A 56,942-nucleotide genomic window follows, 5' to 3' on the forward strand; every position below is an offset into this window, starting at 1 on the left:
GCAGCACGACCGTGGCCAGCGGGCGCTCGCCCCACTTCTCGTCCGGGACGGCGACCACGGCGGCCTCGGCCACCTCGGGGTGGGCCATCAACTGGTTCTCCAGTTCGACCGAGGAGATCCACTCGCCGCCGGACTTGATCACGTCCTTGGCCCGGTCGGTGAGGGTCAGGTAGCCGTCGGCGGTGATGGTGCCGACGTCGCCGGTGCGCAGCCAGCCGTCCTCGGAGAACTTGTCGTCCGGCCGGAGCGGGTCCTGCCCGGCACCGCCGTAGTAGGCCCCGGCGATCCACGGGCCGCGCACCTCCAGCTCGCCCGCCGCGACGCCGTCGTGCGGCATCCGCTCACCGGACGGGCCGACCAGCCGGGCCTCGACGGAGGCCGGGAAGATGCCCTGGGTGACCCGGTAGGGCCACTCCTCCTCCGGGGTGAGGCCGCCGGGCGGCTGGGCGAAGGAGCCGAGCGGCGAGGTCTCGGTCATGCCCCAGGCGTGCAGCACGCGGATGCCGTGGCGCTCCTCGAAGCCCTTCATCAGCGAGGGCGGGCAGGCGCTGCCGCCGATGACCACCATGCGCAGGCTGGAGGTGTCGTAGTCGCCCGCGTCGAGCTCGTCCAGCAGGCCGCTCCAGATGGTCGGGACGGCGGCGCCGACGGTGGGCCGGACGGCGGCGATCATCTCGGCCATCGGCTTGGGCTGGAGGAAACGATCCGGCATGAGCAGGTTGGCGCCGGACATGAAGGCGGCGTGCGGGATGCCCCAGGCGTTCACGTGGAACATCGGGACCACCGGGAGCGCGGTGTCGCGCGGGGTGAAGGCGAAGTTGTCGCCGGTGTTGACCTGGAGGCAGTGCAGGTACACCGAGCGGTGGCTGTAGAGCACGCCCTTCGGGTCCCCGGTGGTGCCGGAGGTGTAGCAGAGCACGGCGGCCTCGCGCTCGTCGAGGTCGCCGCGCCACGGGTAGGCGGTGGGCCGGCCCGCGATCAGTTCCTCGTAGTCGTGCACGGTGCCCGGGAAGCCGGCCAGCAGCGAGCGGTCGCCGGGGCCGTTCACCACGATGTGCCGGAGCGTCGGTGCGAGGTCCGGCAGGACGGCGGCGAGCAGCGGGAGCACGCTGCCGTCCACGATCACCGCGTGGTCGGCGGCGTGGTTGACGATGAACGACAGCTGGTGGGCGGGCAGCCGCAGGTTGAGCGTGTGCAGCACGGACCCCATCGCGGGGACGGCGAGGTAGGCCTCCAGGTGGACGGCGTTGTTCCACATCAGGGTCGCGACCCGGTCGTCCCCGGTCACGCCCAGTTCGTCGCGGAGCGCGTGGGCGAGCTGCGCGGCCCGCGCCCCCACCTCGGCGTACGTCCGCACGACCGGCCCGGTGCCGTCCCAGGTGGTGACGGTGGACCGGCCGTGGATGGTGGACCCGTGCTCCAGAATCCGGGCGACGGTGAGCGGGACGTCCTGCATCGTGCTGAACACGGGTCCTCCTTGACCTGGCGGCACTGGCGGCTGCGCCTGCGGCACCTACCGGGCGGTAATGCGCGCGGACGTGCCCGATTGTGCCGCCCCGCCCCGCCCGCTGTCAGTATCCCGGCCCCGTTGCCCGCATCACGGACCGGCGACGCGTCAGCCCGCGGTCGGGCCGTCGACGTGGTTGCGGTCGATCGTGAGGGCGGCGCCGCCGTAGGTCTCCTCGACGTTGCCGCGGTACTGGTGGACGCGCTGGTGGTAGCCCCAGAGGTCGGAGCCGAGGGCGCCGGAGTCGGAGGTGTCGGCCCGGTCGTCCCAGCGGGCGTACCAGAGGGCGTCGGGCAGCGGGAAGCTGCCGGCCCGGGCGGCGGCGGCCAGGTCGGCGATGCCGGAGTCGAGGCTGGAGTAGAAGCCGGAGCGGTAGCCGGCGGCGTGCAGGGCCTGGGTCCAGCCGACGGCGAAGTCGACCACCGCCTGGCCGCAGGCGGGGTCGCGCATCGGGTAGGCCTCGATGTCGAGGTAGACCGGGCCGCCCTTGCCGAATCCGAGCGAGCCCATCGCGTGGACGGCTTCGGTGGCCTCGTCCCGGCCCTGCTCGACCGCGTGGGCGGGGTCGATCCGGCGCGGCTTGTTGCCGAGTTCGCTGCACGGCGCCTGGAGCCCGACGTGGGCCGGCAGGAAGCGCCAGCCCAGTGCGCGGGCCTGGCGCACCCACTCGGCGGTGAGCCGGGGCTGGCCGCAGCCGCGCTGGGCGCCGCTGACGTAGATGCCGAGCGCGCCGTACGGGGAGGCCCCGTGCCAGGCCCGCAGGGTGTCGAGGGGCGGCGCGGTGCAGGCGTCGAAGGCGGGACCGGTGAAGTCGTCGTGGATCCTGGGCGGGCCGAACCGGTCGGGCAGGGTGAGGGCCCGGATGCGAGGGAGGGCGGCGGCCCCGGCGCTCACGCCCGTCCCGTCGGTGGCCAGCAGGAGCACGAGGGAGGCGGCGAGCAGGGCCACGGGGCGGAGATAGCGCACCCGCCCTTGCTACTGACGGACCATCGGACGAATGCGGCAACCACGCCGGACGCACCGGGGGAGCCCACCCTTTCGGCCGTACCCGTCCGCATCCGTCCCGATAATTGTAACGAGCTTGCCCGTTCATCACTCCTTACGGCAAACTCGCCCATATGCCCACCTCCCCTCCCAGCGAAACCACCGCCCCGATGCCGGCTGCCGCCGTCGCCGAGGCGCTTGCCATGCCGCCCGCCCCCCAGGGCGAGCCCGCCGGCGAGCGGGGCAGCTGGCGACGAGGCGGGGCACCCGGCTCCACGGCACCGCCCGACGCGCCCCCCGGCCGGCCCACCGGCCGACTCCCGAAGGTCCTGCGGCGCCCGGAGAGGATCCCGGCGCCGCTTCTCTGTCTGACCGCGATGTTCCTGGTGCAGACCGGGATCGCCCTGTCCAAGCCGCTGTTCGGCCCGCTCGGGGTCAGCGGCACCACCTTCCTGCGGCTGGGCTTCGCGGCGGTCATCCTGCTCGCCGTCACCCGGCCCCGGCTCCGGGACAAGCGCCCGCGCGACCTCGCCGCGGCGGCCCTGCTGGGCGTGGCCTCGGCCGGGATGACCTTCCTGTTCGCCGGGGCGATCGACCGGCTGCCGATGGGCACCGCCGCGACCATCGAGTTCCTCGGCCCGCTCGCGGTCGCCCTGGTCTTCGCCCGGCGTGCCAGCCACCTGCTCTGGGCGCTGCTCGCCGCCGGCGGCGTCGTCCTGCTGACCCTGCTCGGCGAGGGCGGCGACGGGGGCGGGCTCGACCCGGTCGGACTCCTCTACGCCTTCGGGGCGGCCGCCTGCTACGCCGCGTACATCCTGTTCACGGACAAGGTCGGCGCCGCCTTCCAGGGCTTCCAGGGCCTGGCGGTGTCGATGACGGTCGGCGCGCTCGCCCTGGCGCCGTTCGGACTCGGCCAGGCCTGGGACGGGCTGACCGCGCCCGGCGCCTCGCCGCCGGGGCTGCTGGCCGCGGTGGCCGGGGTGTCGCTGCTGCTGCCGGTGATCCCGTACGCGCTGGAGATGACCGCGCTGCGGCGGATGCCGCAGCGGGTGTTCAGCGTGCTGGTCAGTCTGGAGCCGGCGGTCAGCGCGCTGGTCGGCCTGGTGGTGCTCGGCCAGCTGCTGGGCGTGCCGCAGCTGGCCGGGATCGGCTGTGTGGTGGCGGCCAGCGTGGGAGCCACGCTGACCGGGCGGCGGTAGGGCAGCACGGTCGGTCCAAGGGCCGGGCCCTTGGACCGTCAGGTCGTCACGGCCACAGCAGGGTGCGCGACCACTCCGGGGTCCGGACCGGTCCGGTGCGGGTGTAGCGCAGCCGGACGTGCCGGCGCTGCGCGTCGCCCTGCCAGTACTCCACCTCGTGCGCCCACAGGGTGTAGACCGCGTGCCCGGCCGCGACGGCGTCCGGGGTGGCCTCCAGGCGGCGGCGGGCGACGGCGACGGCCTCGTCGTACTCGGCGAGCGAGGCCATCGGCTCGCTCTGCCGCCCGACCAGCGCACCGACCCGGGCGTCCGGGGAGCGGGTGGCGAACTCGGCGGCGGCGACCAGGTCGGCGGCCCGCTCGACGGTGCCGCGGACCCGTACCTGGCGGCCCAGCTGGGGCCAGTAGACGGTCAGCGCGGCGGCCGGGTGGTCGGCCAGCTGGCGGCCCTTGGGGCTGTCGGCGGCGGCGGAGAAGACCCAGCCGGTGCCGGCCGCGTCGACGTCGCGCAGCACCAGCACCCGGGCGTCCGGCAGGCCGTCCGCGTCGACCGTGGAGAGGGTGACCACCTGCGGGTCCGGCACGCCGGCGGCCAGCGCGGTGGCGAGCCAGTCCACGAACAGCGGGCCGGGCTCGGCGGGCGCGGCCTCGGCCTCGAAGGTCGGCAGCGGGCGGGCCATCGGCGGGCGGCCGAGCAGCAGCTCGGGCACGGACTTCGGCTCGGGCCGGTGCTCCGCCGGCTCCCGGCGGGCGTCCGGCCCGGATCGCGGATCCGGCTCCGGTGCAGGCCAGGCCTCGCCCGGGCCGGTCAGGCCCTCCTCCTCCGCCGCCATCGCGCGCCCTCTCCTCCGGTTGCCGCGGTCGCCGCCCCGGCCGGGCCGTCCTTCCCGGGCCCGGGCACGTGGTGCGCTGTCGGAGCGCAACCGTACCGCCGAACACCGACGGCTCCGGGCGCGGGCCCTCGCTGGACGCGTCCGGGCCGTCCGGGCCTGCCTCGACGGGCGGTCCCGGGCGGTCCCGGGCGATGTCGGCGGCGACGGGCAGCCGGCGACGAGCGGGCCCGGGCGGTTCGCTCCCGGCTCCGGACGCACTCGTGGGCGGTGCCGATGGCGGCACCGCCCACGAGGCCGGCTTCACGGTGACCCTTTCCGCTGGCCGGTCATGCGCTGTTCTGATCCGCGCCCGGGCGGGGATTCCGCCCGGAGACTGGTTCGAGCCCCTCCACGAGTGCTCAGCTCACCCGCGGCCGCCCACCTCCGGCGCCCCCGCCGTCGGTGGTGCCCGATCGGATCAGTGGAAGATCGGGGCGAACACGACGTTGATGTTCTTGTTGGACTGCCCGGCCAGGATGGTGCCCGCGTTGTCCTTCACCGCGAGGGTGTTGTTCTGGTTCGAGGCACCCGTCCCGGTGGCGGTCTGCTGGGTGGAGATGTAGTTGCCGTCGACCCCGCCGAACACGTTGCCCGTGCCGACGTTGGACACCACGCCGGCGTTGGAGCCGGCACCGGCGCCCGCACCGTTGTCGGCGGCCGCAGCGCCGGCGCCGGCCAGCAGCAGGCCGGCCGCGAGCGGGGCGGCGAGCAGGAGTCCGGCCACCCGGCGGGTGTGGATGCGAGCCATGAGAGCCTCCAAGAAGCTGTAAATCGTGCAATTGTCGAGCAGGGGGTGCGGGAGTTCGCCGGCCAGACGAACACCTGCGGGCTGCGACGCCGAGAGACAGACTTCCGCAACAAATCGACAAAGCACTAGTCGGCGAAGCAGTTTTCGCCCGTTAGCGTGATATCCACCCGGGCTGCGCATAACGGACCGAAAATCGGACAGTGCGCCGACACACCCCTATCGAGCTGGCACTTTGACCGGGCGATGACCTCCTGGAAGGCCCTCCAGGCAGGGCGCTCCGCCGTCACACGAACCACCAGGCGCACCACCCCGGCGCAGGGAAATCAGGAAACGCGCCCCCGAAAAGTTCGACCACCCTCCCATGTCGACTTTTCCAGCCATTCCCAGACCATCGGAAAGTCGTACTGGAATATGGGAGAAATAACATCACACCATCTTGCCCGGGTTCATGATTCCCAGCGGATCGAAGACCGCCTTCAGCTGTCGCTGGAGGTCCAGCGCGACCGGCCCCAGCTCGCGCGCCAGCCAGTCCCGCTTGAGCAGCCCCACCCCGTGCTCCCCGGTGATCGTGCCGCCCAGCTCCAGCCCCAGCGCCATGATCTCGTCGAAGGAGCGCTGCGCCCGCGCCGCCTGCTCCTCGTCCGAGCCGTCGAAGATCACGATCGGGTGGGTGTTGCCGTCCCCGGCGTGGCTGACCACCCCGATGGTCAGCGCGTGCCGCTCGGCGATCAGCGCCACGCCGTTCAGCATCTCGGCCAGCCGGGAGCGCGGCACCGCCACGTCGTCGATCATCGTGGTGCCCAACCGGTCCAGCGCGGGCAGTGCCAGTCGCCGGGCCTCCAGCAGCAGCTGCGACTCCGCCTCGTCCTCGGCCGGCACCACCTCGGTCGCCCCGGCCGCCCGGCAGAGCTCCGCCACCCGCGCCAGCCCGGCCTCCCGGTCCGGCCCGTCGAAGGCCACCAGCAGCAGCGCCCGGGTCGTCTCCGGCAGCCCCATCCGCCCCAGGTCGTTGACCGCCCGCACGCTGACCGCGTCCATCAGCTCCATCAGCGACGGGGTCAGGCCGCACGCCATCACCTCGCAGACGGCCGCGCCCGCCGCGTCCGCGCTCGGGAACTCCGCCGCCAGCGCCAGCTGCGGCGCCGGCGCGGGCCGCAGCGCGAGCACCGCCCGGACCACCACGCCCAGCGTGCCCTCCGAGCCGACCAGCAGCCGGGTCAGGTCGTACCCGGCCACGCCCTTGGCCGTCCGGCGCCCGGTGGACAGCAGCCGCCCGTCCGCCAGCACCACGTCCAGGCCGAGCACGTACTCGCTGGTGACGCCGTACTTCACGCAGCAGAGCCCGCCCGCGCCGGTGCCGATGTTGCCGCCGATCGTGCAGGACTCCCAGCTGGACGGGTCCGGCGGGTACGACAGGCCCAACTCACCGGCTGCTCGCGAAAGTTCGGCGTTCACCACGCCGGGCTCGACCACCGCGATCCGGTTCACCGGGTCGAGCTCCAGGATCCGGTTCAACTTCACCATCGACAGCACGATGCAGCCGTCCACGGCGTTCGCCGCCCCCGACAGCCCGGTCCGCGCCCCCTGCGGCACCACCGGCACCCGCAGCGCGGTGGCGGTGCGCAGCACGTGCTGCACCTGCTCGACCGTCTCCGGGAACACCACCACGGCGGGCGCACCGGCGGCGCAGAAGCCGGCCATGTCGTGGCGGTAGGCGGCGGTCACGTCCGGATCCACCACCACCGCCCCGGCCGGAAGGCCCTGCGCCAGTCGGTCCGTCAGGTCACCCATCGCCGCCTCCACTCGCCGCCAGCCGCCTCCACCGCACTCTGCCCGCCCGCCGGAGGCCGGGCAAGTGGGCCCCCGGCGGATCTGCGGGCGTGGGCCCCGGCCGGACCGGGCCTACCGGCGGACCACCGGCTCCTGGAACTCCGTGACCCACCGCGCCGGGTCGTCCGGGCACTCCAGGTAGAGCTCCCGGGCGTAGCCGGCCGAGCGGTAGCCGTTCGCGTCGATGAAGCGGGCCAGCTCCTGGAAGCTCCCCATCGCCTCGTCCATCGAGCCGCGGTGCACGACCGTCACCGCCTCCTCGATCGGCGGCAGGTCGAGCACCGCGAAGCCGTACCGGCCCGGCTCCACCGCCGGCCCGACCGGGACGGCCACCCGGATCAGCACCGTGCCCTCGCCCTCCGGCACGTCCTCGTACCGGGCGACGGACGGGCCCGCCTCGGCGATCCCGGCCTCGGCCAGCCGCCGGCACAGCTCCGCGAACAGCGGGCCGATCACCGGCCCGATGTCCTCCGGCTGGTAACTCGCGGCCACCGCGGTCAGTTCGGCCACCCGGACGGACGGCACCCGCTTCAGTACGACGTCGTGTGCGGACATGGTCCCCTCGCTCTCGATCGTCCGGAGCCTCGCCTCCACCCGGGTCAGCCGCTGCTCGTCCGCGGCGATCGCCTCGGCGAGTTGGGCCCGGCGCAGCCGCAGCATCCCGCGCAGTTCGGCCGCGTCCACCTGCTCGTCCAGGACGGCCCGCACCTGCTGCAGCGTGAAGCCGAGCTCCTTGAGCGCGATCACCCGGTTGAGCCGGGCGAGTTGGGACGCCTCGTAGGACCGGTACCCGCTGACCGGGTCCACCCTGGCGGGCCGCAGCAGCCCGATCGCGTCGTAGTGGCGCAGCATCCGCACCGACACCCGGCCGTGGCTGGCGAAGTCTCCGATGTTCAACATGGTGCCCCCACTCCACCCCCTGCCACCGTGTCAGGGTCAACCCCCGCCCGCCGAAAACGCGGAAGGCGGGTGCCGAGTGATCTCGGCACCCGCCCTGAGCAGGTGGTTCTCCAACCAGCGGAGAGCGTGGGATTCGAACCCACGGTACGGGGTCACCGCACGACAGTTTTCAAGACTGTTCCCTTAGGCCGCTCGGGCAGCTCTCCAGGCGGAGGTCAGCCTAACGGGTCCGGCGGGGTTCGGTGCACACCGTTTCGTGCGGGTGGGGGTCAGCTGTCGCCGTCCCGCTGGCCGAGGGTGACCTTGGTGTTGAACTGCTGGCCGTTGCGGGTGTACTCGACGTCGACGGTCTCGCCGGGCTTGTGCGTCCAGATCCGGCTGACCAGGGCGGGGCCGTTGTCGATCGGCACTCCGCCGAGCTTGGTGATGACGTCGCCCGGCTTGAGACCGGCCTTGTCTGCGGCGCCGCCGGGGGTGACGGCCGGCTGGCCCTGGATGTCGCGGGTCTGGATCTGCGCGCCGTCGCCCTTGTAGTCGTCGTTGCGCAGCACGTCGAGCTTGGCGTAGACCGGCTTGCCGGTCTTGATCAGGGTGTCGGCGACCCACTTGGCCTGGTTGATCGGGATGGCGAAGCCGAGGCCGATGCTGCCGGCCCGGCCGTTGGCGGAGGCGTTGGACTGGATCGCCGAGTTGATGCCGATCACCGAGCCGCTGGAGTCGAGCAGCGGGCCGCCGGAGTTGCCGGGGTTGATCGAGGCGTCGGTCTGCAGGGCGTTCATGTAGGAGGACTGGCCGCCGGTCTCGTCGCCGGAGGCGACCGGGCGGTCCTTGGCGCTGACGATGCCGCTGGTGACGGTGGACTCCAGGCCGTACGGCGCACCGATCGCGACGGTGGCGTCACCGACGTTGACCTTGTCGGAGTCGGCCAGCGGAAGCGGGGCCAGCTTGCTCTTCGGCGGGTTGTCGATCTTGACCACGGCGACGTCGTAGCCCTCGGCGTGGCCCAGCACGGACGCGTTGTAGGACGTGCCGTCGGCGAACTTGACCGTCAGTTTGCCGCCGTTGAGGGTCGGCGCGACCACGTGGTTGTTGGTGAGGATGTGGCCCTCGGTGTCGAAGACGAAGCCGGTGCCGGTGCCGGACTCGCCGTTGCCCTGCGCCTTGATGGTGACGACGCTGGGCAGCGCCTTCTGCGCGATGCCGGCGATCGAGCCGGGGGCGGGCTCGTTCTTCTGGGTGTTGCTGGCCTGGACGGTGGTGCTGCGGTGGTCGTCGGCGCTGTTGGTGCTGTCGTTGCGGTCCGCGACGGTCACGCCGAGCGCACCGCCGGCCACGCCGGCGACCAGCGCGACGGCGGCGATCAGGGCGACCAGGCCGCCGCGCTTCTTGCGCGGGCCGCCGGGGCCGCCGGGGTAGTCGGCCGGGTAGCCGAGCGGTCCGGCCGGGCCACCCGGGTAGCCCGCGCCGCCGCCGGCGTCGTGGGAGGCACCCCAGCCGCCGAGCGGCTGGCCGGCGCCGAACGGGTGGTGGCCGGGCGCGGGGTGCGCGGCGGGCGCGCCGGGGGCGGCCGGGGTGCCGTACGGGTCGTGCGGGCCGGCGGCGGGGACGCCGTGGGCCGGGGTGGCGTACGGGTTGGCACCCGGCGGCAGGGCCGGGCTCTCGGCGACGGGTGCGACGGGTGCCGCCGGCGCGGCCGGGACCGGCGGGGCGGGCGGCAGGACCGGCGGCGGCGCGTCGATGTAGCCGGTGGCGGCGTCGACCGGGGCGGCCGGTGCGTCGACGACCTGCGCGGCCGGGGCCTGCGGGGGCGCCTCCGGCGCGGGGACCTTGGTGAAGGCCACGGTGGGCTGGTACCCGCCCTCGGCCGGACCGCCCTCGGCCGCAACGCCCTCCGTCGGCGCCGCCTCAGCCGGTGCGGCCTCGGCGGCCGGAGCGGCCCCGGGCTCGGGGACCCGGCCGAAGGCCAGTGTCGGCTGGTGCCCGCCCGAGGCGTGGCCGTCGGAAGCGGGAACAGCCGCCGCCTGGCCGCCCGAGGGCTGCTCCCCCTGCGGCCCGGTGGGCCCAACCTCGCGCTCGGTGCTCACGAACGACCTCCATAGCTGACAGAACCAAGGACCATAGTTTTTCGTACTGCCGATTCGTTTGCCGTAAGGACCCCTCTGAATAACTCATAAGAATCCTTAGCCGCCGCCGACAGCCGGGCCGCCGACCAGGCTGTCCTGCGCCGACGACCGACCGACGACCGACCGACGACCGAGCGACGAGCAAGTCGACGGCCGAACCGAAGACCAGGCCGACGACCGGAGGCTCCCCACCTCCGCCGGGCGTCCCGCGATGCGGGCCGCACACCCCGTGGCCTTGGCGTTCACCCCCGGGCCGGTTAGCCTGTCGCTCACAACTGACACGCGGGAGCTTGGACCATCCAGGCTGAGAGTGCGCTGGTCGACCGTACGCCACGGGATCGTGGGCGGACCGTCGAGGGGGCGCAGACCGCCGGAACCTGTCCGGGTAATGCCGGCGTAGGGAGTATCGGCCATGTCGCCTGCTTCGCCATCCTCTTCTTCGGACGCGCCCGCGTCCAAGGGTTTCCCCGAACCGTCCCCGACCGCTCACGGCGGTGACAGCGGTCACGCGGGCCCCACCGGCACGGCGACCGCCGTCCTGGAGCGCCCGGAGCGTGCCGAGGCGCCGCTCGTGCTGGACACGGAGCCGCCGCGCACGCTGCGCTTCCGGGACCACTTCGCGCTCTGGATGAACCTGGGCGTCAGCCTGATCGGCTTCTCCACCGCCGCGACCGTGCTCGGCGCCAAGGGCGGCGAGCTGTCGCTGGCCGCCGCGGTGACCGCGATCGTGGCCGGCACCGTGGTCGGCACCGCGATGCTCGGCGTGGCCGCGCTGATCGGGGCCCGTACCGGCGCGCCCGCGATGGCGAACCTGCGCGGGCTGTTCGGCACCCGGCTGTCGTACGTCCCGACGGTGCTGAACATCGTCCAGTGCGTCGGCTGGGGCGTGTTCGAGCTGCTGACGATCGCGGCGGGCGCGCAGACCGTCGCCCACACCGACGGCTACCGCTGGCTGTTCGTGCTCCTGGCGGGCGCGCTGACCACCGCGCTGACCATCTGGCCGCTGGGCTCGATCGCGGTGCTGCGCCGCTTCGTGGCCGGTGCGGTCGCCGTCGCGATGGTGTACTTCACCGTCCAGCTGGGCCGCCAGGGGGTGCCCGACCCGGGCGCCGGCAACTGGCACGGCTTCCTGGGCGCCACCGACGCGATGATCGCGGTGTCGATCTCCTTCGTCCCGCTGGCCGCCGACTACACCCGGCACTCGCGCACCGCACGCTCGGCGTTCTGGGGCAGCTTCTCCGGCTACACGATCGCCCAGGTCTGGTGCTACGTGCTCGGCCTGATGGCCCTGCTGCAGTCCGACGGCGACCCGAACAAGATCTTCGACTCCTTCCTCGGCGTCTGGGCCGGCTGGCTGTTCCTGCTGGTGCTGGTGCTGCGCGAGACGGACCAGTCCTTCGCCAACGTGTACTCGACCGCGATGTCGGTGCAGAACCTGCTGCCGAAGGTGGACCGCCGGGTGCTGACCGGCGGGATCGGCCTGCTGATCACCGTGCTGGCACTGCAGATCGACAAGTTCACCGACACCTACACCAACTTCCTCGGTCTGATCGGCTCGGTCTTCGTGCCGCTGCTGGCGGTGCTGGCGGTGGACTACTTCTTCGGCGCCGGCCGGTACGGCTGGAACCTCTCCGCCGACGCGCCCTCGCGCCGCCTGATGCTGCTGCCGTGGGTGCTGGGCTTCGCGGTCTACCAGTTCATCGCGCCGACCGCGGTGGCCGGCTGGTGGACGGACTTCTGGACCTCCGCGCAGGACGCCCTGCACTTCACCCCGCAGGAGTGGACGTCCGCCTCGCTGTTCGCCTTCCTGGTGCCCGCACTGGTCACCTGGGGGCTCACCCCGCTGACCCGCAGGGCGGCGCTGAGCTGACCGACCGACACCGAAGACGGCCCCGCGGATTGGGGCCGTCTTCGCCTGCGCGTCACTTCCGCCGCCTATCGTGGGGCCCGTGACCAGCACAGACCCGTCCTCGACGGCGGCGCGCACCACGCCGCCCGTCCAGGTGATCGCCCACCGCGGTTCCTCGCACGCCCTGCCCGAGCACACCCTGGCGGCGTACCGGCGCGCGCTCGACGAGGGCGCGGACGCGGTCGAGTGCGACGTCCGGCTGACCGCCGACGGCGAGCTGGTCTGCGTGCACGACCGCCGGATCGGCCGGGTCTCCAACGGCCAGGGCACCGTCTCGGCGATGACGCTGGCCGAGCTGGAGGCGTACGACTTCGGCGGCTGGAAGACCGGCCGCCCCAGCACCGACCCCGAGCTGCGCGGCGTGCTGCGGCTGGAGCGGCTGCTGGAGCTGGTGGTGGACTGCGGCCGCCCGGTGGACCTGGCGATCGAGACCAAGCACCCGGTGCGCTACCGCGGCCGGGTGGAGGCCGAACTGCTGCGGACGCTCGAACGCTTCAAGATCGGCGCGAGCCGGGAGGGCGAGCGCCCCTCGGCCCGGATCATGAGCTTCTCCTCGGTGGGGCTGAACCGGGTGGCGGCCTCGGCGCCGGAGTACCGGCGGGTGTTCCTGTTCGAACGGACCCTGCCGCTGCTCGGCCGGCTGCGCCCGGGCTCCCCGCTGCCGGGCGGGGCTCGGATCGCCGGACCGGGCATCGACCTGGTGCGGGCCCGCCCTCAGCTGGTGACGCGGCTGCGCGAGCTGGGGCACGAGGTGCACGTGTGGACCGTGGACGAACCGGCCGACGTGGAACTGTGCCTGGAGCTCGGGGTGTCCGCGATCATCACCAACCGGCCCGCCGAGGTCCTGGCGCAGATCGGCCGGTGATCCGGCGTCGGACGGCGGGCCGCCCGCGAATCCACCCGCAAAGCCCGGACACAACCTGATCGTTCTGGTCGGCAGTCAAACCTTCCGGGCCCGTTATTGCCGGAATTCATGCGCCGGGGCGACGCACGGTGAGCACGGAATGACCTCGGGTCCACCCTCGGTCGCAATCACTTGAAATGTCCTCGCGGGATCGTCCGGCGGTCGTTTCCGACGCATTACCAAGGGGCATCTCTCCCTCGGCATACGCTGAAGGAGGTCCGGGGGTGGCGTTGATGGTGGCGCGTGAAGTGCCGGCTTCATCGACCATGGCAGTGCCGCACGGCCCGGCGAGTGTCGGGGTCGCACGGCGCCGACTGCGTCGAGATCTCGGCGACCGGGAGATACCGGAGCCGGTCGTTGATGATGCCGTACTGATCCTTTCCGAACTGCTGAGCAACGCCTGTCGGTACGCCCGTCCGCTCGGCCCGCTGCGGGCCCTGGGGCGCGGCGCCCGGGCCGAGGTGGTGGACCAACTGCTGGTCGGCGTCCCCTCCGGGGCGCATTCCGCCACGGGCGGCCGGGAGCGCGAGGAGCACGGGAGCGGAACGGACGGCGGCGTGCTGGTCCGCTGGCAGCTGCACGCCGACGGCGTGCTCACCCTGGAGGTCACCGACGGCGGCGCGACCACCCGGCCGCTGCCCGCCGGCCCCTCGCTGACCTCGCGCGGCGGTCGCGGCCTGAACATCGTCGACCAGCTGGCCAGCGACTGGGGCGTGCGCGACGCGCCCGGCGAGGTGACGGTCTGGGCGGCGCTGCCCGCCCGGGCCCGGCACGCCCGGCGCACCGGTGGTGACGCCCGCAGCGCCTGAACCGACGCGCGCTCCCCACCCGTCCGCCCGGCGTGTGCCCGCGCGCCGGGGGAACGTCAGTAGGCTGCCCGGAGCAAAGGACCACCGTTCCCGGGAGAGCCGCACCATGGGCAAGAAGGCCGCCAAGAAGGCGCCGCAGCGTCAGTCCACCACCGCCGTCGCGGGCGAGGTCCCCGTGGTGGGGGCCCGCGAGAACTGCCCCTGCGGTTCGGGCCGCCGGTACAAGGCCTGTCACGGCCGGGAGGCCTCGCACGCGGTGCAGGAGCTGGTGCACCGCCCGTTCGAGGGCCTGTCGGGCGAGGCCGACTGGGTCGCGCTGCGCGAGCTGGTGCCCGCCGCCACGGTGCCGCTGACGCTGGCCGCCGGGGTGGCCGAGGGCGCCACCGGCGAGGTCCCGTCGGTGACCCTGGCCACCGTGCTGCCGCTGGCCTGGCCGGCCCTGCGCCGCCAGGACGGCTCCATCCTGCTCGGCCTGCAGACCCAGTCCTCCTCCGGCGACCTCAGCCGCGACCTCGCGGACGCCCTGGAGCTGGCGCTGGCCACCGAGCCGGGCAACCCGGTGCCGTCCCGCCGGACCGAGGCGGGCGGACGCCGGCTCCAGGACCTGCTGGACGTCACCGCCGCGTTCACGCCCGCCGTGCACACCGGCTTCGAGTTCTGGCTGGAGGACGCCGAGACCGCGACCGGCGAGGTCGCCGCCTCCCTGGAGCGCGCCAACGCCTCGGCCATCCCGACCGAGAAGCTGGCGAGCGCCGACGCCGCCTACTGGTGCGGCACCCCCGACAAGAACCACCTGCGCTGGGTGATGACCGTGCCCGAGGAGCGGCTGCTGGACGCGCTGGCCCGGCTCAGCGCCGCCGACCAGTCCTCGCTCGGCCCGGACACCCGCCTGGTCGGCTCGTTCCGCGCGCACGGCCTGACCGTCCCGGTCTGGGACCTCCCGCTCGCCATGACCGCCGCCGACTGCGAGAAGCCGGCCGCCGAGTTCGCCGAGCGGCTGGCCTCGGTGCTCACCGACGAGACCCCGTTGACCGCCGAGGAGCGGCGTGCCCGCGCGAACCTGGTGAACCGTCAGGTCACCTTGAACTAAAGCGCCCGGGATCCGGGTGATACGCGTCACATTGTCGCCATGAAGCCGCAATTTCCGGGCTGGCAGGGCGTCTTGGAAATTGGCGCGGGCGCGGATCCTTGTTACTGTCTAAAGAGTCCGGCCGCTGGTGCATCCCCCGTCGCCAGCGGCCGGATCTTTTGTTTTCCGCGGGGCCCCGACGAGCGGCCCGGGAACGGACCGGCGGATCAGTACGCCGAGCGACCGCTGTCCAGCCGGACCGTCGCCTCCACCAACTCGCCCAGCAGCGGCCCGACCTGCGGCAGCCACACGCCGCCGTCGGCGTCCGGGCGCGGGGCCAGCACCCAGCGCACCCGACCGGCCGCTCCACCGGGCGGCAGCGGCAGGAAGCCGTCCACCCCGTGATAGCGCAACGAGCCTGGCACCCAAGGGAGTTGAGAGAGCATCTCGCCGAGCGCGTCCAGCGAGTACGGGGCCACCAGCAGCGCGTACCGGCCCGGCATCGCCAGCACCGGACCGAGCGGCAGCCGCAGCGCGCCCAGGTAGACCAGCGCCCGGGCGCCGGCCGCCGCCGGCAGGCTGACCGCCGAGACCACCGAACCGGTGGCGGCCAGCACCGGAGCGTCCGGGCTCTGCCGCTCCCACCACCAGCGCACCATCCGGGCGTCCGTGGTGGCGGCCAACAGCGACGGGTCGTGCGGGTGCGCGCCCGGCACGACGCAGTCCTGGTCGCCGCAGGAGCACTGACCGCCGCGCAGGACGGCCCCGGGCACCACGGGCCAGCGGTGGTCGACGGCGGCCGTCAGGGCCGCGGCGAGCCGGGCAGGGCGCTGACGTGCGACGTCGTCCTGGACGGGGTGGTGGGGAGTGGCGGGCGGACACGGATCTTTCGGGTTCTCACGCATGGCGCTCGTTCCTTTCCCTGACCGCTCGGTTCGCTCCGGCCCGTCGGCACCGCCGGGACTCGTCACGCGGACCCGCGGTGGCACGGCCCCGGCGGCGCGAAGGGGGGCGGGCGGCATGGCGGGCGGCGCGGCGACGACGTGGATCACGGTGTGGAGCACGACATGAGAAGGGCCGCGCACTGAAACAGCCCCTGGAACGAGAATCCCGTATGCGACCGGATGGACGCCGCCCGGGCGCGCTTGGTTCCACCGTACGAGTGAGAGACTTCCGGCCAGCCCGGGTCCCGGGCGGCGCGGGCATACGATCCGGACGGCCGCCGGGTCCGTCCCCTCCGTTCTGCCCGCTCCCGGTCCCCTCCATGCCTCCCGACCGGACCGGCGCGCGCCCAGGCCGTACGCGCCCCCCGACCGGGTCTCGCGGATGTGGAACAGGCCACCGCGTCGTCCTGGATCTGGACATGCCCCAAATGGCCTGTGTAGAAGTGGTGGCATTGCTGTCGATCAATGACGAGTAGTAGCGAATCGAGGCGAAACGCGCCCTTTGGCCGTCATCGCTCCACACCGGCCGTACCTGGGGGTTCCGCATGGCACGTAGCACGTCAGGAGTGGCGGCATGACCGAGTCCCACCCGTCGTCGTCGACACCCTCCGAGCCGGGCGAGCCCGGCAGCGCCGGCGGGCTGACCGTCCTCGACCCACCGGGCTTCCCCGGCCCCGCCGACGCGCAGGACGGCGCGGCGGACGTCCGCACGGCACCGGCCGCCGGAGTGCAGGACCGTTTGGCCGGACGACTGTCCGATTTCGCCAGCCTGCACCGGCACACCGAACAGCTCGCCCGCGCCCGCGGCCTCGCCGCCACCCTGGACACCGTCCTCGCCTCCGGCGCCGCCCTGCTCGGCGCCCGACGCGGCGTCCTGGTCACCCGGATGCCCGGCGGCAGGCCCGGCCAGCCCGTCGGCCTCGGCCTCGACCGCGCCAGCCTCGGCGCGCTGGAGACCGTCCCGCCCGAGCAGAGCCTGCTCGCCAGACTGCTGCGCGAACAGGACCGGCCCGAACGGCTGCACTCCCCCGACCTCGCCGAGGACCCGGCCACCGGCGCCCGGCTGCGCGAACTCGCCACCCAGCTCGGCCTCGGCGGCTGCTACGGCCTGCCGCTCGCCACCGAGGAGGACGGCCCGCTCGCCGCCGCCCTCTGGTTCTACGACGAGCCCGCCGAACCCACCGAGCGCCAGCGCGAGCTCGCCCACCGCTACGCCGCGATCGCCGCCCCGCTGCTCGCCAAACAGCTGGAGGCGGACAAGGTCCGGCGCACCACCGAGGCGCTGCGCCGCGGCCTGCTGCCCGACCGGCTCCCCCAGCCCGCCGGCCTGCGGCTGGCCGCCCGGATCCTCCCGGCCGGCCTGGACCGCTCCTGCGGCAGCGACTGGTACGACGCCATCCCGCTGCCGGACGGCACCGTCGGCCTCACCGTCGGCTCCGTCTCCGGCGACGGCCCCGGCGCGGGCCCCGGCTCCGCCCCCGGCGCGGCCGCCGCGATGGGCAGGATCCGGGCCGCGCTGCGCGCCTACGCCGTCCTGGAGGGCGAGGACCCGGTCTCCGTCCTCGGCGACCTGGAACTCCTGCTCAAGACCACCGAGCCGGCCCGCACCGCCACCGCCGTCTACGCCTGGGTGGAACCCGAGGAGCGCCGGATCACCCTGGCCGGCGCCGGCCACTGCCCGCCCGTCCTGGTCGGCCGGCACGGCGCCGAGTTCGTGGAGACCTCGCTCTCCGCCCCGCTCGGCATGCTGGCCTGCTGGGAGGCCCCCGGCGTCGAGCTCACCGCCGACCGCGGCGACACCCTGCTGCTCTACACCGAGGGGCTGGCCCGCCGCTGCGGCCCGACCCTGCACGCCGGCCAGGCCAACCTGCGCCGGGCCGCCGCCGACGCCCCGCGCGACGTGCGGATCGACCCGGACCGGCTCTGCGCCCACCTGCTGGCCGTCTGCCCCGACCCCGGACCCGGACCGGCCACCGACGACCTGCTGCTGCTCGCGGCCCGCTTCGAATAGCCGCCCCGAACAGTCGTCCCGACCCCGAACGGGCGAGCGGCCGGGCGTCCGTACCATGGACGCACGGCCGCCCGCGCGTGTCGCGATCCGACACTCCCCCGAGGGGCGGCGGTACCACCCCAAGGAGGCGTTACACGTGACCGAGGACCGCACGCCCGCAGTGGCCGAGAACCCCGAAGCCGACGGCGGCGACGAGCCGCAGCAGTTCAAGGGCCGCAAGAACGGCCTGTACGGCGAGGTCTCCGACGAGCTGGCCGCCTCGATGAAGACCGGCTGGGCCGACACCGAGCTGCACGGCCTCGTCCCGGTCGCCCAGGCCCCGTACGCGGCCGAGCGCCGCGCCCGGCTCTCCGCCGCCTACCCCGGCGAGCGGCTGGTCGTCCCGGCCGGCAACCTGCGGGTGCGCTCCAACGACACCGACTACAGCTTCCGCGCCGCCAGCGAGTACGTGCACCTCACCGGCGACCAGACCGAGGACGCCGTGCTCGTCGCCGAGCCCACCGGCGACGCCGGCCACGAGTTCGCCCTCTACCTGCTGCCCCGCTCCGACCGCGAGAACGGCGAGTTCTGGCTGGACGGCTACGGCGAGCTGTGGGTAGGCCGCCGGAACAGCCTGGGCGAGCAGGAGCAGCTGCTCGGCCTGCCGGCGCGCGACGTGCGCAAGGCCGCCGAGGAACTGGCCGGGCGCACCAAGGACTCCGCGGTGCCCACCCGGATCGTCCGCGGCTACGACGCCGGCCTGGAGGACACCCTGGCCGACGTGCTGGACGCCGACCGGGACGCCGAGTTCAAGGAGTTCCTGAGCGGCCTGCGGCTGGTCAAGGACGAGTGGGAGGTCGGCGAGCTGCGCGCCGCCTGCGACGCCACCGTCAACGGCTTCACCGACGTGGTCCGCGAGCTCGGCCAGGCCGTCGCCACCTCCGAGCGCTGGATCGAGGGCACCTTCTGGCGCCGCGCCCGGGTCGAGGGCAACGACGTCGGCTACGGCACCATCGCCGCCGCCGGCCCGCACGCCACCACGCTGCACTGGGTCCGCAACGACGGCGACGTCCGCCCCGGCGAGCTGCTGCTGCTGGACGCCGGCGTCGAGACCCACACCCTCTACACCGCCGACGTCACCCGCACCCTGCCGATCGACGGCCGCTTCAACGACCTCCAGCGCAAGATCTACGACGCCGTGTACGACGCCCAGGAGGCCGGCATCGCCGCGGTGAAGCCCGGCGCCCGCTTCCGCGACTTCCACGACGCCTCGCAGCGCGTGCTCGCCGAGCGCCTGCTCGCCTGGGGCCTGCTGGACGCCTCGGCCTACGACGTCGAGAAGGTCCTGGAGCTGGGCCTCCAGCGCCGCTGGACCCTGCACGGCACCGGCCACATGCTCGGCCTCGACGTCCACGACTGCGCCCACTCGCGCCGCGAGGAGCACGCCGACGCGCTGCTGGTGCCCGGCATGGTCCTCACCGTCGAGCCCGGCCTGTACTTCCAGCAGGACGACCTGACCGTGCCGCAGGAGTACCGCGGCATCGGCGTCCGGATCGAGGACGACATCCTGGTCACCGCCGACGGCAACGAGAACCTCTCGGCCGGCCTGCCGCGCCGCGCCGACGAGGTCGAGGCCTGGATGGCCTCGCTGGCCTGAGCCACCCTCCGGGGGCCCGGCCTCCCCGTGGCGGGGAGGCCGGGCCCCCGTGTCACTTGGTGATCTTGAGCGAGACAACCTCGTTGCCGAGACCCGTGAGGGTTCCTCCCGTGTAGGGAAGGACGGCCCGCGTCATCACCCACAGTGGCCCGAGGCCGTGTCCGGCATCGATCGTCATCCGGTACTTGACCGTTCGGCTCTGCCCTGGAGCCAGGGGGAAGAGCGACTCGGGATCCGCCGTCGCGTAGTCCATCGCGCTTCCTCGCGTGAGCGGCTTTTCCTTCCAGGTGGCACCGTCGAGACGCTCGAGCTTGCCCGCGTTCAGCGACACCACATCCACCGGCGTGTCCACGGGCCACTCGGTGTAGACCAAGGGCTCCACCTGGGCGAAATTCGTCGGACTGTTGTTCTTGTAGGTCACCGAGAAGGTGACGGCCGGACTTCCCGCCTTCAGCTCCTGAACGCCCGTGAAGCCGCCCACGGTGATATCGATGTCGTTCTCGTGGTACTTCACCGGCGGCGCCTGGCGGCCGCTCAGGTCGAGGGTGTTGACGATCGTCATCAGTCCGGGCTGGTAGTCGGCCTTGAGGCCGATCGCCGAGACGGACACGAAGTCCTTCGGCAGGGCCCACATCTGGGCCGTGAAGGCGTCGCCGCCGCAGTTGATCTGCCACTGCGACTTGCGTGCGGCACGGCCTGCCACGGTGGGTGTGCTCCTGGTCGGGCCGACACTGTCGATCTGTCCGTTCCTGGTGAGCGTGGGGGAGTAGGACCACGCCGGGCACCAGGGCTGCGTGGACCAGCCGCTCTCGGAATCCAGGTCGGGCAGCCTCGGCCAGAGCTGCGACTCCTGGTCCGTGACCGTCAGAAGCACGCCGTGCGGCAGGCAGTCCCCGGCCGTCGCGTCCTGCGGAGCGCTCGGGCTCAGGATGCAGAGGGTGTTGGCGGAAGGATCCGGATTGACGGCCCGCCAACCTGGCGGGATCTTGAACTTGACGCCCCGGAAGGGGTAGGTCGTCCCGGCCGGCGCGGTGCTGGCCGGGGTGGTGGCGGGGGCGGTGGGCGGCGCCGTCGTCCGGGTGCCGGCCGACGTCGGGTCGGAGAGGGGGGCCCCGGTCTCCGGGTCGGCGGCGGGGCTGCCGGTGTCCGGCGAGGTGGCCGTGGGGGTCGGGGCGGCGGTCGGCTCGGGGGTCGGGCTCGGCGAGGTCGTCATGGTGGCGGCCGGTGGGGGGACGTCCTTCCTGGCCAGCGGGTCGCCGTGGAAGGTGAGCAGGCCGATCGCCAGGGAGGCGGCCAGCGCGAAGACCGGCACGGCGGTCAGGTAGACCGGGCGCAATCGCCACACCCGGCCGCGCGGCGGTTGCGCCGGGCGCAGGTCGTGCGCGGTGATCAGCGAGGCGCGGGCGTTCATCGCCTCGCGCAGCAGCCGTTCGGTCGCCGTCTCGGCCGGCCCGTCACCGTCTCGGCCTCCGCTCTCGCGGCCGGGGAGCTTGTCGGTCATCGAACCTTCTCCAGATGCTTTTCCAAGGCGTCCAGGGCCCGGCTGGCGGTGGACTTCACGGCGCCCCGGGACAGCCCCAGGGTCTCGGCGATCCGCGCCTCCGACAGGTCGGACCAGTAACGCAGCACCAGCACCTCGCGCTGGCGGGCGGTCAGCTCCTGCATGGCCGCGAGCACCCGCCGGTGCTCGTCGTTGAGCACCGCGTGGTCCTCCGCGGAGGCGGCGTCGGGCTCGTGCGGCGGGACGTACTCGCGGGCGGTCTTCCGGCGGCGCAGCACCGACCGGGCGCCGTTGACCACCGCGGTGCGCAGGTAGCCGAGCGCGTTGTCGAGGTCGTCCAGGTGCTCGCCGTACCGCTGGTAGAGCTGGGTGAAGGCCTCCTGGACGACGTCCTCGGCCAGGTCCTGGTGGTCGACCAGGAGGACGGCCATCCGCACCAGGCCCAGCCGGTGGACGTGGTACAGGTCGGTCAGGGTGGGCCGGTCCTCCGTGGGCTTGCGCCCGCCGCGCAGCAGCCGGAAGCCGGAGCGGCGCTGCGCCGCCTGCTCGTCGCCCGGGCCGGCGGGCACCTCGCCGGCCTCCTGCGCGCCGAACAGCACGGCGACCACTCCGCGAACGGAGAAACCGCGCCCCCTCGTCGGCCCGGCGATCGGCCCGATGGCCATGGACATGCGCGTTTCCGCTTTCCCCCGGGACGGTGGCGGCTCTCGCCGGACCGTCAGGACTCCTGATCAAGATCGTGACCGGGGAGATCCTGACAGCCGCCCTCGGCCCGACTCTCTCCGCCCCGTACCAATGGACGTGTGGCCGGGGTGGAGGTTGCAGGTGGATCCGAGGAAGATTCCCGGCCGGCCGGAACGGCTACACTCACCGCCATCCCGCCACCCGGCAGCAGGGGGTCCGCATGACCGAGCAGCACGTCGAGGGCCCGGTCGGCACCGGGCCGGGCCCGGTGCCCGTCGTCATCGGCCCCCGCCCGGAACCGGTGCACCACGTCGCGGTGTACGCCTTCGCGGGCATGGCGCCGTTCGAACTCGGCGTGGTGGTGGAGGTGTTCGGACTGGCCCGGCCCGAACTGGGCGGCCTGCTGGCAGCGCCCTGGTACGGGCTGAAGGTGTGCGCCGACCGGCCCGGGACGGCGCTGGACGCGGTGGGCGGGTTCGCGCTGACCGCCCGGCACGGGCTGGACGAACTGGCCTCGGCCGACACGGTGGTGGTCCCCGGGGTGCCGAACGCGTTCGGCGGCGCGGTCTCCCCCGGGCTGGTCGCCGCGCTGCGGACGGCGCACGAGCGCGGCGCCCGGATCGTCTCGATCTGCTCGGGCGCCTTCGCGCTGGCCGCCGCCGGACTGCTCGACGGGCGGGAGGCGACCACCCACTGGCGGTACGCCGACCTGCTCCAGCAGCGCCACCCGGACGTGCGGGTCAACCCGGACGTGCTGTACGTCGACAACGGGAACGTGCTCACCAGCGCGGGCAGCGCCGCCGGGATCGACCTCTGCCTGCACCTGGTCCGCCGCGACCACGGCGCCAAGGTGGCCAACAGCGTGGCCCGCCGGTTCGTGGTGGCGCCGCACCGGGACGGCGGGCAGGCCCAGTTCATCGAGGCCGCCGTCCGCCCGGTCGAGGAGGAGGACGACGGGGTCGCCCGCAGCATGCAGTGGGCGATGGGCCACCTGGCGTCCCCGCTGACCATCTCGCTGCTGGCCCGCGCCGCCCGGATGTCGGACCGCTCGTACCTGCGGCACTTCACGGCCCGCAACGGCACCAGCCCGATGCGCTGGGTCGTCACCCAGCGCATCGCGGCCAGCCTGCCGTTGCTGGAGTCACCGGAGGGGACGGTGGAGGAGATCGCGGCGGCGGTCGGCTTCGAGAGCGCCGCGACCTTCCGCCACCACTTCGGCCGGGTGATGCGCACCTCCCCGACCGCCTACCGGCGCTCCTTCGGGCGCGGGGTCGCGTAGCCCGCGGCCACGTGGCCCGGCATCCGGCATCCGGCATCCGGCGGCGACTATGCCTTCTCGTGCCGGTCCGCGTTGGCGAGGATGGCGTCGTGCAGCCACTGCGCCAGGCCCGGGGCGAGGTTCTCGTAGGTGGTGGTCCACCTCGGGTCCGAGACGTACAGCCCGGCCAGGCCGCGGTGGATGGTGAACGTGCAGTCGTAGAAGTTCTGGCAGATGTGCTGCCGGTGCGCCTCGGCGAGTTCCGTGGCGGCGGCGCCGTCGGCGGGTTCGCCGGCGGTGAGCGCCTCGACCAGGCGGGTGTTGAGGTCGGCCATCTCCGCCTGGATCCGCTGCCAGTCGGCCTTGTCGTAGCCGCCGGTGCGGCGCTGCGACTCGGCCCAGGCCGCGGTGTCGCCCCAGCGCTGTTCGGCCTCCTGCTCCCACTCCTCCTGGTAGCCCTCGCCGAAGATCTCGAACTTCTCCTCCGGGCTCAGCTGAATGCCCATTCTTCGTGCCTCCATGGCGTGTTCGACGGCTGTGGCGAGGTCCTGGAGGTGCCTGATCCGGTCGGTCAGCAGTCGGTGCTGCCGACGGAGGTGCTCGCTCGGACTGACCGAGTCGTCGTCCAGGATCGCCGCGATCCCTTCCAGGGGGAACCCGAGTTCGCGGTAGAAGAGGATCTGCTGCAACCGGTCGAGGTCGGCGTCCTGGTAGCGGCGGTAGCCGGTCCGGGTGCGGCCCGCGGGGGACAACAGGCCGATCTCGTCGTAGTGGTGCAGGGTGCGGACGGTCACCTTGGCGATCTTGGCCACGGCTCCGACCGAGTAGCCCTCGCTGCTCATCCGGGTTCTCCCTTCGTGCTGACCACCAGCCTCCGCTCTCACGCCGCGTGAGGGTCAAGCCGTCCTCGGGAGAGAGGGCCCCGGTCAGGCTCGGGCTCCGGGGCCGGTGCCGGTGCCGGTCAGGCTCCGGTGCCGGTCAGGCTCCGGTGCCGGTCAGGACGCGCTCGCGCCGCCGGGAGGAACGGCGCCGCCCCTCGCCGTCCGCCGGGGACCGCGGGCGGCGCGTCTGCTGGGTGGGCCAGAACAGCACGTACGCGGCGGAGACCACCACGAAGGCCAGCCGGACGAAGCCGCGGGCCGCGTCGGACGGGATGAACAGCGTCCCGCCGTACAGCGCGGCCAGCGCTATCCAGCTCCACCACGGGACGAGCCGCTTCTGCCCGACCGCGTCCCAGAGCAGGGTGCCGAGCAGGATCGAGGCCGTGTAGTAGGTGTAGACGCTCGGATCGAGCAGGATCCGGGCGTCCGCGCCGAGCAGCACCACGGCCGGCCAGCGGCCGCGCCAGACCGCGATGGTGCCGAGGCCGAGTCCGAGGGCGAACTGGGTCGGACGGTCCCACCAGGGGGTGGCCGGGTCGGTCACCCCGAACCAGCGCAGTGCGGAGGCCGGCTGGTTGGGGATGGTGAACTTGGCGGCGGCCAGGGTGTCCAGATTGCCCAGGTAGAACGGCAGCCAGGCGATCGCCACCAGTCCGACGAACCAGATCGCGCTGCGTAGCCAGGCGGGCCTGGGCAGCGCCAGGATCAGCGGGGCGAAGGCGATCGCCCAGGGCTTGGAGTCCACCGCCAGCGCCAGGTAGACACCGACCATGGTGGGTTTGCCGCGGGCCAGGGCGTGCGCGGCGAGGGTGGTGAAGAACAGCGCCAGGACGTCGTCCAGGTGCGCGAAGCGGACCGAGACCTCGACCCACATCGGGATGAACGCCAGTCCGGCGATCAGCAGACGCTGCTGGAGCCGGCGGTGGTTGGTGCCGGTGCCCAGGTAGTACAGGGCGGCGGTACGACCGATCAGGACCAGCATCACCAGGCCGAGCCCGGACATCGCCGCCTCGGCGATCAGCTGGCCGGTGTGGGCCGAGAACGGGGCCGTGAGCCGGGCCACGGCCAGGCTGACCGGGCCGATCTGCAGCTCCGGGTGGTGGGCGTAGAGCGCCAGCCCGCCGTCCGGGTGGTCGCTGAAGAGCAGCTGCTCACCCTGGCGCAGGTAGTGCCAGGAGAAGCCGCCGCTGGGCTCGACCAGGAAGAACCAGAGCACCGTCCAGGCCACCAGCAGAACGTGGTGTCTGCGCAGCGGCAGCCCCGCGATCCGCCCGGTCGCCGACTCGTAGTCGGTGGCCGTCCGTGCCGTGCGTGATCCCCGCACCTGTCCCTCTCCCCGCCGGTTCCGCCCCCCTCCGGCCGGACATCCTATGTGACGGAGGTGTCCCGCCCGCGCCGCCCGGAGGTCCGTCGAACGGACGGCCGGGCGGCTCGGGCGGTTGTCAGACGGGTACCGCCTCGGTGTAACGGCTGGAGCGTGCCTTGCGGCCGCGGTCAGCCCTGCTGGGCCGACTTGCGGCGGCGCAGCACCACGAGGGTGCCGACACCGGCGAGCAGCACGGCGCCGCCGGCCACGGCGATGGCGGTGGTGTCGTCACCGCCACCGGTCTGGGCCAGGGCCTTGTCCCCGTTGTCGGCGGCGGCCTTGGCCTTGGTGACGGCGGCCGGGGTGAGCGGCGGCGGAGTGAGGGTCGGGACGGCCACCGGGAAGTCGATCGGGCCGGCGGTGTCGCCGTTGCCGTCGGCCGGGGCCGGGGCGGAGGTCGACGCGGAGGCGGAGCCGGACGGCTCGCCCGTGGTCGGGGTGGTCGGGGTGGTCGGCGGGACCGACGGCGACGGCGTGGTCGGCTCGGCGCTCGGGGTGGCCGAGGTGGAGGGGGTGGCCGTGGCGGAGGGGGTGGCCGTGGCGGAGGTGGAGGCGGTCGGCGACGTGCTCGCGGTCGCCGAGTGGGAGGCCGTCGGCGAGGTGGAGGCGGTCGGCGAGTGGGAGGCCGTCGGCGAGGTGCTCGCGGTCGGGCTGGGCTTGCCGGTGTGGCTCGGGCTGATGGTCGGGCTCGGCTTGCCGCCGCCGCCCGCCTTGATCACGAAGCCCGCGCCGCGGACGCCGTCACAGCTGAGGTGGCCCCCGTCGACCGGCGCGTGGGTCTCGTCGTCGAGCTCGGCGGAGAACACCACCGGGACGACGCCGGCCCGGCCGAGCGGCGCCTCCGAGGTGAAGGAGACCCGGACCTTGATCGAGAAGCTCTTGCCGCGGTTCACGACGAGCAGGTCGTCGTCGGTGGGGTTGCCGTCCTGGCCGAGGGCACCGAGCAGGGTGAGGACGGACTTGTCCTTGTCCTCACCGCCGTCGGCGGCGACCGAACCGGTCTGCCACTGGCCGCCGGGCAGCTGGTACTGGACCTTGAGGTCCTTCGCCTTGAGCGAGCCCGCCTTGTTCTTGAACTTGAGCAGCGGGAGGAAGAGGAAGTCGTGCTTCGTCGAGTTGTCGATCTTGAAGGTGAAGTCGCGGGCGTCGCCGCCGGCGATGAAGGTGCCGGGCACGCCGTTCACCGAGAGGTCGAGGCTCCGGTGGGAGGCCTTGCCGGCCGCCTGGGCGGCGGCGGACGGGGAACCGGTGGTGCCGACGGCCATGGCGCCCTGGGCGCCGGACAGCACGAGCGAGGACGCGAGCGCGGCGACACCGGCAAGGGCAAGACTGCGACGTATGGACAAGGGAGACCTCACGGAAGAGTCCGGGCGAGGCCCGGGGCGCGGCGGGGCGGGCGGCCGTGGACGCCTCTGACCCCTCGCGAAGCTTGAAAGTCCGACGGAGATTACCGAAGGATCCGGCCACTCCGGAAGGCGGGTGTCACGCTGGGGACCGCTCACGGGACGGGAGTGCCCGAATCGCCCAATTCCGTCCCTTGGTAAGGCTTTTGCGCTTTACAGAAAGATGATCGGAGAGTGACGGGTACACGCCTGGGGGACCGTATCGCACCACCTCGCGTGGCGTGAAGCGATCGGTCGTGTGAACGTCCGGCGAATGCCCGGGTGAATGTCCTGTGAGGGTCGGCGCGAACGCCTTGCGCGCGCCGGTGCGAACGCCCTGCGGACGTCCACGCGAGCGCCCACGTCAACGTCCGCGTGAGCGCCCGCGTGCACATCCGTGCGAACGCCCGCGTCAACGTCCGCGTGAGCGCCCGCCGGAACGGGTGCGCGGGCTCAGCCCGCGAAGAAGGACTTGGCCGCGATCAGCGCCCGCTCGTCGCGCAGCACGTCCCCGGGGCGGGTGCCGTTGCCGAGCAGCGCGCCGCCCCAGCGCATCCCCATGTACTCGGCCGTCAGCCGGAGCGTGCCGATCAGCGGTTCGGCCTTGTCGTCCTCGGTGGCGAGGGCGGTGACGCCCCAGATGGTGCCGCCGCGCATCCGGGCGCGGAAGTCCGCCCCTGGCTGCCGGAGCCAGGACGACCAGTGGTCGAGGTAGAGCTTCGCGCTGGTCGGCAGCGAGTACCAGTACAGCGGTGCGACGAAGACCAGGTCGGTGGCCGCCAACGTGGCGTCCAGCAAGGTCCGTTCGTGACCGACCGGCTCGGGGTAGCGGCCGCCTTCGACGTGCCGCAGGTCCTCGAAGGGCGGCAGCGGGTGCTCGCTCAGCCGCAGCCAGCGCTGCTCCGACCCGGCCGGCAGGCCCGCCTCGGCGGCCAGCCGGGCGAGTTGCTCGGAGTTGCCGCCGGCCCGCGCACTGGCGTTGAGGAACAGAAAGGTGCGCGGCGCCTCGGCGCCCGTCGGCTGGTCAGCCATCGGAACTCCCCCGGTCGGTGGTGCGGATGGAAGTGCGAGCACCCCCCGCGCCCCGGTTGTTCCACGTCCGGCGCCCGGGAGTTCGCCCGGGAGTTCGCTCAGGCGGGCAGGCCGGCCCGGCGCCGGGCGACGGCCGCGACGGCCGCCCAGTCCTTGTCCGCGTCACCGTGGGCCAGCGCGTCCAGGAAGGCGTCCCGCAGGATGCCGCCGAACGGGAGCGGGACGTTCCGCGCGGCCCCGGCCTCCAGGGCCAGGCCGACGTCCTTGAGGCCCAGCGGCAGCCTGAACCCGGCCGGCTCGTAGCGGCGTTCGGCCACCATCGCGCCGTAGCCGGAGTAGACCGGCCCCGGGAACAGCGTGCCGGCGAACATCTCGACCAGGTCGGTCGGCCGGACGCCGTGGGCCTCGGCCAGGCTGCACGCCTCGGCCATCGACTCGATCGCGCAGGCCAGCAGGAAGTTGGTGCTGATCTTGGCGGTGTTGGCCTGTCGCGGGCTCGCACCGAAGTGCCAGGTGCGCTCCCCCATCGCGGCGAACAGCGGCTCCGCGCGGGCCAGCAGCTCCGGCGCGCCGGCGGTCAGGATGTTCAACCGGCCGGCCGCCGCGACCGGCGGACGGCCGAGGACCGGGGCGGCCAGGTAGCCGATGCCGTGCTCGGCGTGCAGTGCCTCGGCGCGCTCGGCGAGTCCGACGGAGATGCTGGCCATGTTGACGTGCAGGGTCGTCGCGGCGCCCGCGAGCAGGACGGGGTCGAGCAGCAGCCGTTCGACCGCCTCGTCGTTGGCGAGCATGGAGATCACGGTGTCGGCGGCGTACACCTCGGCGAGCGTGCCCGCCGCCTCGGCGCCCTCGGCCACCAGGGCGGCCACCGGCTCGGGCGAGCGGTTCCAGACCCGGACGGCGTGGCCGGCCCGCAGCAGGCTGCCGGCCATGCCCCGCCCCATCGCACCCAGCCCCACGAAGCCGATCGTCGCCCCGGCCATCACGCACTCCCGTCACCGTCACCGTCACTGTCACCGCACCTGCGGATGACTGTACGTCAGGAGACGGTGGCCTCCTGCGTACTGGACGGACTCACGCGCAGGCGCGCTCCGGCAACCGGACGCGGCCGCGCTCCAGTTCGGTGACCACCCGGCGGCTCAGCAGCTCGTACTGGGCCTGGAGCCGGCCGGGGCGGGCCGGGCGGGCGACCGGACGGCCGGGGCCGACCAGTTCGTCCGGTCCGAACTGCTCGCGGGTGAGGTCGATCTCGATGCCGGTGGCGAAGCGGTTCCACCAGTGCAGATCCGTCCGGACCCCGCCGACGTGCACCTCGCCCATCATCAGCTCGCCGCCGAGCAGGTCGTGCACCACCATCGCCGTCACCCCGCACTGGCCGCGGGCGGGATTGTCGGGACGCCAGTGGGCCAGATCCTCGGGCGCACAGGTGTCGACACCCCAGGAGGAGCGGATCGCACGTTCGATGTCGTTGAGGGTCCACGCCGTCATACCGGGAAGCCTGCCATGCACCACTGACAGCGGCACCGGCTTTTCAGAGGGCCACCCCGTGTTCTGCGGAGACCTTCTCGATCTTCACCCGAACGAGCAGTTCCCCCGGCACGCCGTTCCGGGCCCCGTACTGCTCCGCGACGTCCTCCCCCATGTACCGGGCGGCGATCCGGGTGGCCCAGGCGCGCACCTCGGCCAGGTCCTCGCTCAGCCGGGCGGTGCCCTGCACGAGGACGTACGCGAAGGGCGGCCGATCGTCGTCCACGCAGATCATCACCCGGCCGTCGCGGGCCAGGGTGCGGCCCTTGACGGTGCCCGCACCGGTGTTGAAGACGAGCTCGTCGCCGTCCAGCAGGAACCAGACCGGCGCGACGTGCGGGCGGCCGTCGGCCCGGGTGGTGGCGAGCTTGGCGGTGCGAGTGCCCTCGGAGAGGAACGCCCGCCACTGGTCATCGGTCATCGTCGGCATACCGCCCATCCTGGCCGGTCGGCCCGCCCCGCGCATCAGGGGACGGGCAACCGGCCAGGGGGTCACTTCGCCAGTGCGGCGACACCCGCCTGCGCGAACTGCTCGTCCAGGTCGCCGCTCGGCGCGCCCGCGACACCGATCGCCGCGACCGGGGCGCCCTTGGACTGCACCGGGGCGCCGCCGGCCAGGAACAGCGTGCCCGGGATGTCCTTGAGCGTCGGGGCCTGGGCCAGTCGCTTGGTCAGCTCCGAGGTCGGTGCGTTCCAGGAGACCGCCGTGAACGCCTTGCGCTGCGCCGACTCCGGAGACTGCGGGCCGGCACCGTCGCCCTTGAGCAGCACCCGGGTGACACCGTCCCGGTCGACGACCGCGACCGAGACGTGCTGGCCGGCCTTGGCCGCCGCGTCCAGGGTGGCCTGGGCGGCGCGGGTCGCGGCGTCGAGGGTCAGGCCGGTGCTCTGGGCGAGGTTCTTGTTCTGGGTGTCGACCTTCACCGCGGCCGGGGTCCCGGAGGTCTCGGCGCTGGCCGAGACGGCGCCCGCGGTGGCGGCGAGCGCGGCGGCGGCGAGCGCGGCGGCGGCGAGGGTGCCGGTCAGCACCCGGGTGCGCACGGAGATCTTCTTCATGGTCCAGCTCCTCAGCGGATCGGCGAACGGGATCGGGGCCGCCGGGCGGCAGGGGTCCGCCCGGCTCCACCCCGATCCTCCGGCCGGGGCGGGGCCCGCCACATCGACGCTCCGGCGCGACCGCGCGGGCATGATGGAGGACAACCCCGTCAACCGATCGGCTGATGCGGGACCGGGCCGACCGGGCCACCATCGAGGGATCGGTGCAGGTCGGTGCGCCGGGCGCACCGGGCGCACCGGGCACGTGGTCGAGGCGGCCGGTGCCCGTCCGGGTGCCGACCGCCCACCGAGGCGCCCAGGTGCCGATCGCCCGTCCAGCCAGGAGCCACCCGTGCAGCAGCCCCGCCCCGCCGCCGGTCACGACGCCGGCGACCCGGACGCGGGCCGCCTGGCGGTGCTGCTCGACTCCGCCTTCCTGCTGCTGCTCGCCGCCTCGCTCAGCCGCTACCTCACCCACCATCCCGGCAACCCCCGGATCCCCTGGGTGATCGGGCTCAGCATCGCCCTCGCCCTCGCCCAACTGGCCGGCTCCTGGCTCGCGCACCGCCACCCGCCACCGCCACCGCCACCAGCGCCCGCGCCCGGGGCTGAAGCCGCGCCCGGCGACCGGGTTCCGCGTCGGCGTCGGTGGCCGCTGGCCCTGGTGGTCGCGCTCTGGGTGGTGCTGGTGCTGCTCGCGCCGAGCTTCGCCTGGTGCGCCGTCCCGCTGGTCTACACCGCGCTGCGCACGCTCCCCGCGCGGGCGGCGATCCCGCTCGTGGCGGCCCTGACGCTGCTGGTGGTGATCGCCGAGCTCCGGCTGGCCGGCGGGGCGGACGCCACGCTCGTCCTGCTGCCGTTCGCGGTGGCCGCGCTCGCCACCGGCGTGTTCCTCTTCATGGACCGGCAGGACGCCCGGCAGCGCGCCCTGATCACCGACCTGGTCCGCACCCGGCGCGAACTCGCCGCCACCGAACGGCGGGAGGGCACCCACGCGGAGCGCGAGCGGCTCGCCATGGAGATCCACGACACCCTGGCCCAGGGGCTGTCCAGCCAGCAGATGCTGTTGCAGGCCGCCGAGCGCACCTGGGACACCGAGCCGACGACCGCCCGCACCCACGTCCGGACCGCCGCCGAGGTGGCGGCCCGCAACCTGGCCGAGGCCCGCCGCTTCGTCCACGACCTCGCACCGGCCGAACTCGCCGACGGCCGCCCGCTCGACCAGGCGCTGCGCGCGCTCGCCGGACGGGAGGCCGCCGAGAGCGGTCTGCCGGTCCGCTTCCACCTGGACGGCACGCCCGTCCCGCTGCCCGCCGCCGCGCAGTCCGCGCTGCTGCGGATCGCCCAGGGCGCGCTGGCCAACGTCCGGGAGCACGCCGGTGCGTCGGCCGCGGCGATCACCCTGTCCTACCTCGGCGACCAGGCCGTCCTGGACGTCGCCGACGACGGGCGGGGCTTCGACCCGGGCGCGGTCGGGGCGGCCGGCGGCCGCGGGTACGGGCTGCCCGCGATGCGCGCCCGGCTGCGGCAGTTCGGTGGCACGCTGACCGTGGAGAGCACCCCCGGCGAGGGCACCGTCGTCTCCGCCGCGATCCCCCTGGAGCACCGATGAGCGAACGAACCGGACCCGCCCCCGTCCGGCTGCTGGTCTGCGACGACCACGCGGTGGTCCGGGCCGGCCTGCTGGCGCTGCTCGCCAGCGCGGGCGACATCGAGGTGGTCGGCGAGGCGAGCACCGGGGAGGAGGCGGTCGCGCTGGCCGCCGGGCTGGCGCCGCAGGTGGTGCTGATGGACCTCCAACTCGGCGACGGCATCGACGGGGTGGAGGCCACCCGGCGGATCACCGCCGAACCGGGCGGCCCGCACGTGCTCGTGCTCACCACCTACGACACCGACGCCGACATCACCCGGGCGATCGCCGCGGGCGCCACCGGCTACCTGCTGAAGGCCGAGCGGCCGGAGGAGTTGTTCGCCGCCGTGCACGCCGCCGCACGGGGCCGTACGGTGCTCTCGCCGCCGGTCGCCTCCCGGGTGATGGCGCAGATGCGGGCGCCCGCACCGCAGCTCACCGAGCGCGAGCAGGACATCCTCGCGCAGCTGGGGCAGGGGCTGGGCAACCGGGAGATCGCCCGGGCGCTGTTCATCAGCGAGGCCACCGTGAAGACCCATCTCGGCCGGATCTACGACAAGTTGGGGGTGGACACCCGGTCCGGCGCGGTGGCCGTGGCCAAGGAGCGCCGACTGCTGCGCTGACGGGCCCTCACGCATGGCCGGCCCGGCCCGCCGGTGAACTCACTCCGCATCAGCCTGCCAGAGCACCACCGGACGCATCCGCTGCGCTCAGCGCTCGCGCGGTGTCACTGCGTGCTGCCATGATGCTCGGAATGTCGGATTCCAGCGCGGCCCGCCGCACGGCCCGCCGCCCGTACCGGAGCCCGTCGCGCGCCCGCCGAAGGGTCCCCGGGCGTCCTGCCGGGCCTCAATCCGCTGGTCCAGCGCCTAGCGGGACCTTACGGACCGACCATCACGTTTGTGGATTTTTCGTGGATCCCGCTATTGACAAACCAACCACGCGGTTTGTTAGCGTGATACCAACGACGTCCCCGGGGGTGGGGGCTCGCCGGGGCCTGTGCGGACCGCTCTCGCCGGAGGGTGCTGCCAGGGGGGAACGGCGGGGCTGCCGGGGAGTCGGGGGGAGCGGCAGCGCGAAGCCGCGCGACGAGGCGGTGCGGAGCGAGTCCGGGGGGACTCGCTCCGCGCCTCCCCTGCGTCCACGAACCTCTGCCGCCCCCAGCGCCTTCCGGTTCTTCCGGTTCCCCGGCTCTTCCGGTTCTTCCGGTTCTTCCGGTTCCCCGGTTCTTCCGCAGCCGGACAGGGCCTGGCTAGCCCATCGCGCTCCAGTACGGGCAGCACACGTTCGGCAGCGGTGCCGGGCCGCGACCGCCGGCGCCCTGCAGTGACGGCAGCCGCTCCGAGCGGGCCACGCCGGGCGAGCTCGCGGTCAGTCCAGCCTCGCCCAACTCACCGAATGTCAGAGCCAGTCGATAACCGTCCAGAGTGGCGGCGGCGACTCCGGGGCGGCTCCGGCCGGCGTTCAGCGAAGTGATCGTCCAGCCTCGCCGCCGCCAGTGCCGCTCGACCGCGTCCACCAGTGCCGCCCGCCGGACCGCCGAGACGATGGTGAGGATGTCCCGCCCCCGGGTGACGTACCAGCGCAGGTCCGGGTCCCGGCCCGGCAACGGCAGCCGCGCGCCCGCTCTGGGCGCCGCACCCTGCCAGACCGGCGCCGGCCGGACGGCGTCCAGGGTGTCCTGCAGCAGTGTCTCGCAGCGCTCGGCCGCTTCGAGCTGATCGACCGCCGACGTCGGGCCGAGCCACCGGGCGGGCGGCACGACCGGCACCCCGCCTCGGCTTCCACCCGGGAATCCGACGTTCAGTTCGGCACCACCTGGCTGCACTGGTCCCCTCCACGCTCCTCCCGGCGTTCAGACCGGGCCGGGATTCCGTCACTGCTTGGACGGTGGACGTGGACGGACAGTTCCGCCTCTTACCGTTCCCACACCCTCTTCCGCACTCCTCTCGCACGCCCCTCCCGCACGCCTCTCCCGCGCCCCCGCGTCCCCCGCATCTCCCGCATCCCGCAGTTCGCTCAGGCGCCGGACCTCGGTGGTGAGTTCGTCGATGCGCCGGTTCAGGGCCTGGATGCAGACCAGGGCGATGCCGTTGGCGTCGACGACGGGGATCACGCGGGTGTTCTCATGGTGGAAGTCGAAGGAGGCGTGCCAGTCCTGGGCCATCGGTCCGATGTGCCGCACCTGCTCGGGCTCCCACAGGTAGCGCCAGGTGCTGATGGGCAGGGCGACGACCGTCTCCAGCACCTGATGGCCGTTGACCGCCCCGGCCGGGGCGACCGCGGCGGTGTCAGCGGTCTCGGTGCGCTCCGGGGCGGTCCGAGCCGCCTTCCCGGAGCGTCGGAACAGACCCATGCTCAGCGGCTCCAGTCGATCGGGACGCCCATCCCACCCGAGCGCCCCGCCCGCCCACGTCCGACAATCGGGACATAGGGGACCTCGCCGCCACGCTTCCCCCCATCGAGTGAAGCCCCCGCCCGGACCCGCATTCGACCGCCGCACCACCTGTACGAGCCGCCGTCCGGTCCGTCGAGAGCCGATCATCGCGAAACCCAGGGCGAGTTGGCAGGAGCAACTGGCGGTGGACCTCGGATTCGCAGGCCGGGGCCGGATGTTAACGGCGGGTTTCCGACGGGAACTATGCTCACGGTCGGAAGTACGGGGGGCCTTGAGGTGAACGACGGGCCTCCCGTGCGCCCATGGCGGGTCAAGTCGCTTTTCGGGAGCTCTCATTGGGTCACGGCGCGTACCGACGGGGCGGCGATCGCTACTCGGAGTCGTCGGGCGAACGGCTCACCCCGAGGGATCCCCCGTCCCGCCTCACCAAGGCCATCGTGATCATGGTGACCCTCGGGTTCTTCACCGCCTCGGTCGTGGCCACCATCCGCAACCGCGACGGCCTCCCGTACCAACTCGCCGCCGTCACGGTCCTCTTGGTTCTGCTCGGCTTCCAGATCCTGCACGCCGGCCCGTGGCGCCACAGGCGGCCGTGGTGGCCGTGGAGCCTGCTCGCCCACGGAGTGATCACCTACCTGCCGTTCCTGGTCTTCGACGGAGCGTGGGTCGGCATCCCCGGGTCGTTCGCCGGATCGATGCTGCTGACCGTCGCCGCGCCCAGATCCTGGATCCTCTTCACCCTGCTGGTGGCGGGCCAGTACCCGATCTACGCGGCGCTGGGCGACAACGCCGGGCAGTGCCTCAACGCGAGCGTCTCCACGGCCGCGGGCGGAATCGTCGTCTACGGCGTTGCCCGACTGGCCGACATGACCGCGGAGTTGCGGGCGGCCCGCACCGAGCTGGCGGAGCGCGCCGTGGACCAGGAAAGGCTGCGCTTCTCACGGGACCTGCACGACCTGCTCGGCTACAGCCTCTCCGTAGCGGCGCTGAAGTGCCAGATCGCCGAGCGGACCGTACTGGAGGACCCGCGGCGCGCCCGGGCGGAGATCTCCGAGGTGCTGGCGATGGTGAGGCAGGCGATGTCCGACACCCGTTGGATCTCCAGCGGCGATCTCCAGATGTCATTGGCGCGGGAAACCCGCTTCGCCGCCTCGGCGTTGCGGGCGGCCGGCATCAGTGTGGAGGTCGACCTGGCCTACGGCGCCCTGCCGCCCGAGCACGACGCCGTACTGGCGACGGTGGCGCGGGAGGCCGTCACCAACCTGCTGCGGCACAGCGTGGCACGGCGCTGCGAGATCCGGGCTGTCAGGGGCGAACTCGGCGATGTGAGCCTGGTGGTGTCCAACGACGGCGTCCTGGCGGAGGGCGTCTCGGCGGAGCCGGGCGGCGGCCAGGGCATCGACAACCTCACGGAGCGGTTGCTCGCCGTCGGGGGACGGCTGACCGCGGAGGAGGGCGAGACCGGCTGGTTCCACCTCTCGGCGGTCATCGCGGCCCCGCAGAGCAGGACGACGTCCAGGGCCGGCTGACCGTGCGGTCGTGGCCGCGCGGCGCCCGGCGGCGACGGCCACGACCGCACGGCGCCCGCTACTACCGGAGTCCCATGGCCTCGACCGGCTCCCTGCGCAGCGCCAGCCGGGTGGTCAGCAGTACGGTGCCCAGACCCAACAGAGCCGCCCCGCCCAGCACCGCGGCCGCCCAGGCCGCGGATACGGACGGCCAGGCCGAGCCGGTGAGCGCGAGACTGACGGGCACCAGGACGGCGGCGGTGACCGCGGCACCGAGGGCGAGGGCCACGCCGACCGTGATGCCCCCCTCCCAGGCCATCATGCGCAGGATCTGACGGCGGGTGGTACCCACCAGGCGCAGCAGGGCGAACTCGCGCAACCGCTCGGTCGTGGCCATCACCAGGGTGTTGACGACAGCGATGGCCGTGAAGAGGCTGATCATGCCGAGGAGCAGCCGGCCGACGGCCGTGGCCGACTCCTGCCGGTGCCTGCGGGCGTCGTCGTACGCGGCCCGGTCGCTCGTACGGGCCATGGGGTAGTCGGCGGTGAGGCTTTGGAGCTCCCGGCCGACCTGCTGGGGGTCGGCGTCGGGGGCGGAGCGGACCAGGACCGTCGGCGCGAGGGGGTTCGGCGTGTGCGCGGCGGCGAACTCGGTGGGCATGAGGGCGTCGGCGAACCCCAGGTCGCGGTCGTAGACGGCGACCACCGTGGCGGTGCTCTCGCTGCCGTCCGTCCAGCCGATCCGGAGCTTGGCGCCGACGCCCGCGCCGAGTCCGGAGGCGGAGCGCTGCCCCAGCGCGACGCCGTCCCCGCGCAGTTGGTCCAGCGAGCCCGCGGTGACCCCGGGATCGAGCAGCTCGGACAGCTCGGTGGAATCGACCACCCGGGCACTGACGCCCCGCGAGCCGGCGGTGCCGGGCGATGCGTTGGACACCATGGTCATGGCGGGTACGACCCCGCTGACCGCTTTGACGCCGGGCAGTCGGCGGGCCGCGGCGACGAAGTCCGGGGGGAGCCCGACACCGTCGGCCTGGACCACGTGGTCGGCCCGCAGCCTTCGGCCGTCCTCGACCCCGGCGGCCTGGGCCTTGACGCCGGGGACGAACAGCACCGTGCTGGTGAAGGCCACCGCCAGCACCAGCGGGGTGACGGCGGCGGCGAAGCGGCGGGGCTGGGCGCGCAGGGCCGCGGACGCGAGGAACCCCGCCACGGGGAAGAGCCTGCCCACTGGTCCACCGATCACCACACTGGCGACCCGCCCGATCACCGGTCCGAGCAGCGCCACCCCCAGGAGGAGCAGCAGGACCATGCTCTCGGCCGTGCCCGCCCCGCTCCGGCTGCCCGTGGAGGACGCCAGCACCACGGCGCACACGGCGAGCGTCCCGGCCCCGAGCACCGCCCGCACCCAGCCGATCCGCGGCGCGGGCGCGGCGGACTCGCGCAGGGCCTGGGTCGGTTCGACCCGGGACGCCCGGCGCGCCGAGGCCCACACGGCGAGTTGCGCGGTGACGACGACCCCGCCGACGACGGTCAGCAGTGCGGTGGGCCCGACGTGGAGCGGGACGTCGGAGCGGACCACACCACGGTCGACGAGTACGCCGCGGAGCAGCGACGCGACGCCGACCCCGACCGGGCATCCGACCAGCGCGGCGCCGAGGGTCAGGACCAGCGTCTCCATCGCGATCATCCGCCGCACCTGTCCCGACGTGGCGCCCACCGCCCGCAACAGGGCCATCTCCCGCAGGCGTTGCTGGACGGTGAGCGCGAGCGCTCCCGCCACCACGAACACCGAGATGAACAGGGACAGGACGCCGACGGTCCCGGCGAGCGAGGCCAGGCCGTCCCCGGGCCCGGGTGTGCCCGAGAACTCCCGCTCGCCCCGCTGGTCGCCGGTGCTCACCTCGGGCCCGGACCAGAGCTCCGTCCCGGTGGCCGGGAAGGCCGTGGCGAGGACCTGTTCGACCTGCGCGGCCAGCGCCTGCGGATCGGCTCCGTCCCGTGCCGTGATGCCGATCGCGTCCGCGCCCTTGGTGGTGCCCGCGAGCCGGGCCGCCTGGTCGGGGCTGAAGAAGAGGGCGGCCTGGCGGGCCAACTCCCGTGGGGATGCGGCCAGTCCGGACACCGTGTAGGCACGGGGGGCGGTGGTGGTGGCCAGCCGCACGGTGTCGCCGGGCCGGAGCCCGCCGCGTGCGGCCGTCGCCTCGTCGAGGACCACCTCGTCGGGGCCGGTCGGCGGGTGGCCGGAGGCCAGGTGGAAGGGGGCGAGGACGGCGCTGGTCCAGGAGTGCCCGAGGGACGCGCCGCCCTGCGGGCCGGAGAGGACCTGCCCCGATCCGGTGATCACGGCGGCGGGGAAGGAGACCTCCGGGGCGACGGTCCCGGCGCCGGGCAGTGCGGCCAGCTTTCCGATCAGCGGGTCGACGTCGGCCATCCGGGTCGAGCCGCTGATCACGACCGGGGACGCCGCGTAGCGTTCGGTGGGGGTGCCCGCACGCAGGGCGGACTCCAGCAGGACACCGCACGCGGCGGTCAGGACGAGGGCGAACGACAGTGCGGTGAAAGCACCGGCGAAGCCCGCCTTGCGGGCGCGCACCGTCTGCCAGGCCAGTAGGAGCATGCCGTTCAGCGCCTTCCCAGGTGGGTCATCCGGTCCGCGACCTGCTCGGGCGAGGGGCTGGCGAGTGCCTCGACGAAGGAGCCGTCCGCCAGGAAGAACACCTGGTCCGCGTGGGAGGCGGCGACCGGGTCGTGCGTCACCATGATCACGGTCTGCCCCAGTCCGTCGACGACGTGCCGCAGCAGCCGCAGGACCTCCGTACCGGTGGTGCTGTCCAGGGCGCCCGTGGGCTCGTCCGCGAAGACGACCTCGGGTCGCGTCACCAGGGCCCGGGCGATCGCCACCCGCTGCTGCTGACCGCCCGACAGCTGGGTGGGCAGGTGCCGCACCCGGTCGGCGAGGCCGGTCCGGTCGAGGATCTCCCCCAGCCAGGCCCGGTCCGCCCGGCGCCGGGCCAGTCGCAGCGGCAGCGTGACGTTCTGCTCGACCGTCAGGGAGGGCAGGAGGTTGAAGGACTGGAAGACGAAGCCGATCCGCTGCCGGCGCAGGACGGTCAGCTCGGTGTCGCCGAGCGCCCCCAGCTCCACGCCGGCCAGCCGGACCTGACCGGAGGTCGGACGGTCGAGCCCGGCGGCGCAGTGCAGGAACGTGCTCTTCCCGGACCCCGAGGGCCCCATCACCGCGGTGAACCCGCCCCGCCGGAACTCCATCGACACCTCGCGCAGGGCGTGCACGGCCCCCGCCCCGCGCCCGTACACCTTGCTCACCCCGTCGAGCCGCACCGCCAGGTCCGGCTCCGAAGCGGAATGGGCCTGTTCCGGATCGCTGGAATCCGCAGTCCGCGAGAAAACGGGAATCCCCTCCTCGATGTGGCGCCCTGCCCTCATTTACCGCAAGCTTAGCCAAATCCACACCGCCCGCCTGGACCTCCGACAGCTTCCGGACAGCGGTCGGGCGGCACCCCCAAATGCTCCTTCCCAGGTCAAACGGCCACCAGGCCTTCTGGCGGCCCGTCCGGGAGGGTCCGGAAGTGGACAATCCATGGACACATCCATGCGAATCGCATGGGGCATTTCATGGAGTACCTCGTAGCCAAAAGGCCTCTCGGATGCCAGGATCGTACTTGTTCGAAATAATCAAACGCGAACCTCCGGAATTCGGCAAAGATAGCTTCTGTCCGGTTTTCCGGACTTCCGACGGTTCGGCCGCTCATTGCTTTGGAGTACTTCGGATAAGTCACGGGGGTAGTGATGTCCCAGCATTACGATGTGTACTGTATGGCTGATCCGACATTCTTCGACTCGCCCACCGAGTTGAAGGAGGAGGGCCTGGATTTCGCCTTGTCCGACCGGGCGGTGCCCGAGGGCTGGAGCCGGATCCGGAACGGTGACTGGGTGATATACCGCCCCGAGGGCGGCAGGCCGCTGCCCCGGCAGGGCTGGAAGATCCACACGTCCGGCCGAGCGGAGAACGCCGACAGGATTCTCGACGAGGTCTGGGACCACTGCATGAGCGAGCGCATCGCGTTCAAGCACCTGTCCGGCCGCCACATCCTGCACACCCGGAACATGAAGTACGCACACCGAGGCTCCAGCGGCAAGCTCGTCACCATCTACCCTCGGGACGAGGCCCAACTGAAGGCCGTGCTGGAGGCGCTCGACCTCCGCATCGGGGGCGAGACCGGGCCCTACATCCTGAGTGACCTGCGGTGGAACGCCGGCCCACTGTACGTGCGCTACGGCGGCTTCGCCGAGCGGCACATGGTCTCCGACCAGGGCCTGCTCATCCAGGCCATCGAGGCGCCCGACGGAACGCTGGTGCCCGACCGGCGCGATCCGGCCTTCCACGTTCCGCCGTGGGTGACGCTTCCGGACTTCCTGGCTCCCCAACTGAGGGCCCGGCAGCAGGAGTCGGTCGAGGACCTGCCCTACCGGATCCAGAAGGTGCTGCACTTCTCGAACGGCGGCGGCCTCTACGTCGGCGAGGACGAACGGACCGGGCAGCAGATCGTGCTCAAGGAGGCCCGGGCCCACGCCGGTCTGACCAGCGACGGGGCGGACGCGGTCGCCCGGCTCCAACGCGAGCGGGACGTTCTCGAACGGCTCGCCGGACTGAGCGTAGTGCCCAAGGCCATCGACTACTTCGTGGTCGGCGACCACCATTTCCTGGTCGAGGAATTCCTGGACGGTCAGCCGCTCAACAAGTTCTTCGGCCAGCGCTACCCATACAACAAGTCCAGGCCGGACAAGGCGGAAATCGCCGAGTACACGGACTGGGCCCTCGGGATCTGTCGCGCCATCGAGGAGGCGGTCGACGCGCTGCACGGGCGCGGAGTGGTCTTCGGCGACCTGCATCCGTTCAACGTCATGGTCCGGCCCGATGGCCGCGTCGCGCTGATCGACTACGAGGTCGCGGCCGGGGTGGAGGCCGAGACCAAACCGGCGCTCGGCAACCCCGCCTACGCGGCACCGCGCGACCGGACCGGGTTCGACATCGACCGGTACGCCTTGGGCTGCATCCGGCTCGCGATGTTCCTGCCCCTGACCGCCCTGCTCCGCCAGGACATCGGCAAGGCCAGGCACCTGGCGGAGGAGATCGCCGCCCGGTTCCCGGTGCCACAGGACTTCCTCGACGCCGCGGTGCGGGACATCCTCGGCCCGACCCGTACCGACGCCATTGGCTCCGGCTCCGGCTCCGGCTCCGGACTGGCCACGGCGCCCTTGCCGACGCCACGTCAGGACGGCTGGGCAAGCACCCGCGACTCGCTGGCGGGCGCCATCCTGGCCAGCGCCACCCCGGACCGTGACGACCGGCTCTTCCCCGGCGACATCGAGCAGTTCAAGACGGGCGGACTCAACCTCGCCCACGGCGCCGCCGGAGTGCTGTACGCGCTGGACGTGACCGGAGCCGGCCGTTTCCCGGAACACGAGCAGTGGTTGCTGGACCGCGCCCTGCGCAGGGACCAGCGCGCCCGGTTGGGTTTCTACGACGGCCTGCACGGCGTGGCCCACGTCCTCGATCGTCTCGGCCACCGGAGCGAGGCATTGAAGGTGATCGAGCTCTGCCTCGCCGAGGCCTGGGAAGGTCTGGGGACCGACCTCCTGAGCGGTCTCTCCGGTCTCGCGCTCAACTTCGTGCACCTCGCCGACGTCACCGGGGAATCCTCGCTGCGCGACGCCGCCTTCCGGGCCGCCGACCTGGTGTCGGGGCAGCTCGGCGGAGCGGACGACGTGCCCGTGACCAGCGGCGGACGCCATCCGTATGCGGGGCTGATGCGCGGCTCCGCCGGACCCGCCCTGATGTTCGTCCGGCTGTACGAACAGACCCGCGACGAGACCTTCCTGGATCTGGCCGCCACCGCACTGAGGCAGGACCTGCGCCGCTGCCTGGTCCGCGCGGACGGCGCCCTGCACGTCAACGAGGGATGGCGCTCGATGCCCTACCTCGCGACCGGCAGCGCGGGTCTCGCGATGGTTCTGGAGCTCTACCTGGCGCACCGCGAGGACGAGCAGTTCCGCACCGCCACCGCCGGTGTGCGGATCTCCTCGCAGTCCGAGCACTACGTCCTGTCCGGCCTCTTCAACGGCAGGGCCGGCATCCTGCAGCACCTCGCTTCGACGTCACGGCACCCACGGCCGGCGGACGACCCCGACGTGGCTGTGCAGATCAGGGCCCTCTCCTGGCACGCTCTCTCCTACCAGGGCCACCTCGCCTACCCCGGCGAGCAGCTGCTCCGACTGTCGATGGACCTCGCCACCGGCTCCGCGGGGGTGCTGCTCGCCCTCGGCTCGGCCCTGGGCGAAGGCCCGGTCCACCTGCCGTTCCTCGGCCGCACCGGCTCCGCCTGAACCGGCACGGACCGCCGGCCGCAGCGGCCCTCCCGGCCGGGCGACGCCCTCCACCGGGCCGCGTGACCGCGCCACCCCACAGACTTCCCTTCCGACCCCGGAAGGGTGCCCACAAGGGCGAGACCGCATCCACCTGAAAGGAACGACCATGGCACTGCTCGACCTGCAGACGATGGAACTCCCCACCGAGGCGGAGGAGATGACCCCGATGGGCAGCGGTCAGAGCACCGACTGCTCGAACTCCAGCTGGCTGTTCTGCAACTGACGCCGACCGGTTCGGTTCCGTCGCAGCACCCGGCACAGCACTGACCACCCGCACGACAACCCGAAAGGAACGACCATGGCACTGCTCGACCTGCAGACGATGGAACTCCCCACCGAGGCGGAGGAGATGACCCCGATGGGCAGCGGTCAGAGCTCCGACTGCTCGAACTCCAGCTGGCTGTTCTGCAACTGACGCCAGCCGACCCGCTAGTCGGTGAGGCCACCCGGTCCTGGGCGGGCACCTGCCCGGGGCCGGGTGGCCTGCGCCTTGCGTCCTCCGCACGGTCGACGCACGGCCGAAGATTCAGCAGTCCACCGCGACGACCTGGACGGGCAGAGCGATGACCGACCCCCTGGAAACGGGCGACCGTGCCGGCCCCCGATTCAGCCGTGCCGCTGACCGGCTGCTGCTGCGCACGGTTCGGCAAGCCGGCGGCTGGGCCGTCCTCCTGGTGCTCTCGGCGCTCGGGAGCGTGGTGGCCCAGGTGCTCCTCCCCGCCCTGGTCGGTGCCGCGGTGGACAGCGCGATGGCCGGCCGCACCGCGGACGGGCGGATCACCACCTGTTCCTTCGCGATCGCCCTGTTCATCGTCTGCGAGGTGCTGGCCGACCTCGCGGCGGGCCGGAGCTCCGCCACTGCCACGGCCTGGCTGCGCCGCGCCCAACTCGCCCACCTGCTGACCCTGGGCGGGCGGGCCACCGCCCGTTTCAGCCCCGGCGACCTCACCACCCGACTGATCGGCGGCGCTGCGGACGCGGGTGCCGTGGGGGAGGCCGCCGTGTGGGCGGCGCTGTCCGCCATCCCGACGCTCACCAGCGTCGTCGCGCTCTGGCTGATCGACCCGCGGCTGGCTGCGACCTTCCTCGTCGGCATGCCCGCACTGTTCCTCTTCCTGCGGTCGTACGCGCAGGACATGTCGGCCCTGATCGCCCGCTACCAGCGGGTCCAAGGGGCCATCGCCGCGGGCTTCGTCGAGGCCTTGGGCGGAATGCGGACCATCGCCGCGGCGGGGACCGCGGACCAGGAGGCGGAACGGGTCCTGCGTCCGCTCCCCGAACTGAGCAGCGTCGGACACGGGTTCTGGCGGGCACAGACCAAGGTGGCGGCGCAAAGCGCTCTCCTGGTGCCGCTGTTGGAGGTCGCTGTGCTCTCGGTCGCCGGGTTCGGCCTGGCGGCGGGCCGCGTCACGCCCGGTGAGATGCTGGCCGCCGCCCGCTACGCCGCCCTGGGCGCGGGAGTCGGCATGACCGCGATGCTCCTCGGCAGGATCGCCCGCTCCAGGGCCGCTGCCGGACGGATCGAGGAGGTCATGGCGGAGCCCGCCATGGCGTACGGGACCAGGGAGCTGCCGACCGGCACCGGGCGTCTGGAACTCCGCGACGTCACCGTGCGGGTCGCGCGGGAGACGCTGTTCGAAGGCGTCAACCTGACGGTGCCCGGCGGGACTTCACTCGCTCTTGTGGGCCGCTCCGGCGCGGGCAAGTCCGTTCTCGCCTCCGTTGTCGGACGATTGACGGACCCACAGGACGGCACGGTGCTGCTGGACGGGGTGCCGTTGCCGGATCTGTCGCACGACGGGCTCCGCGGCGCGATCGCGTACGCCTTCGAGCGCCCGGCCTTGTTGGGCGGGACCGTCGGGGAGGCCATCGCGCTCGGCGATGCGGCGGAGGCGGACCGGCCGCGAATCGCCCGGGCCGCTGCGGCCGCTTGCATCGACGCGTTCGTCCAGCGGCTGCCGGAGGGCTACCGCACCGACGTCCGGAAGGTGCCGATGTCCGGGGGCGAGATCCAACGCATCGGCCTGGCCCGGGCGTTCGCACACCAGGGCAAGGTCCTGATCCTCGACGACGCGACCTCCAGCCTCGACACCGTCACCGAGTTCCGGATCAGTGCTGCTCTCACCACCGGGTCGGGCAGCCGTACGCGCCTGGTCGTGGCCCACCGGGCCTCCACCGCCGCCCGGTGCGATCTGGTGGCGTGGCTGGACGACGGCGGCATCCGGCAGGTCGGCCCGCACAGCGAGCTCTGGGGTCTGCCCGAGTACCGGGCCGTGTTCCAACCCGAGCCGTCGCCCGGCGGGGGCGGCGCGGAGCACACCGCAGCGCGTCCCCGACAGGCCGAGGTGACCGCATGAGCAGCGTGAGCGGATCGCCGGCCGACCGGCCCGTCCCGCTACGGACCGAGCTGATCGCCCCGCTTCGCCGTCAGCCCCGCGTGGTCGGGCAACTGGCGCTGTGGTCGATGGTGGAGGCAGTGCCCGGGTTCGCCGCCGGCCGGCTGGTGGCGGCCTCGGTCGACTCCGGCTTCGGCGCCGGCCGGCCGATGGCCGGGATGGCCTACCTGGCGCTGCTCGGGGCCGCGGTCTTCCTCGGCGCATGGGCGACCCGCCAGGTGTACCCGCGATTGGCGGCCCTGGTGGAACCCCTCCGGGACGAGCTGGTGCGGCGGGTGGTGACCGGCGGGCTGCACACGGTCGAAGCACTTCCGGGGCGTCCCGACACATCGGGAGTTGCCCGGCTGACGCACCAGGTGGAGATCGTCCGCGAGGCGTACGCCGGGATCACCATGGTCGTCCGCAGGTTCGTCTTCACGGTGGGCGGCGCACTGCTGGGCATGTGCTTCCTGGAGCCCGTGGTCCTGGCCGTGGTCCTGCCGCCGCTGGTCGCCGCAGCAGGACTGCTGGCGCTGATGCTGCGCCGGACGACCGACGGCCAGCGCGAACTGCTCCTCGCGGACGAACACCTCGCCGCGATGGCCGGCACCGTCATCGCCGGACTGCGCGACGTGACCGCCGCCGGCGCCGAGCGGTGGACGGGCGACCGGCTGGAGGCGGCCGTCCGGCGGCAGGCCGACGCAGCGCAGCGGATCGCCCGGCTGACGGCGAACCGGACCATGGTGCTGGCCGTCGGCGGCTGGCTACCGCTGGTCCTTCTGCTGTCCAGCGCGTCCTGGCTGACCGGGCAAGGGGTGACGGCCGGGGCCCTCCTCGGCTCGGTCACCTACATCATGCAGGGACTCCAACCCGCGCTGCAGACCCTCGTCCAGGGCCTGGGCGGGAGCGGTGTCCGACTGGCCGTCACCCTGCGCCGCATCCTGGAATCCACTCCGGCCGTGCAGGCCCCGGCGGCCGGGGCCGTGGAAGGCCCCCACCAGCCGGCAGGCCCGCGCGGCGGGACCGGCCTCGGGCGCGGCGTGGAGCTGAACCAGGTCACCTTCGCCTACGGCCCCGGTGCCGAACCGGTGGTGCGCGACCTCGACCTCGTCATCGAAGCCGGGGACCACCTGGTCGTGGTCGGCCCCAGCGGGATCGGGAAGTCGACCTTCGCCGGCCTGATCGCCGGACTCCTCCGGCCCACGAGCGGCGAGGTGCGATTCGACGGCCGCCCGCTGCCCGACCTCGCAGCCGCGCTGGTCCACCGCCGCGTCCTGATCCCGCAGGAGGCCTACGTCTTCTCCGGAACCTTGGCCGAGAACCTGACCTACCTCAACCCCGCCGCGAGCTCGGACGAGTGGGAGGTGGCCGTGGCCGCCATCGGTCTGGAACGGCTGGTCGAGCGGCTCGGCGGCTATCGGGCCACCGTCCCGGCGGATGCGCTCTCGGCCGGCGAGCGCCAGCAGATCGCCCTGGCCCGCGCCTACCTGTCGCCTGCCGAACTCGTCATCCTGGACGAGGCGACGTGCCATCTCGACCCGGTCTCGGAAGCTCGGGCAGAGGAGGCGTTCATCCGGCGTCCGGGGACCCTGGTGATCATCGCCCACCGGATGAGCTCGGCCCTGCGGGCCCGTCGAGTCCTCGTGATGGACGGGACGGACGCCACCGTGGGAAACCACGAGGAACTGCTGGCGCGCTCGGGGCTCTACCGCGACCTCGCCGGCCACTGGCAGCGACCCGCCGGGGCCGGGGCCCTATGAGGGGCGAGGGCCGGCGGAGAGCCAGCCCATCTCCTCGGCGATCCGAATGGCGTCCACCCGGCTGCGTCCCCCGGCCTTGGTCACCGCGGCGGCCAGGTGGTTGCGGGCGGTTCCCGCCGAAATGAACAGCCGGGCGGCGATCTCCGTGACGGAGGCACCTTCCGCGGCCAGGCGCAGGGTGTCCAACTCCCTGGGCGTCAGCGGGTTCTCGCGCGCCCCCAGGGCGGCGAGGGCCAGCTCCGGGTCGATGGCGCGCTCGCCGGCGGCCACCTTCCTGATCGCCGCGGCCAGTTCCTCGGCCGGGGCGTCCTTGCCGAGGAACCCGAGCACGTGAACGGACATCGCACTGCGCAGATGCGCGGGTCTCGCCAGCCCGGTCAGGATGAGCGTCCCGCACGTCGGGAGCTTGTCGTGCAACTCGGCCGCGGCCCGGAGCCCGTCCAGACCGGGCATGTCGATGTCGAGCACCGCCACGTCCGGCCGGACCCGCAGCGCCGTCGGCACCACCAGGTCACCGCGTTCGACGTCCGCGACGACCTCCAGATCGTCCTCGTACGCGAGGAGTGCCATCAGCGCGCTGCGCACCATGGTCATGTCCTCGGCTAACAGAACCCTGATCATCTGCGTCCTCCCCTGGCAGGCAACCGCCGCCCGCGCGGCTCCATGAGACAACAGGGCTGCGGGCAGCCCGTATCCGATTGATCCACCATGCGTTACCGCGAGCGACGGAAACAACAGTGCGAACCCGATCGAACTACGGCCACCCCTCCGCGAACACGGATCCGGCACGGCGGACCCGAAGTGGCCCGGACAACACAAGAGCCGCAGGTCAGATGACCTGCGGCTCTCGGTATGGAGCGGGCGACGAGAATCGAACTCGCGCTCTAAGCTTGGGAAGCTCATGTTCTACCATTAAACTACGCCCGCCTGATGAGCCGTCAGAGACCGCTCAATCCAGTGTCACTGTACCCCATTCGCGACTGTGGTTGCACGGCCCGCCCGGGGAGTGGCGGGGCGGGCGGGGGTGGGTGGGGGGCGTACTGTGTGGGCCGCGTACGAGTGCTCCGGCGGGTGGGTTCGGGGCGGCGAGCCACGGTGTGGAATGTCCGGAGCATCCCCTAATGTGACGCTGTCCCGGGGCGAGGTCCCGCGGGGCGCGATGAGTACGGGTGAGTACTGGGTTAGGGATGGGAAGGGGATCGATGGAGCAGCGCGCCGTCGTTCGTTGTGCCGAGGGGCACCTGTTCAGCACCACCACGTTCCCGATGCAGAACCTCGGTCCGGGCCGGCTCGGGCCCGGGCGGCTGATCCGCTGTCCGCAGTGCGGGCGGCTGAGGAGTTCGGTGCTGGCCGACGTGCGGGAGCTGTCGGCGCCGCAGCTGGACCGGGCGCTGCGGCTGGAGGCCGCGGAGTTCCTGGCCTGACGGTCGACGCGAGGACGGAACGGGCCCCGGGCGGATTCGTCCGGGGCCCTGTCGTGCACGTAACCTCGAAGCGTGCTGCTCTCTGACAAGGACATCCGGACCGAAATCGACCTGGGTCGGGTCGTCGTCGACCCGTTCGACCCGGCGATGATCCAGCCGTCGAGCATCGACGTGCGCCTCGACCGCTTCTTCCGCGTGTTCGAGAACCACCGCTACCCGCACATCGACCCCTCCGAGGAGCAGCCGGACCTGACCCGGCTGGTGGAGCCCGAGGGCGACGACGCGTTCATCCTGCACCCGGGCGAGTTCGTGCTGGCCTCGACGTACGAGGTCATCTCGCTGCCCGACGACGTGGCGTCCCGGCTGGAGGGCAAGTCGAGCCTGGGCCGGCTGGGCCTGCTGACGCACTCGACGGCCGGCTTCATCGACCCCGGTTTCAACGGTCACGTGACGCTGGAGCTGTCGAACGTCGCGACGCTGCCGATCAAGCTGTACCCGGGGATGAAGATCGGGCAGCTCTGCCTGTTCCGGCTCTCCTCGCCGTCGGAGCACCCGTACGGCTCGGAGCGGTACGGCTCGCGCTACCAGGGCCAGCGCGGCCCGACGCCGTCCCGTTCGTTCCTGAACTTCCACCGCACCGACGTCTGATCCGGGCGGAGCGCACGCAGTACGGGCGGCCGACCCTCGCCGATGACGGACGAGGGGCGGCCGCCCGTCGCGTTTCCCGGGTGCTCAGGCCCGCTTGGGGCGGGTGACGGCGACCAGTTCGGTGCCGTCCTCGGAGAGCCGCAGTTCGGTGCGGAGTTCGGCGAGTTCGCCGAGGTGGTGCAGGTGGGTGCCGCCGCAGGAGATCTGCGCGCCGCCCTCGGGCAGCTCGCAGTGCCACTGGCGGCGGGCGGTGAGCTCGGGGCCGGGGACCTCGATGCGGACCGGGGCGTCGGCGGCGACCCAGGCTGCGAGCCGGGCGTTGACGGCCTCGGTGAGGGCGGGCAGGGCGTCCGCGAGGGCGGGGAGCTCGTCGGTGGCGTCCGCCGTGAAGCCCTTCTTCTTCAGCGACTTGCCGAGCCGGTAGGTGTCGGTGCTGGCCTCGGTGTCCATCACCGAGGTGGCCATCGCGAGGCTGTCGAAGTCGGGGTGGCCGAGGGCGTCGGAGCGGCCCGGATCCTTGCGCCAGCGCGGCGCGAGGGCCTCGTTGAGGGCGAGGGCGAGCAGGTGGCAGCCGCTGTGCGAGGCACTGAGGGCGGCCCGGCGGTCGGCGTCGACGGCGAGGACGGCGGTGCGCCCGACGAGGTCGCCGGGGTCGGTGTCGACGACGTGCAGGACCAGCCAGGACCACTCCTCGTCGCCGCGCCGGACCGGGATGTCGGCCCCGGCCAGCGGCGTTCCACCGTCCGGGCCGACGGCGCCGGTGAGGCAGTCGACGACGGCCAGCTCGGTGCCGTCGACGGTGAGGGTGCCGAGGTCCGCGGGCTGGTCGGGCCAGGTGTGGTCGAGCGGGTGGAACGGGGTGGCCCCGGTCACGACGGCGTGCCGGCCGTCCCCCAGCGGGTGCACCGCGATCACCGTCGACTCGCCGGTCACCGCCCCGGCCGGGAAGCTGACGTGCGTGGTGGGGAGGGTCATTCCTGGCTCCGGTGACGTGGAACGGGTGAGGGAGTGAGGGGGTGGGGAGTGAGGGAGTGGAGGCGTGAGGGGGTGGGGGGTGAAGGCTGAGGGGGTGAAGAGGGTGGACGGGCCCCGGCCTGACCGGGATCCGTCCACCATTGTGCCCTCCGGCCGTCAGCCCAGGGTCGGCAGCTTGATCAGCACCAGCAGCGCGAGCAGTTGCACCGCCGAGGCGGCGGCCGCCTTGCCCCAGGGCAGGTCGTGCACCCGCCGGACCATGCTGGTCAGCAGGTACGCGCAGAACGCCCAGGTGGCCCATCCGGCGACCTGGACGACCGCGCTGCCCGAGGGCAGCACCAGGTCGAGCAGCAGCCGGGGCGCGTCCGTCAGCCAGCCGATCAGCGCGGCCAGGCCGACCGTCGACTTCCACGGGCCGTCCCCGCCGAGCTGGCGGGCCAGCGCGTAGGTGACGCCGCCGAAGACCGCTCCGGCCACGGCGAAGCCGATCGCGGCGGCGGCGATGCCGGTCAGCGCGACGGTGAAGGTCGAGTCGACGATGTCGTCGTGGGTCAGGCCGATGCCGAGCACCGCGAGCGCGCCGTACAGCATCGAGACGGTGAGGGCGGGCAGCCAGACCTGGTGGTCGCGGGCGCGGTCGAAGGTCGCGGTGGGGGCGCGGAAGATGCCGATGAGCAGTTCGCGCCAGTGCGGGCGGGGCCCGGCGACGTGCGGGGCGGACTGGCCGCCGGCCCGGTAGACGGTGACGTTGTCCTGGCCGTACGGCGGCTGCTGCTGCGGCCCGTAGCCGTCCTGGCCGTAGCCGTCGCCCTGCGGGTGTCCGCCCTGGTCGTAGCCCTGGTCGTAGCCCTCGGCGCCGTACCCCTCCTGCGGGTACCCGGGGTAGCCGGCCGGTCCGGGGTGCCCGGGGTACTGGCCCTGGTCGTAGTACCCCTGGTGGGGCGGCTCCTGCGCGTACGGGTCGCCGGTCGGGAAGGCCCGGGTGCCGCCGGGCCGGTCGGCGGCGTACGGGTCGTAGCCGCCCTGCGGGCCCGGGGCGCCGGGGCCTCCGGGCCTGCCGTCGGGGCCGTCGGTCACGCCCCGGTGCGAGGTCGTGAAGTACTCCGGCCCGTCCGTCTGCCCGTGCCCCCCGGGCCCCGCCGGCGGCGGAGGGGGCGCCCACCCGCCGTGGGGGTCGGCGCCCTGCCCGCTGTCGTATCGATTACCAGCCACGCTCTGACGGTACCCGTCCGGCCCAATCCGCGTGGGGCCTGGACGGAGCCGGGGCCGGTTTGCAGCGAGCCTGAGACGAACGCGGCCGAAATCCCGCCGCCGACGGCGCCACCGCCGATCCGCCGACGGCGCTACCGCGACCCTGCGACAGCGACCCGGCGACAGCGCTACCGCGACCCGGCGTCCTGCTACCGCTGCGCGCTGACCGAGGGCCCGTGCACCGCGGCGGCCGCGGCGGTGCCGGCCGGGCAGCCGCCCGGGCCGGCCGAGGTGCGGACCGCGCCGACCGGCAGCAGGGTGCCGCAGGCGATCCGGATGCCGTTCGGCAGCTCGTTGTCGGACTCGACGATCGCGCCGTCGCCGATCACCGCGCCGTCCAGCGCCGAGCGGGCGCCGACGGTGGCGAAGGCGCCCACGATGGAGTCCTTGACCAGGGTCTCCGGGCCGACCACCGCGCCCGGCAGGATCACGCTGCCCTCGACGATCGCGCCGGCCTCGACCACCGCGTTCGCGGAGACCACGGTGCCGCCGCTGAGCACCGCGCCGGGGTGGACGGTGGCGCCGGGCAGCAGCAGGGCGTCGCCGGTCGGGCCGGGGACGGCCGGGGAGTCGACCTTGCCGAGCACCAGGTCGGCCGAGCCGCGGACGAACGCGGCCGGGGTGCCGAGGTCGAGCCAGTACGAGGTGTCGACGACGCCGCGCAGCAGCGCGCCGGTGGCCAGCAGCTCGGGGAAGGTCTCGCGTTCGACGGACACCTCGCGGCCGGCCGGGATGCGGTCGATGACGGACCGGGTGAAGACGTAGCAGCCGGCGTTGATCTGGTCGGTGACGATCTGCTCGGGCGTCTCCGGCTTCTCCAGGAACTCCAGCACCCGCCCGTTCGCGTCGGTCGGGACGAGGCCGAAGGCGCGCGGGTCCTCGACCCGGGTGAGGTGCAGGGTGACGTCGGCCCCGGCGGCCACGTGACCGTCGCGCAGGGCGGCGATGTCGACGCCGGAGAGGATGTCGCCGTTGAAGACCAGCACGGGCTCGTCGGGGCCGCAGGTCAGCCCGGACGCCGCGTTGCGGATCGCGCCGCCGGTGCCCAGCGGCTCGCGTTCGGTCAGGTAGACCAGCTCGATGCCGTACGGGGTGCCGTCCTGGAAGTGGTCCTCGAAGACCTCGGCCAGGTAGGAGGTGGCCAGCACGACGCGGGTGACGCCGGCGGCGGCCGCGCGGGCCAGCTGGTGGGCGATGAAGGGGACGCCCGCCACCGGCAGCATGGGCTTGGGGGTGTGGGTGGTCAGCGGACGCAGTCGCGTGCCCTTACCACCGACCAGCATGATCGCCTCGGTCATGGTCTGCGCTGTTCCCCTTGTGCTCTGCGGCCCGGCCCGGCGGGCCGATACCTCCGTCGGTGGTCAGGACCCGTCCGGCCGTCCGGAACGGGTCGACCGGCGCGAGGCCGGTCTGCCGCCTACTGTATTTCCTCCCAACGGGCGGACACTCAGGCGGCCGTGCGATTGGCACCACTCCCCTACGAGTCCCGCCCCGGATCCGCCCCCGGTCCGGCCCGTCCCGGCCCCCCAAAAGCCCGGCCCGGCGGGCGCTCTCGCGGCGACCACCGGGCCGGGCAGTTGTAGCAGAACTGTCGAACAGAGGACGCTACGCGTCCACCGTCGCAGGCTCCTCGGCGGCGGCCGGCGGGGTCGCCTTCACCGAGTCGAGCAGCAGCTGGGCGACGTCGACCACCTTCAGGTGCTCCTTGGCGGCGCCCTCGTTCTTCTTGCCGTTGACCGAGTCGGAGAGCATCACCAGGCAGAACGGGCAGGCGGTGGAGACGATGTCCGGGTTGAGGGACAGCGCCTCGTCCACGCGCTCGGTGTTGATCCGCTTGCCGATGCGCTCCTCCATCCACATCCGGGCACCGCCGGCGCCGCAGCAGAAGCCGCGCTCCTTGTGCCGGTGCATCTCCTGCTGGCGCAGACCGGGGACCTTGTCCATGATCTCGCGCGGCGGGCTGTAGACCTTGTTGTGGCGGCCCAGGTAGCAGGGGTCGTGGTAGGTGATCAGGCCCTCGACCGGGTTGACCGGGACGAGCTTGCCCTCGTCGATCAGGTGCTGCAGCAGCTGGGTGTGGTGGATGACCTCGAAGTGGCCGCCCAGCTGCGGGTACTCGTTGGCGATGGTGTTGAAGCAGTGCGGGCAGGTGGCGACGATCCGCTTGACCGGCGCGTCCTCCAGGGCCGCGTTCAGCGTCTCGACGTTCTGCGCGCCGAGCATCTGGAAGAGGAACTCGTTGCCCAGCCGGCGGGCGGAGTCACCGGTGCAGGACTCCTCCTTGCCGAGGATGGCGAACTTCACGCCCGCGGTGTGCAGCAGCTCGGCGAAGGCCTTGGTGGTCTTCTTGGCGCGGTCCTCCAGGGCGCCGGCGCAGCCGACCCAGTAGAGGTACTCGACCTCGGCGGGGTCGATGTCCTCGCCGATCACCGGCACCTCGATGCCGGTCTCCTTCTTGAGCTCCTTGACCCAGTCCAGGCGGGCCTTGGTGGCCATGCCCCACGGGTTGCCCTTGTTCTCCAGGTTCTTGAGCATCGTCCCGGCCTCGGTCGGGAACGAGGACTCGATCATCACCTGGTAGCGGCGCATGTCGACGATGTGGTCGATGTGCTCGATGTCCACCGGGCACTGCTCGACGCAGGCGCCGCAGGTGGTGCAGGACCACAGGACGTCCGGGTCGATGACGCCGTTCTCCTCGGCGGTGCCGATCAGCGGGCGCTCGGCCTCGGCCAGGGCGGCCGCCGGGACGTCCTTGAGCTGCTCGGCGGTGGCCTTCTCCTCGCCCTCCATGTCCTTGCCGCCACCGGCCAGCAGGTAGGGCGCCTTGCCGAAGGCGTGCTCGCGCAGGCCCATGATCAGCAGCTTCGGCGAGAGCGGCTTGCCGGTGTTCCAGGCCGGGCACTGCGACTGGCAGCGGCCGCACTCGGTGCAGGTGGAGAAGTCGAGGATGCCCTTCCAGGAGAAGTGCTCGACCTGGGAGACGCCGAACACGGCGTCGTCGGCCGGGTCCTCGAAGTCGATCGGCTGACCGCCGCTGGTCATCGGACGCAGGGCGCCGAGCGCGGTGCCGCCGTCCTCCTCGCGCTTGAAGTAGATGTTGAAGAAGCCGAGGAAGCGGTGCCAGGCCACGCCCATCGAGGGGTTGATGCCGATGGTGGTCGCCCACGCGAACGAGATGCAGATCTTCAGCATCGCGAAGAGGTAGATCAGGTTCTCCAGCGTGCCGTGCGACAGGCCGCTGAAGGCGGAGACCAGCGGGTACGAGACCAGGTGCTCGGGCCCGTACGAGTCGACGCCGTTGAGGGCGCCCTCCAGGGCGCGCAGCATCAGGATGCAGAGGCCGATGCCGAGGATCGTGTACTCGACGTAGAAGGCCTGCCAGGCGATCGAGCCGGCGAAGCGGGACTTGCGGCCGGACCGGGACGGCAGGCTGAGCAGCCGGATCACGATCAGCGTCGCGATCCCCAGCGTGGTGAGGGTGCCGACGAGCTCGACGAAGAGCTGCCAGAGCATCCAGTGGCCGATGATCGGCAGCGCGAACTCGGCGTCGAAGAGCTGGCCGAAGGCGTTGACGATGGTCAGCACCAGGCTGAAGAAGCCGACCGCGACGAACCAGTGGGCGATGCCCACGATCCCCCAGCGGTTCATCCGGGTGTGTCCGACGAACTCGACCGCGACGGTCTTCACCCGCTGGGCGGGCTGACCGAAGCGGGTGGGGTCCGGCTGGCCGGTCCGTACCACTTTGTAGATGTACAGCGCCGCACGGGCGGCGAGCGCGGTGCCGATCACGAACGTGACCAGCGAGATGACGATCGCTGCTAGCTGCATCGGCTCTCCGTCTCCTGCGGCTTGCTGTTGAGCGGTCTTTGAACGGTCTTGCGTGGAAGGGATTGTACTCGCCGGTAACTTCCCGGGCCGACGGCCCGGACATTACCGCCCACCACCAGTCCTCCAGAAGGTTCCCAAGCTATGGCGGCAGTCACGTGGCGCCACACGCGCCGCGGCCGCGACCACGGCCGCGACCACGGCCACGGGAAGTCACCGCGGCCGCGGGAAAGAGAACGCTCAGCAAAGTTGAGCGGCAGCGACTCATCCCTGTTGACGGCACCCATCCGGTCATGCATCCTTGAGCCTGTAAAGCTCAACTCTTCCGTGGAGGTATTTACGATGGCACGCGCGGTCGGCATCGACCTCGGTACGACGAACTCGGTCGTCAGCGTTCTGGAAGGTGGCGAGCCCACCGTCATCACGAACGCCGAGGGCGCGCGGACCACGCCGTCCGTCGTCGCTTTCGCGAAGAACGGCGAGGTCCTGGTCGGCGAGGTGGCCAAGCGTCAGGCGGTCACCAACGTCGACCGCACCATTCGCTCGGTCAAGCGCCACATGGGCACCGGGTGGAAGATCAACCTGGACGGCAAGGACTTCAACCCGCAGCAGATCAGCGCCTTCGTGCTGCAGAAGCTGAAGCGGGACGCCGAGGCCTACCTGGGTGAGACCGTCACCGACGCCGTCATCACCGTTCCGGCGTACTTCTCCGACTCCGAGCGCCAGGCCACCAAGGAGGCCGGTGAGATCGCGGGCCTCAACGTCCTGCGCATCGTCAACGAGCCGACCGCGGCCGCCCTGGCCTACGGCCTCGACAAGGACGACCAGACCATCCTGGTCTTCGACCTCGGCGGCGGCACCTTCGACGTCTCCCTGCTGGAGATCGGCGACGGGGTCGTCGAGGTGAAGGCCACCAACGGTGACAACCACCTCGGTGGTGACGACTGGGACCAGAAGGTCGTCGACCACCTGGTCAAGGTCTTCCAGGCCGGCCACGGCGTCGACCTGTCCAAGGACAAGATGGCCCTGCAGCGTCTGCGCGAGGCCGCCGAGAAGGCCAAGATCGAGCTGTCCTCGTCCTCCGAGACCTCGATCAACCTGCCCTACATCACGGCCTCCGCCGAGGGTCCGCTGCACCTGGACGAGAAGCTCACCCGCGCCCAGTTCCAGCAGCTCACCTCCGACCTGCTGGAGCGCTGCAAGGTCCCGTTCCACAACGTGATCAAGGACGCCGGCATCTCGCTCTCCGAGATCGACCACGTCGTCCTGGTCGGCGGCTCGACCCGCATGCCCGCCGTCGCCGAGCTCGTCCGCGAGCTGACCGGCGGCAAGGACGCCAACAAGGGCGTCAACCCGGACGAGGTCGTCGCCATCGGCGCCGCGCTCCAGGCCGGTGTCCTCAAGGGTGAGGTCAAGGACGTCCTGCTGCTCGACGTCACCCCGCTGTCCCTCGGCATCGAGACCAAGGGCGGCATCATGACCAAGCTGATCGAGCGCAACACCACGATCCCGACCAAGCGCTCCGAGATCTTCACCACGGCCGAGGACAACCAGCCGTCCGTGCAGATCCAGGTCTACCAGGGCGAGCGCGAGATCGCGGCGTACAACAAGAAGCTGGGCATGTTCGAGCTGACCGGCCTGCCGCCGGCGCCGCGCGGCCTGCCGCAGATCGAGGTCACCTTCGACATCGACGCCAACGGCATCATGCACGTCGGCGCGAAGGACCTCGGCACCGGCAAGGAGCAGAAGATGACCGTCACCGGCGGCTCCGCGCTGCCGAAGGACGACATCGAGCGCATGATGCGCGAGGCCGAGCAGTACGCGGAGGAGGACCACAAGCGCCGCGAGTCCGTCGAGACCCGCAACTCCGCCGAGCAGCTCGTCTACTCGACCGAGAAGTTCATCGCCGACAACACCGACAAGCTCCCCGCCGACGTCAAGGCCGAGGTCGAGACCGCCATCGGCGAGCTCAAGGAGGCCCTGAAGGGCGAGGACATCGCGAAGATCCGCGAAGCCTCGGAGAAGGTCTCCACCACCGCGCAGAAGCTCGGCCAGGCGCTGTACGCCAACGCCGACGCCGCCGCCCCGGCCGGCGAGTCCACCCAGGCCAAGGACGACGACGTCGTCGACGCCGAGATCGTGGACGACGAGAAGCCCAAGGGCGGTGCGGCATGACGGACAAGCCGCAGGGCGGCAAGCCCGGCGACGACTCCGCCGCCGACGAGGCTGTGATCAAGGCCGCCGAGGAGGCCGCCGCAGCCGGCGCCGCCGACTCCGGCTCCGGTGCGGGCTCCGACGAACTCGCCGCTGCCAAGCGGGAGTCGGCCGAGCGCACCGCCGACCTGCAGCGCCTGCAGGCCGAGTACCAGAACTACCGCAAGCGGGTCGAGCGCGACCGGCTGACGGTCCGCGAGATCGCGGTCTCCAACATCCTGGAGTCCCTGATCCCGGTGCTCGACGACATCGGCCGCGCCCGCGAGCACGGCGAGGTCACCGGCGGCTTCAAGTCCGTCGCCGAGTCCCTGGAGACGGTCGTCGCCAAGCTGGGCCTCCAGCAGTTCGGCAAGGAGGGCGAGCCCTTCGACCCGACC

The 56,942-nt window shown here is 72.8% G+C and carries 46 protein-coding genes, 2 tRNA genes, 1 pseudogene and 1 riboswitch (2 of these 50 running past the window's edge); of the genes and pseudogenes, 20 read left to right on the forward strand and 29 right to left on the reverse strand.

Annotation, left to right across the window (positions count from 1 at the left end; all coding sequences use genetic code 11):
* Nucleotides 1-1,468, reverse strand: the 5' portion of a protein-coding gene (locus ACIO9K_RS04925; protein ID WP_400327136.1) for a long-chain fatty acid--CoA ligase. 194 nt of this gene lie to the left of the window's left edge; only the first 1,468 of its 1,662 coding nucleotides appear in the window; the start codon lies at nt 1,466-1,468; the stop codon falls past the left edge of the window.
* Between the two features lie 147 nt (nt 1,469-1,615).
* Nucleotides 1,616-2,473 carry a glycoside hydrolase domain-containing protein gene (locus ACIO9K_RS04930; protein ID WP_400327138.1) on the reverse strand — a complete coding sequence of 286 codons (858 nt, stop codon included), beginning with the start codon at nt 2,471-2,473 and terminating at the stop codon, nt 1,616-1,618.
* A 152-nt stretch (nt 2,474-2,625) separates the two neighbouring features.
* Here ACIO9K_RS04930 and ACIO9K_RS04935 point away from each other — a divergent pair, with 152 nt between their 5' ends.
* Nucleotides 2,626-3,690 carry an EamA family transporter gene (locus tag ACIO9K_RS04935; RefSeq protein WP_363619484.1) on the forward strand — a complete coding sequence of 355 codons (1,065 nt, stop codon included), beginning with the start codon at nt 2,626-2,628 and terminating at the stop codon, nt 3,688-3,690.
* 46 nt (nt 3,691-3,736) lie between these two features.
* Here the strand turns inward: ACIO9K_RS04935 and ACIO9K_RS04940 are convergent, their stop codons facing one another.
* The 6 genes from ACIO9K_RS04940 to ACIO9K_RS04965 form a co-directional block, all read right to left on the reverse strand.
* Nucleotides 3,737-4,522 (reverse strand): pyridoxal 5'-phosphate synthase, encoded by a 786-nt coding sequence (locus ACIO9K_RS04940; protein ID WP_400327141.1) that lies wholly within the window; start codon nt 4,520-4,522, stop codon nt 3,737-3,739.
* A 457-nt stretch (nt 4,523-4,979) separates the two neighbouring features.
* Nucleotides 4,980-5,309, reverse strand: a complete 330-nt coding sequence (locus tag ACIO9K_RS04945) for a hypothetical protein (protein ID WP_363579777.1) — start codon at nt 5,307-5,309, stop codon at nt 4,980-4,982.
* 426 nt (nt 5,310-5,735) lie between these two features.
* On the reverse strand, nt 5,736-7,100 hold the full coding sequence (locus tag ACIO9K_RS04950) for an FAD-linked oxidase C-terminal domain-containing protein (RefSeq protein ID WP_363619483.1): 1,365 nt from the start codon (nt 7,098-7,100) through the stop codon (nt 5,736-5,738).
* Nucleotides 7,101-7,211: 111 nt separating this feature from the next.
* Nucleotides 7,212-8,039, reverse strand: coding sequence for a MerR family transcriptional regulator (locus ACIO9K_RS04955; protein ID WP_400327143.1), 828 nt, complete (start codon nt 8,037-8,039; stop codon nt 7,212-7,214).
* Nucleotides 8,040-8,157: 118 nt separating this feature from the next.
* Nucleotides 8,158-8,245 (reverse strand) — tRNA-Ser (locus ACIO9K_RS04960).
* A gap of 63 nt (nt 8,246-8,308) precedes the next feature.
* Complete coding sequence (locus ACIO9K_RS04965) at nt 8,309-10,123, reverse strand: S1C family serine protease (protein WP_400327145.1); 1,815 nt, start codon at nt 10,121-10,123, stop codon at nt 8,309-8,311.
* Nucleotides 10,124-10,434: 311 nt separating this feature from the next.
* Nucleotides 10,435-10,582, forward strand: a riboswitch (TPP riboswitch).
* Between ACIO9K_RS04965 and ACIO9K_RS04970 the strand changes: the two genes are divergently transcribed.
* The 4 genes from ACIO9K_RS04970 (at nt 10,575) to ACIO9K_RS04985 (ending at nt 14,874) form a co-directional block, all read left to right on the forward strand.
* A complete protein-coding gene (locus ACIO9K_RS04970; protein WP_400327147.1) occupies nt 10,575-12,032 on the forward strand; it encodes a purine-cytosine permease family protein in 1,458 nt (485 codons plus the stop codon). Its footprint overlaps the riboswitch before it by 8 nt.
* A gap of 79 nt (nt 12,033-12,111) precedes the next feature.
* Nucleotides 12,112-12,936 (forward strand): glycerophosphodiester phosphodiesterase family protein, encoded by an 825-nt coding sequence (locus tag ACIO9K_RS04975; protein WP_400327149.1) that lies wholly within the window; start codon nt 12,112-12,114, stop codon nt 12,934-12,936.
* 305 nt (nt 12,937-13,241) lie between these two features.
* A complete protein-coding gene (locus ACIO9K_RS04980; protein ID WP_363579783.1) occupies nt 13,242-13,784 on the forward strand; it encodes an ATP-binding protein in 543 nt (180 codons plus the stop codon).
* A 106-nt stretch (nt 13,785-13,890) separates the two neighbouring features.
* A complete protein-coding gene (locus tag ACIO9K_RS04985) occupies nt 13,891-14,874 on the forward strand; it encodes a DUF5926 family protein (RefSeq protein ID WP_400327151.1) in 984 nt (327 codons plus the stop codon).
* Between the two features lie 206 nt (nt 14,875-15,080).
* Here the strand turns inward: ACIO9K_RS04985 and ACIO9K_RS04990 are convergent, their stop codons facing one another.
* Complete coding sequence (locus tag ACIO9K_RS04990) at nt 15,081-15,758, reverse strand: bifunctional DNA primase/polymerase (protein ID WP_363619479.1); 678 nt, start codon at nt 15,756-15,758, stop codon at nt 15,081-15,083.
* Between the two features lie 613 nt (nt 15,759-16,371).
* Between ACIO9K_RS04990 and ACIO9K_RS04995 the strand changes: the two genes are divergently transcribed.
* A complete protein-coding gene (locus ACIO9K_RS04995) occupies nt 16,372-17,808 on the forward strand; it encodes a PP2C family protein-serine/threonine phosphatase (protein ID WP_363619478.1) in 1,437 nt (478 codons plus the stop codon).
* A 136-nt stretch (nt 17,809-17,944) separates the two neighbouring features.
* On the forward strand, nt 17,945-19,444 hold the full coding sequence (locus ACIO9K_RS05000; RefSeq protein WP_363579787.1) for an aminopeptidase P family protein: 1,500 nt from the start codon (nt 17,945-17,947) through the stop codon (nt 19,442-19,444).
* A 52-nt stretch (nt 19,445-19,496) separates the two neighbouring features.
* Here ACIO9K_RS05000 and ACIO9K_RS05005 read toward each other — a convergent pair whose 3' ends face one another.
* Together ACIO9K_RS05005 and ACIO9K_RS05010 are read right to left on the reverse strand one after the other, a co-directional pair.
* Nucleotides 19,497-20,945: a hypothetical protein gene (locus tag ACIO9K_RS05005; protein WP_400327154.1), complete on the reverse strand. Its 1,449-nt coding sequence runs from the start codon at nt 20,943-20,945 to the stop codon at nt 19,497-19,499.
* The gene (locus ACIO9K_RS05010; RefSeq protein WP_363619476.1) at nt 20,942-21,616 is read right to left on the reverse strand and encodes a SigE family RNA polymerase sigma factor; all 675 of its coding nucleotides are present in this window, start codon (nt 21,614-21,616) and stop codon (nt 20,942-20,944) included. Before ACIO9K_RS05010 ends, ACIO9K_RS05005 begins: the two co-directional genes overlap by 4 nt.
* A 233-nt stretch (nt 21,617-21,849) precedes the next feature.
* Here ACIO9K_RS05010 and ACIO9K_RS05015 point away from each other — a divergent pair, with 233 nt between their 5' ends.
* Entirely contained in the window at nt 21,850-22,908 is a 1,059-nt protein-coding gene (locus tag ACIO9K_RS05015; RefSeq protein WP_363627860.1) for a helix-turn-helix domain-containing protein, read from the forward strand.
* A gap of 47 nt (nt 22,909-22,955) precedes the next feature.
* Here ACIO9K_RS05015 and ACIO9K_RS05020 read toward each other — a convergent pair whose 3' ends face one another.
* The 8 genes from ACIO9K_RS05020 to ACIO9K_RS05055 all read right to left on the reverse strand — a co-directional run bounded on the left by ACIO9K_RS05020 (nt 22,956) and on the right by ACIO9K_RS05055 (nt 30,131).
* The gene (locus ACIO9K_RS05020) at nt 22,956-23,729 is read right to left on the reverse strand and encodes a MerR family transcriptional regulator (RefSeq protein WP_400327157.1); all 774 of its coding nucleotides are present in this window, start codon (nt 23,727-23,729) and stop codon (nt 22,956-22,958) included.
* A 136-nt stretch (nt 23,730-23,865) separates the two neighbouring features.
* Nucleotides 23,866-25,092 (reverse strand): hypothetical protein, encoded by a 1,227-nt coding sequence (locus ACIO9K_RS05025; protein WP_400327159.1) that lies wholly within the window; start codon nt 25,090-25,092, stop codon nt 23,866-23,868.
* 170 nt (nt 25,093-25,262) lie between these two features.
* Nucleotides 25,263-26,480, reverse strand: coding sequence for an LPXTG cell wall anchor domain-containing protein (locus ACIO9K_RS05030; protein ID WP_400327161.1), 1,218 nt, complete (start codon nt 26,478-26,480; stop codon nt 25,263-25,265).
* Between the two features lie 489 nt (nt 26,481-26,969).
* Entirely contained in the window at nt 26,970-27,548 is a 579-nt protein-coding gene (locus ACIO9K_RS05035) for an NAD(P)H-dependent oxidoreductase (protein ID WP_363619472.1), read from the reverse strand.
* A 98-nt stretch (nt 27,549-27,646) separates the two neighbouring features.
* Nucleotides 27,647-28,531 (reverse strand): NAD(P)-dependent oxidoreductase, encoded by an 885-nt coding sequence (locus tag ACIO9K_RS05040; RefSeq protein WP_400327163.1) that lies wholly within the window; start codon nt 28,529-28,531, stop codon nt 27,647-27,649.
* 91 nt (nt 28,532-28,622) lie between these two features.
* Nucleotides 28,623-29,036: a hypothetical protein gene (locus ACIO9K_RS05045; protein WP_363579795.1), complete on the reverse strand. Its 414-nt coding sequence runs from the start codon at nt 29,034-29,036 to the stop codon at nt 28,623-28,625.
* 43 nt (nt 29,037-29,079) lie between these two features.
* Complete coding sequence (locus ACIO9K_RS05050; RefSeq protein ID WP_107453052.1) at nt 29,080-29,496, reverse strand: PPOX class F420-dependent oxidoreductase; 417 nt, start codon at nt 29,494-29,496, stop codon at nt 29,080-29,082.
* 71 nt (nt 29,497-29,567) lie between these two features.
* On the reverse strand, nt 29,568-30,131 hold the full coding sequence (locus tag ACIO9K_RS05055) for a heme-binding protein (RefSeq protein ID WP_400327166.1): 564 nt from the start codon (nt 30,129-30,131) through the stop codon (nt 29,568-29,570).
* 133 nt (nt 30,132-30,264) lie between these two features.
* Between ACIO9K_RS05055 and ACIO9K_RS05060 the strand changes: the two genes are divergently transcribed.
* Entirely contained in the window at nt 30,265-31,722 is a 1,458-nt protein-coding gene (locus ACIO9K_RS05060; RefSeq protein WP_400327504.1) for a sensor histidine kinase, read from the forward strand.
* Nucleotides 31,719-32,363: a response regulator gene (locus ACIO9K_RS05065; protein ID WP_400327168.1), complete on the forward strand. Its 645-nt coding sequence runs from the start codon at nt 31,719-31,721 to the stop codon at nt 32,361-32,363. The genes ACIO9K_RS05060 and ACIO9K_RS05065 overlap by 4 nt, the downstream gene beginning before the upstream one ends.
* A gap of 629 nt (nt 32,364-32,992) precedes the next feature.
* Here the strand turns inward: ACIO9K_RS05065 and ACIO9K_RS05070 are convergent.
* Together ACIO9K_RS05070 and ACIO9K_RS05075 are read right to left on the reverse strand one after the other, a co-directional pair.
* Nucleotides 32,993-33,502 (reverse strand): hypothetical protein, encoded by a 510-nt coding sequence (locus ACIO9K_RS05070; RefSeq protein WP_363619467.1) that lies wholly within the window; start codon nt 33,500-33,502, stop codon nt 32,993-32,995.
* A gap of 114 nt (nt 33,503-33,616) precedes the next feature.
* Nucleotides 33,617-34,096: a tail fiber domain-containing protein gene (locus tag ACIO9K_RS05075; protein WP_400327170.1), complete on the reverse strand. Its 480-nt coding sequence runs from the start codon at nt 34,094-34,096 to the stop codon at nt 33,617-33,619.
* Between the two features lie 485 nt (nt 34,097-34,581).
* Between ACIO9K_RS05075 and ACIO9K_RS05080 the strand changes: the two genes are divergently transcribed.
* Nucleotides 34,582-35,667 carry a sensor histidine kinase gene (locus ACIO9K_RS05080; RefSeq protein WP_400327506.1) on the forward strand — a complete coding sequence of 362 codons (1,086 nt, stop codon included), beginning with the start codon at nt 34,582-34,584 and terminating at the stop codon, nt 35,665-35,667.
* Nucleotides 35,668-35,728: 61 nt separating this feature from the next.
* On the opposite strand, the gene ACIO9K_RS05085 is transcribed toward ACIO9K_RS05080, so the two are convergent.
* Nucleotides 35,729-38,263 (reverse strand): ABC transporter permease, encoded by a 2,535-nt coding sequence (locus ACIO9K_RS05085; RefSeq protein ID WP_400327172.1) that lies wholly within the window; start codon nt 38,261-38,263, stop codon nt 35,729-35,731.
* A 5-nt stretch (nt 38,264-38,268) separates the two neighbouring features.
* A complete protein-coding gene (locus tag ACIO9K_RS05090) occupies nt 38,269-38,970 on the reverse strand; it encodes an ABC transporter ATP-binding protein (RefSeq protein ID WP_400327174.1) in 702 nt (233 codons plus the stop codon).
* A 510-nt stretch (nt 38,971-39,480) separates the two neighbouring features.
* Here ACIO9K_RS05090 and lanKC point away from each other — a divergent pair.
* From lanKC to ACIO9K_RS05115, 5 genes are all read left to right on the forward strand, one after another.
* Nucleotides 39,481-42,051, forward strand: coding sequence for a class III lanthionine synthetase LanKC (lanKC, locus tag ACIO9K_RS05095; protein WP_400327176.1), 2,571 nt, complete (start codon nt 39,481-39,483; stop codon nt 42,049-42,051).
* 148 nt (nt 42,052-42,199) lie between these two features.
* On the forward strand, nt 42,200-42,316 hold the full coding sequence (locus ACIO9K_RS05100; RefSeq protein WP_363619462.1) for a SapB/AmfS family lanthipeptide: 117 nt from the start codon (nt 42,200-42,202) through the stop codon (nt 42,314-42,316).
* 75 nt (nt 42,317-42,391) lie between these two features.
* Entirely contained in the window at nt 42,392-42,508 is a 117-nt protein-coding gene (locus ACIO9K_RS05105; protein WP_363619461.1) for a SapB/AmfS family lanthipeptide, read from the forward strand.
* Nucleotides 42,509-42,656: 148 nt separating this feature from the next.
* Nucleotides 42,657-44,450, forward strand: a complete 1,794-nt coding sequence (locus ACIO9K_RS05110) for an ABC transporter ATP-binding protein (RefSeq protein WP_400327179.1) — start codon at nt 42,657-42,659, stop codon at nt 44,448-44,450.
* Nucleotides 44,447-46,228 carry an ABC transporter ATP-binding protein gene (locus ACIO9K_RS05115; RefSeq protein ID WP_400327181.1) on the forward strand — a complete coding sequence of 594 codons (1,782 nt, stop codon included), beginning with the start codon at nt 44,447-44,449 and terminating at the stop codon, nt 46,226-46,228. The genes ACIO9K_RS05110 and ACIO9K_RS05115 overlap by 4 nt, the downstream gene beginning before the upstream one ends.
* Here ACIO9K_RS05115 and ACIO9K_RS05120 read toward each other — a convergent pair.
* A complete protein-coding gene (locus tag ACIO9K_RS05120) occupies nt 46,223-46,849 on the reverse strand; it encodes a response regulator transcription factor (RefSeq protein ID WP_363619458.1) in 627 nt (208 codons plus the stop codon). The two genes, ACIO9K_RS05115 and ACIO9K_RS05120, sit on opposite strands and share 6 nt — an antisense overlap.
* Before the next feature lie 232 nt (nt 46,850-47,081).
* Nucleotides 47,082-47,155, reverse strand: a tRNA-Gly gene (locus ACIO9K_RS05125).
* A gap of 275 nt (nt 47,156-47,430) precedes the next feature.
* Between ACIO9K_RS05125 and ACIO9K_RS05130 the strand changes: the two genes are divergently transcribed.
* Complete coding sequence (locus tag ACIO9K_RS05130; RefSeq protein ID WP_079135746.1) at nt 47,431-47,652, forward strand: hypothetical protein; 222 nt, start codon at nt 47,431-47,433, stop codon at nt 47,650-47,652.
* Nucleotides 47,653-47,724: 72 nt separating this feature from the next.
* Nucleotides 47,725-48,300, forward strand: coding sequence for a dCTP deaminase (gene dcd, locus ACIO9K_RS05135; RefSeq protein ID WP_363579803.1), 576 nt, complete (start codon nt 47,725-47,727; stop codon nt 48,298-48,300).
* An 84-nt stretch (nt 48,301-48,384) separates the two neighbouring features.
* Here dcd and ACIO9K_RS05140 read toward each other — a convergent pair whose 3' ends face one another.
* The 4 genes and pseudogenes from ACIO9K_RS05140 to ACIO9K_RS05155 form a co-directional block, all read right to left on the reverse strand.
* Complete coding sequence (locus ACIO9K_RS05140) at nt 48,385-49,275, reverse strand: metal-dependent hydrolase (RefSeq protein WP_363619457.1); 891 nt, start codon at nt 49,273-49,275, stop codon at nt 48,385-48,387.
* 156 nt (nt 49,276-49,431) lie between these two features.
* Nucleotides 49,432-50,487: a Yip1 family protein gene (locus ACIO9K_RS05145; RefSeq protein WP_363619456.1), complete on the reverse strand. Its 1,056-nt coding sequence runs from the start codon at nt 50,485-50,487 to the stop codon at nt 49,432-49,434.
* A gap of 263 nt (nt 50,488-50,750) precedes the next feature.
* Nucleotides 50,751-51,824, reverse strand: a pseudogene (locus tag ACIO9K_RS05150) (sugar phosphate nucleotidyltransferase); the annotation flags it as partial.
* A gap of 307 nt (nt 51,825-52,131) precedes the next feature.
* Complete coding sequence (locus ACIO9K_RS05155) at nt 52,132-54,354, reverse strand: (Fe-S)-binding protein (RefSeq protein ID WP_363619455.1); 2,223 nt, start codon at nt 54,352-54,354, stop codon at nt 52,132-52,134.
* A 339-nt stretch (nt 54,355-54,693) separates the two neighbouring features.
* On the opposite strand from ACIO9K_RS05155, the gene dnaK reads away from it, so the two are divergent.
* Together dnaK and grpE are read left to right on the forward strand one after the other, a co-directional pair.
* Nucleotides 54,694-56,526: a molecular chaperone DnaK gene (gene dnaK, locus ACIO9K_RS05160; RefSeq protein ID WP_350876573.1), complete on the forward strand. Its 1,833-nt coding sequence runs from the start codon at nt 54,694-54,696 to the stop codon at nt 56,524-56,526.
* On the forward strand, nt 56,523-56,942 hold the 5' portion of the coding sequence (gene grpE, locus ACIO9K_RS05165) for a nucleotide exchange factor GrpE (RefSeq protein WP_350876575.1). 216 nt of this gene lie beyond the right edge of the window; 420 of the gene's 636 nt are visible here — the first part of the coding sequence; it begins with the start codon at nt 56,523-56,525; its stop codon lies off the right edge, out of view. The genes dnaK and grpE overlap by 4 nt, the downstream gene beginning before the upstream one ends.

Origin of the sequence: Kitasatospora sp. NPDC087271 (assembly GCF_044744605.1) — a bacterium.
GTDB lineage: Bacteria > Actinomycetota > Actinomycetes > Streptomycetales > Streptomycetaceae > Kitasatospora.

Coding starts and splice junctions, on each gene's coding strand:
- ACIO9K_RS05155 (WP_363619455.1), bottom strand. CDS start 54,354: ATGCAGCTAGCAGCGATCGTCATCTCGCTGGTCACGTTCGTGATCGGC.
- ACIO9K_RS04985 (WP_400327151.1), top strand. CDS start 13,891: ATGGGCAAGAAGGCCGCCAAGAAGGCGCCGCAGCGTCAGTCCACCACC.
- ACIO9K_RS05035 (WP_363619472.1), bottom strand. CDS start 27,548: ATGGCTGACCAGCCGACGGGCGCCGAGGCGCCGCGCACCTTTCTGTTC.
- ACIO9K_RS05115 (WP_400327181.1), top strand. CDS start 44,447: ATGAGCAGCGTGAGCGGATCGCCGGCCGACCGGCCCGTCCCGCTACGG.
- ACIO9K_RS05010 (WP_363619476.1), bottom strand. CDS start 21,616: ATGTCCATGGCCATCGGGCCGATCGCCGGGCCGACGAGGGGGCGCGGT.
- ACIO9K_RS05140 (WP_363619457.1), bottom strand. CDS start 49,275: ATGACCCTCCCCACCACGCACGTCAGCTTCCCGGCCGGGGCGGTGACC.
- ACIO9K_RS05055 (WP_400327166.1), bottom strand. CDS start 30,131: ATGAAGAAGATCTCCGTGCGCACCCGGGTGCTGACCGGCACCCTCGCC.
- ACIO9K_RS05105 (WP_363619461.1), top strand. CDS start 42,392: ATGGCACTGCTCGACCTGCAGACGATGGAACTCCCCACCGAGGCGGAG.
- ACIO9K_RS05110 (WP_400327179.1), top strand. CDS start 42,657: ATGACCGACCCCCTGGAAACGGGCGACCGTGCCGGCCCCCGATTCAGC.
- ACIO9K_RS05120 (WP_363619458.1), bottom strand. CDS start 46,849: ATGATCAGGGTTCTGTTAGCCGAGGACATGACCATGGTGCGCAGCGCG.
- ACIO9K_RS05040 (WP_400327163.1), bottom strand. CDS start 28,531: ATGGCCGGGGCGACGATCGGCTTCGTGGGGCTGGGTGCGATGGGGCGG.
- ACIO9K_RS04940 (WP_400327141.1), bottom strand. CDS start 4,522: ATGGCGGCGGAGGAGGAGGGCCTGACCGGCCCGGGCGAGGCCTGGCCT.
- ACIO9K_RS05130 (WP_079135746.1), top strand. CDS start 47,431: ATGGAGCAGCGCGCCGTCGTTCGTTGTGCCGAGGGGCACCTGTTCAGC.
- ACIO9K_RS05080 (WP_400327506.1), top strand. CDS start 34,582: ATGGTGACCCTCGGGTTCTTCACCGCCTCGGTCGTGGCCACCATCCGC.
- ACIO9K_RS05075 (WP_400327170.1), bottom strand. CDS start 34,096: ATGGGTCTGTTCCGACGCTCCGGGAAGGCGGCTCGGACCGCCCCGGAG.
- dnaK (WP_350876573.1), top strand. CDS start 54,694: ATGGCACGCGCGGTCGGCATCGACCTCGGTACGACGAACTCGGTCGTC.
- ACIO9K_RS04945 (WP_363579777.1), bottom strand. CDS start 5,309: ATGGCTCGCATCCACACCCGCCGGGTGGCCGGACTCCTGCTCGCCGCC.
- ACIO9K_RS04950 (WP_363619483.1), bottom strand. CDS start 7,100: ATGGGTGACCTGACGGACCGACTGGCGCAGGGCCTTCCGGCCGGGGCG.
- ACIO9K_RS05050 (WP_107453052.1), bottom strand. CDS start 29,496: ATGACCGATGACCAGTGGCGGGCGTTCCTCTCCGAGGGCACTCGCACC.
- ACIO9K_RS05100 (WP_363619462.1), top strand. CDS start 42,200: ATGGCACTGCTCGACCTGCAGACGATGGAACTCCCCACCGAGGCGGAG.
- ACIO9K_RS05085 (WP_400327172.1), bottom strand. CDS start 38,263: ATGCTCCTACTGGCCTGGCAGACGGTGCGCGCCCGCAAGGCGGGCTTC.
- ACIO9K_RS04955 (WP_400327143.1), bottom strand. CDS start 8,039: ATGTTGAACATCGGAGACTTCGCCAGCCACGGCCGGGTGTCGGTGCGG.
- ACIO9K_RS05045 (WP_363579795.1), bottom strand. CDS start 29,036: ATGACGGCGTGGACCCTCAACGACATCGAACGTGCGATCCGCTCCTCC.
- ACIO9K_RS05020 (WP_400327157.1), bottom strand. CDS start 23,729: ATGAGCAGCGAGGGCTACTCGGTCGGAGCCGTGGCCAAGATCGCCAAG.
- ACIO9K_RS04935 (WP_363619484.1), top strand. CDS start 2,626: ATGCCCACCTCCCCTCCCAGCGAAACCACCGCCCCGATGCCGGCTGCC.
- ACIO9K_RS05065 (WP_400327168.1), top strand. CDS start 31,719: ATGAGCGAACGAACCGGACCCGCCCCCGTCCGGCTGCTGGTCTGCGAC.
- ACIO9K_RS05060 (WP_400327504.1), top strand. CDS start 30,265: ATGGAGGACAACCCCGTCAACCGATCGGCTGATGCGGGACCGGGCCGA.
- lanKC (WP_400327176.1), top strand. CDS start 39,481: ATGGCTGATCCGACATTCTTCGACTCGCCCACCGAGTTGAAGGAGGAG.
- ACIO9K_RS05005 (WP_400327154.1), bottom strand. CDS start 20,945: ATGACCGACAAGCTCCCCGGCCGCGAGAGCGGAGGCCGAGACGGTGAC.
- ACIO9K_RS04995 (WP_363619478.1), top strand. CDS start 16,372: ATGACCGAGTCCCACCCGTCGTCGTCGACACCCTCCGAGCCGGGCGAG.
- ACIO9K_RS04990 (WP_363619479.1), bottom strand. CDS start 15,758: ATGCGTGAGAACCCGAAAGATCCGTGTCCGCCCGCCACTCCCCACCAC.
- ACIO9K_RS05015 (WP_363627860.1), top strand. CDS start 21,850: ATGACCGAGCAGCACGTCGAGGGCCCGGTCGGCACCGGGCCGGGCCCG.
- ACIO9K_RS04980 (WP_363579783.1), top strand. CDS start 13,242: ATGGCAGTGCCGCACGGCCCGGCGAGTGTCGGGGTCGCACGGCGCCGA.
- ACIO9K_RS04970 (WP_400327147.1), top strand. CDS start 10,575: ATGTCGCCTGCTTCGCCATCCTCTTCTTCGGACGCGCCCGCGTCCAAG.